This is a genomic window from Streptomyces sp. NPDC126497 (assembly GCF_040302425.1).
In the GTDB taxonomy this organism is placed as follows: Bacteria; Actinomycetota; Actinomycetes; order Streptomycetales; family Streptomycetaceae; genus Streptomyces.
Genome location: NZ_JBEORT010000003.1, coordinates 1 through 55,192, shown reverse-complemented (window position 1 = coordinate 55,192; position 55,192 = coordinate 1). Strand labels below are relative to the sequence as shown.

Sequence of the window (55,192 nt, the reverse complement as noted above, 5' to 3'; positions counted from 1 at the left end):
CGTGCGGGGCTCGCGCCACATGGGCCACATGGACGGGCCGTCCGGGAGGGCCAGGGGCTCACCGGACGCCTCGAAGCCGAGGCGCCGGTAGAGCAGGGCGCTGCGCTCGCTGCTCGCCTCCAGGTACGCCGCCAGCCCCTCCCGGTCGCAGCGGTCGAGAACGGAGCCGATCAGTGCGGTGCCGAGCCCCTCGCCCTGGCGGTCGGGTGCCACGCCGATCATCCACAGGTACTCGTGGGCCCGTCCCACGGGGTGGATGTCCGCGGTGAGCCGGCCGATCAGCTCCACCCGCTCGTTGTCCGGATCGACGGCCCGACGCATCTGCGCGAACCCGTCGTCGTCCGGCCGCTCTTCGCCGTGCCCGGGATCCTCCGCAGGTACGGACATCCACAGCGCGCACGCCGAGCCGTCCTCGGTGAGGTCGACGCGCCCCTCGGCGAGCACGACGTCGGTGAAGGCGGCCATCAGCCGGTGGTGCGTCGTACGGCGGTACTCGTCGCCGGGGAAGACCCAGCCACTGACCGGGTCGTTCTGGAACGCCTCGTCCAGGAGCCGGACGATCAGCTCCCGGTCCCCTTCCCCAGCTGTCCGGATCGCCACGCCCATGTCCGCCCCTTCGCCTCAACCGTCTTCGCGCGTACGGACGTTGAGCGTAGTGGGGTGCCGAGCAGGGGAGGGCGGGCCCCGCACATCGTGGGGAAGTGCGGGACCCGCCGGACCGGAGCCACGGTGCCGTGCGGGGTCAGGAGCCGCACGGCACCCCGTGGCTCCGGGGCCGGGGGACGGACGGCCGTCAGGTGCTGCGCCGGGTCACGAACTCGGCCAGGGCCAGCAACCCGCCCGCCGCCTCCGGGTCGGGCACCGCGCGGGCCACCTCCTGCATCGCCCGGGCCATCCGGTCGGCCGCCTGGACCTGCGCCCAGTCCCGGCCGCCCGCCCGTTCCACGGCCAGGGCGACGAGGTCCAGGTCGTCCTCCTTCTGATGCGGGATCGCATACAGGTCCGCGAGTTCCGCGGCCTCCGGGGTGCCGGAGGTGAGCGCGGCGACCACCGGCAGCGACTTCTTGCGGGCGGCCAGGTCCGCGCCGGCCGGTTTGCCGGTGCGGCAGGGATCGCCCCATATGCCGATCACGTCGTCGATGAGCTGGAACGCCAGTCCGGCCTCCCGGCCGAACACGTCCAGCGCCGCCACGTCCGCGTCCCCGGCGTCCGCGTACAGCGCCCCGATCGCGCAGGCGCAGCCGAGCAGCGCACCGGTCTTGGCCTCGGCCATGGCGAGCGTCTCGGCGAGGGTGACCTCGCCGGGCCCCCGCTGCTCCATGGCCGTGTCCACGTGCTGTCCCGCGCACAGCTCGACCACGCAGTCCGCGAGCCGGGCCGCCGCCGCGGAAGCCGCCGGATGGGGGTCCTCGGCGAGCAGCCGCAGGGCGAGCGCCTGGAGGGCGTCCCCGGCGAGGATCGCGTCGGCGTCCCCGAACACCGTCCAGGCGGTGGGCCGGTGGCGGCGGGTGGCGTCCCGGTCCATCACGTCGTCGTGCAGCAACGTGAAGTTGTGGACCAGTTCCACGGCGGCCGCGGCCCGTACGGCGGCCGCCCGGGCCGCGGGCCCGCCCAGGGCGGAGGCCGCGGTGAGCACCAGGGCGGGGCGGATCGCCTTGCCCGAGCCGACCCCGGCGGGGGCGCCCTCCGCCTGTTCCCAGCCGAAGTGGTGGAACGCGACACGGCGCATCGGGCCGGGCAGCGAGCCGACGGCGGCCCGTAGCACCGGATCGACCTCGGCCCGTGCCCGCTCCAGCAGCATCGTCGCCTCGTGCCCGTCGCCGGGCCGCTGCTCCGGCACCGCCGGTGTCCCGGTCGTGCCCTGCGCCGCAAGCCCCGTCTTCGGCTCCGTGATGGAATCCGTCATCGACTTCCCCCTGGGACCGGTTCGGTGAAGGAGCGGAGGGACGGCGCTTGCGCACCCGCCGAGCGCGTACCTCCGAGGTGTACCCGCCCGGACGGGCGGGGACACGGCGTGCGGCGCGGGAGCCGGCGGCAGGTCACCGCCAGCGGCCGATCTCGACGTTCTCCAGGACGCCGAGCGCGTCCGGTACCAGGACCGCGGCCGAGTAGTAGGCCGTGACCAGGTACTTGATGATGGCCTGTTCGTTGATGCCCATGAACCGCACGGACAGGCTCGGCTCGATCTCGTCGGGGATGCCGGTGGCCCGCAGCCCGATGACGCCCTGCTCCTCCTCCCCGGTGCGCAGCGCGATGATGGAGGTCGTGCGGGCCTCGGTCACCGGGATCTTGTTGCACGGGTAGAGGGGCACCCCCCGCCAGGTGGGGATGCGGTTGCCGCCCATGTCGATGGTCTCCGGGACGAGTCCCCGCTTGTTGAGCTCGCGGCCGAACGCGGCGATCGCGCGCGGGTGGGCGAGCAGCAGCCTGGTGCCGCGCCGCCTGCTGAGCAGTTCGTCCATGTCGTCGGGGCTCGGCACGCCGTCGTGCGGCTGGATCCGCTGGTCGTACTCGCAGTTGTGGAGCAGGCCGAAGTCGCGGTTGTTGACGAGTTCGTGCTCCTGGCGTTCCTTCAGCGCCTCGACGGTCAGCCGGATCTGCTGTTCCGTCTGGTTCATGGGCTGGTTGTAGAGGTCGGCCACGCGGGTGTGGATGCGCAGCACGGTCTGGGCGACGCTGAGTTCGTACTCGCGTGGCCTGGCCTCGTAGTCGACGAAGGTGTGCGGGATGTCCGGCTCACCGCTGTGGCCGGCCGCGAGGTCGATCTCCTTCTCCCCGTACCTGTTGGTGCGCTGGCCGGGGACCGTGAGCCGTCGGCGGAGGTGGTCGCGCAGGGTGTCCGCCCGCTCGGCGACCTGCTCGACGGCCTCGCGCGGCAGCACGAGCACGGTGCAGGCGGTGAGGGTGCGGGCGGTGTACTCCCAGATGGCGTCCCCGCCCAGCAGCGCCTGGTCACCGAAGTAGGCGCCGTCGGCGAGGACTCCGAGGGACTCGTCCTCGCCGTAGGGGCCGGTGCCGACCCGCTCCACCCTGCCGTGCGCCAGCAGGTACACCTCGTCGGCCGGGCTGCCGAAGGAGGCGATGACCTGGCCGGCTTCGATCTCCCGCTGCCGGCAGCGGGCGGCCAGTTCGGCCAGCACCTCGTCGTCCTCGTAGCCCCGCAGCACCGGAAGCTCGCCGAGCTCCGCGGGAATGACCTCGACGCGGTCGCCGGTCTTCACGAACGTCATCCGGCCGTCACCCACGGCGTAGGTCAGCCGCCGGTTGACACGGTATGCACCACCCCGCACGTCGACCCAGGGCAGCATACGCAGCAGCCAGCGCGAGCTGATCTCTTGCATCTGCGGTACGGATTTGGTCGTGGTGGCCAGGTTCCGCGCGGCCGCCGTACCGAGGCTCTGCTGCTGCCCGGCCTGCCCCGTGTGGACCTCTTCGCCTACCGACATAGAGAATTGCCCTCCCCGATGGTGATCCCCACCCGGCCGCGCCGGGTGCGGCATTGCGTGATCAAGCCTCCCTCACTCAGGGTGCCCGCACCATTACCCGATCGAGCGGGATTGGATCTTGGGCGGGCTGGGCACACTGGGGCGCCCGTTCGGCGGCGCCGGACCGGAAGGGAGTTGTCCGGATCGACTCGCACAGCCGGCGAACGAGTAGTTGAACTCGCTCCTTTTCGGTATAGGCCCGGTAGCAGGCGGCTGCGGACGGCGGCCGCCGCCCGGCACTAAGGAGGGCGGTCATGGCCCCACCCATGTCCGCGAGCGCGTTCCTGCGCGCCCTGAAGGCGGAGGGCCTCACGGTCGTCGAGGTCGGCGACTGGCGCAAGCACAACCGCAACCACAAGGGCCCCTGGGGCCCGGTCCACGGCGTGATGATCCACCACACGGTGACCAAGGGCAGCGCCCGCACGGTCGACCTCTGCCGCAAGGGTTACGAGGGTCTGCCCGGCCCCCTGTGCCACGGCGTCATCACCAAGGACGGCCGGGTCCACCTCGTCGGCTACGGCAGGGCCAACCACGCGGGGCTCGGCGACGACGACGTGCTCCGCGCGGTGATCGCCGAACGGGCGCTGCCGAAGGACAACGAGGCGAACACCGACGGCAACCGTCACTTCTACGGCTTCGAGTGCGAGAACCTGGGCGACGGCGAGGACCCCTGGCCGGCCGCCCAGCTGGAGGCCGTCGAGAGGGCCGCGGCCGCCGTCTGCCGCCACCACGGCTGGAACGAGCGGTCGGTGATCGGGCACAAGGAGTGGCAGCCGGGGAAGGTGGACCCGCGCGGGTTCACGATGGGCTCGATGCGGAAACGGATCGGCGACCGGCTGAGGTGACGCGCGGGCGCGACGGCGCGCGGTCCGCCTGGCGACAACCCGTCGGAACCTGTCGCCCGCTCCCCTGGGGCCCGGAGCGGCCCGCTCCTAGCGTGGTGAGCCGTCCCTGACGGTCCCAGGAGAAGGCCTCGCCATGCAGTACGTCGCCCCCGTCGGCATCGGTGTCCTCTACGCCCTGCTGATGTCCCTCGTCCGCGAACCGCACCGGCGGCGCCTGAACGCCCTCATGGTCGCCGGTGCGGGCGCCGCCTACCTCAGCGGCGGCGCGCTGGGCGGCTGGGAGTTCGCCTTCACGGCGCTGGTCACCTACGTGGCGTTCCGCGGCCTGGACTCCTGGACGTTCATCGGCGTCGGCTGGCTGCTGCACACCGCGTGGGACGTCGTCCACCACCTCAAGGGCGGCCCCATCGTCCCGTTCGCCCCCACCTCGTCCCTGGGCTGCGCGATCTGCGACCCGGTGATCGCGCTGTGGTGCCTGTGGGGCGGTCCCTCCCCGGTCGACGTGTTCCGCCGCCCGGGCGGCGACCGCCGCAGGGGCCGCACGGAGCCGCGGGCGACAATGTCCCGGTGACCGGCTCCGACACCCCCGACACCCCCGACCCCCGCGACGCCCTCGCCGGCCTGCGCCCACGGCTGCCCTCGCCGCTGCGGGAGGTCGTGGACGGGCGGTTCGGGCGGCGCGGGGTGCGGCTGCTGCTGAAGCGGGACGATCTGATCCATCCGGAGCTGGTCGGCAACAAGTGGCGCAAGCTCGCCCCCAACCTCGACGAGGCGGCCGGACGGACCGTGCTCACCTTCGGCGGCGCGTACTCCAACCACCTGCGGGCCACGGCCGCCGCCGGCCGGCTGCTCGGCCTGCGCACCGTCGGCGTGGTGCGCGGACAGGAACTCGCCGGCCGCCCGCTCAATCCCTCGCTGGCCCGGTGCGCGGCCGACGGCATGCGGCTGCACTTCGTCGACCGGTCGACGTACCGCCGCAAGGCCGAGCCGGGGACCCTGGCGGCCGTGCTCCGCGCGGCGGACGCCGAGGGCGCGTACGTCGTGCCCGAGGGCGGCAGCAACCCCGCCGCCGTGCGCGGCTGCCGGACGCTCGGGGAGGAGCTGGCCGGCCGGGCGGACGTGGCGGCGGTGGCCTGCGGCACCGGCGGCACGCTGGCCGGGCTGGCCGCCGGGCTCGGCGGCGGGACGCGCGCGCTGGGCGTCCCCGTGCTCAGAGGAGGCTTCCTGGCCGATGACGTACGGGCCCTGCAGCGCGAGGCGTTCGGCGGCCCGCGCGGCGACTGGAGCCTCGACGACCGCTTCCACTTCGGCGGTTACGCCCGCGTCACCCCGGAACTCGAGGCGTTCGCCGAGGACTTCGAGCAGCGTCACGGCGTCCCGGTCGAACGTCTCTATGTCGCCAAACTGCTTTACGCCCTTGTCGTCCTGGCGGAGGAGAACGCGTTCCCGCGCGGGAGCACGGTCGCCGCGGTGGTCACCGGCCGGCCCTTCCCGTGAACGGCGCCCCCCTCACGCCGTCTCCCGGTACGCCGCCGCCTCCTCCAGGTCCAGTCGGCGCAGCAGCGTGCGCAGCATCTCGTCGTCGATGTGGCGGCCGTCGCGCAGCCGGACGAACACCTCGCGTTCCGCGCTGATCATCTCCCGCGACAGCCGCCGGTAGGTGTCGTCCACCGACTCCCCGGTGACCGGGTTGACCTGCCCGAGCCGTTCCCACACGGCGTTGCGGCGGCGCTCCAGCACGGTGCGCAGGCGTTCGGCGAGCGGTGCGGGCAGGGTGTTGCGCTCGTCGGCCAGGAGTTCGTCCAGGCGCTGCTCGGCGACCCGGGAGGCCTGCGCCTGGGCGTTGGCCTCGGCCAGGGTCTCGGCCCGTGCGTCACGCCCGGGGAGCTTCAGCACCCGGATCAGCGGGGGCAGCGTCAGCCCCTGCACGACCAGGGTGCCGATGACGGTGGTGAAGGTCAGGAAGAGCAGCAGGTTGCGCTGCGGGAAGTCCTCGCCCTCGGCGGTGACCGGGATCGAGAAGGCGATGGCCAGCGAGACCACGCCCCGCATCCCGGCCCAGGCGATGACGAACGGCGCCTTCCAGCCGGGCCTCCCCTCCCGTTCCCTGATCCGCGCCGACAGCAGCGGCGGCAGCCAGGTCGCCGGGTACACCCAGAGGAACCGGACGACGACCACCACCGCGAAGACGACGACCGCGTACCGGGCGGCCTCGGTGCCCTCGTACGCGCCGAGCCCCCTCAGGACGACGGGCAGCTGCAGTCCGATCAGCGCGAACACCGCGGACTCCAGGACGAACGCGACCATCTTCCACACCGCGTCCTCCTGGAGACGGGTGGCGAAGTCGACCTCCCACGCGCGGTGCCCCAGGTAGAGGGCGACGACCACCACGGCGATGACGCCGGAGGCGCGCACCTGCTCGGCGGCGGCGTACGCGGCGAACGGGATCAGCAGGGAGAGCGTGTTCTGCAGCAGCGCCTCCTTCACGTGGATGCGCAGCCAGTGCAGCGGCGCCATCAGCACCAGGCCGACGGCCAGCCCGCCGACCGCCGCGAGCAGGAACTCCCCGACTCCCCCGGCCCAGGTCGCGCCCTCGCCGACCGCCGCCGCCAGGGCCACCCGGAAGGCGGTGATCGCGGTGGCGTCGTTCAGCAGGGACTCGCCCTGGAGGACGGTGGTGATCCGGGACGGCAGGCCGACCCTGCGGGCCACCGCCGTCGCCGCCACCGCGTCCGGCGGGGCCACCACGGCGCCGAACACCAGCGCCGCGGTCAGCGGCAGGCCCGGCACGATCAGGTACAGGACCCAGCCGACGGCGAACGTCGCGAACAGCACGTACCCCACCGACAGCAGTGCCACCGGTCGCAGTTGCGCCCGCAGGTCGAGGTAGGAGCTGTCGGTGGCCGCGGTGTGCAGCAGCGGGGGCAGGACGAGCGGCAGGACGACGTGCGGGTCGAGCGTGTAGGCGGGCACGCCGGGGAGATAGCTGACCGCCAGCCCGGCGGCGACCAGCAGCAGCGGTGGCGGCACCGGGGTGCGCCGGGCGGCCGCGGCGATCGCGGCGCTGCCCGCCACCAGCAACAGCAGCGGCATCACGTCCATGTCCGGCCCACCCTCGTTTTTCCACGCGCTCGTCCGCGCGGGCGTCGTAACCTGGCAATCATGAAACAGTGCACGCACGTCGACGCGCTGCCGCACCCGGAACCCGTCCCGCTCGGCGAGACGTGTCCGGAGTGCCTGCGGGACGGCACCGATCCGGTGCAGCTGCGCCTCTGCCTCACCTGCGGTCACGTCGGATGCTGCGACTCCTCGCCGAAGCGGCACGCCACGGAGCACCACAGGGAAACCGGCCATCCCGTCATGCGGACCCATGAGCCCGGCGAGGACTGGCGCTGGTGCTTCGTCGACCACGTACTGGTGTGAACCGGCGTGACCCCGGTGCCGGACGGTTCGACCGTCCGGCGTCCGGGTACGTCAATGCGGCGCACGCTCTTCCCATTTGGGGACCGCAGACCCCTAGCCACGGAGCGTGTTCGCAGTTTTACTATGAGTGACAGCACGCGGGCCGGGGTCCCGGGGACAGGACCGGCGAGAGCGCGATAGCGTCACCGCTGAACCACGTAGCGCGTTACCCGGGGGCGAACCAGGCCCTGAAACGCTTGTACCACCTTGGAGGTGAGGGTGTCCCAGATCGCAGGCGAGCCCGCGACCCAGGACTTCGTGGAAGTCCGGCTGCCGGCCGCGGGGGCCTACCTGTCGGTGCTGCGTACGGCCACGGCCGGCCTCGCGGCCCGTTTGGACTTCACCCTCGACGAGATCGAGGACCTGCGCATCGCGGTCGACGAGGCCTGCGCGATCCTGCTTCAGCAGGCCGTGCCGGGTTCGGTGCTCAGCTGTGTCTTCCGGCTCGTCGACGACTCGCTCGAGGTGACCGTCTCGGCGCCGACCACGGACGGTCACGCTCCGTCACGGGACACCTTCGCCTGGACCGTCCTGTCCGCGCTCGCGGGCAAGGTCTCCTCCGCCGTGGACGAGGACAGGACCGTGTCGATCAGCCTCTACAAACAGCGCGGCGCGGGACCCGGGCCGACGTGAGGAACGAGGACGGGCCGGTGCGGGACGAAGAACGCGGCACACGGGAGCTGCCGGCCGAGCGCGTGCCGGACGGCATCGACGGCATCCCCGAGCAGGCCCGGCCGCATCCGGAGGACGACTCCTCGGAGACCGTCCCCCCGGGCGGCGGGCAGTCCGGCGGTGCCGCACGGAGCGCGCCCCCGGCCGGCCCGGCCGGGGCCGCTCCCGGTCAGGGTGGCTCCCCCGCCGGGGCCGGGCCGACGGCGGGGGACGAGTCGAGCGCTCGGGGAAGGGCGACGGGCGGGACGATGAGCGAGCACGAGCGACACGCCGAGGACCAGGCACCGCGTGCGCCCGCCGCCCGGGGCGCGCGGAGCGCCCCCGGCACCGCGGGCACCCAGGACGGGCACGCGCACCAGGGCCCGCAGGACCGCAGCGGAGCGCGCGCCATGTTCCTCGAGCTGCGCGCGCTGCAGGACGGCACCCCCGAGTACGCGGAGCTGCGCAACCGTCTGGTGCGCATGCACCTGCCGCTCGTCGAGCACCTCGCGCGCCGCTTCCGCAACCGCGGTGAGCCGCTGGACGACCTCACCCAGGTCGCCACGATCGGGCTGATCAAGTCGGTCGACCGCTTCGACCCCGACCGGGGCGTGGAGTTCTCGACGTACGCGACGCCGACGGTCGTCGGCGAGATCAAGCGGCACTTCCGCGACAAGGGCTGGGCGGTGCGGGTGCCGCGCCGGCTGCAGGAGCTGCGGCTGGCGCTCACCACGGCCACGGCGGAACTCTCCCAGCTGCACGGGCGCTCCCCCACGGTGCACGAGCTGGCCGAGAAGCTGGCCATCTCCGAGGAGGAGGTCCTGGAGGGCCTGGAGTCGGCGAACGCGTACTCCACGCTGTCCCTGGACGTCCCCGACACCGACGACGAGTCCCCGGCGGTCGCCGACACCCTCGGCGCCGAGGACGAGGCGCTGGAGGGCGTGGAGTACCGGGAGTCGCTCAAGCCGCTGCTGGAGGACCTGCCGCCGCGCGAGAAGCGGATCCTGCTGCTGCGCTTCTTCGGCAACATGACCCAGTCGCAGATCGCCCAGGAGGTCGGCATCTCGCAGATGCACGTCTCCCGGCTGCTGGCCCGCACCCTGGCCCAGCTGCGGGAGAAGCTGCTCGTGGAGGAGTGACCCGGTGCCGCCCGGGCGCTACTTCCCGGCGCTCCCGGGCCCCCGGATGTCGAGGGCCCGGGTCGTCTCGGGGTTGACCAGCAGGACGAGGGCGGTGACGGCCACGACGGCGAGCGCGATCCCGGCGGGGATGGCCACGCTGTCGGAGCGCAGCAGGTTGTAGGCCACCGGCAGCGCGATGATCTGCGTGATGACGGCGGGACCGCGGCTCCAGCCCCGTCGGGCGAACAGCCCCCGCGCGGCGAGCAGCGGGAGCAGCGCGAGCACGATCAGCGTCACCCCGCCGGTGACGGCCTGCCGGCGGTCGTCCGGTTCGCCGGTGACGGCGAGGACCGCCATCCACCCTCCGACGGCCACCATCGCGAGCCCTTCCAGGGCGGCCAGCGCCGCGGCGTACGTCAGACGGCGCGGGCGGGGGCCGGTGGTGTCCGGGGCGGGGGTCTGCTGACTGCTCACCCCTGAAGGGTAGCCCTCGCCGCAGGCCCGACCCGTGTCGAGGCTCACGCCCCCGGCCACCGCTCCCGACCCGCCTCGGTCTGGGCCCGGTACCGCTCAGTAGGTACCCTGCACGTCATGCGTGCACTTCTCGTGGTCAACCCGGCGGCTACCACCACCAGTGCGCGTACGCGTGACGTGCTGATCCACGCGCTCGCCAGCGAGATGAAGCTCGAGGCGGTCACCACCGAGTACCGCGGACACGCGCGCGACCTGGGCCGGCAGGCCGCGCAGAGCGACGACATCGACCTGGTGGTGGCGCTCGGCGGGGACGGCACGGTCAACGAGGTGGTCAACGGTCTGCTGCACGCGGGGCCCGATCCGGAGCACCTGCCCGGTCTCGCCGTGGTCCCCGGCGGCTCCACCAACGTCTTCGCCCGCGCCCTGGGTCTGCCCAACCAGCCCGTGGAGGCCACCGGCGTCCTGCTGGACGCGCTGCGCGAGGGCCGGGAGCGCACCGTGGGCCTGGGGCTGACCTCGGGCACGCCGGGCTCGGAGGACGAGGCCGTCCCGGCCCGCTGGTTCACCTTCAACGCGGGGCTGGGCTTCGACGCCGGGGTGGTCGGCCGGGTGGAGCAGCAGCGGGAGCGCGGCAGGAAGTCGACCCACGCGCTGTACATGCGTCAGGTGGTCCGTCAGCTGCTCGGCGATCCGCACCGCCGGCGCGGGGTGATCACGCTGGAGCACCCGGGCGAGGAACCGGTCACCGATCTGGTGCTCTCCATAGTCTCGAACACCTCGCCCTGGACGTTCCTCGGCAATCGCCCGATCTACGCCTCGCCCCAGGCCTCGTTCGACACCGCGCTCGACCTCTTCGGTCTGAGGCGGCTCTCCACCGCCGCGGTTGCCCGGTATGGCACCCAGTTGCTCACTTCGTCCCCGGAGCGCGGACCCCGTGGCAGGCACGCGGTCTCCCGGCACGATCTGACGGGCTTCACCTTGCATTCGAAGGTGCCGCTGCCCCTCCAGATGGACGGTGACCACCTGGGGCTGCGAACCAGCGTGACGTTCACAGGCGTACGCCGTGCACTGCGTGTGATTGTGTGAGCAGAAAGGGCCAAAGTCCTTTCAGTCGAACGTTTAGGCCAGGATCCACCCCATGGAAGTACGGCTGTGACCTAGTCGACACCGAAGAATCAAAAAAAACTTTCCGGAAGGGGTTGTATCCGCCGCCGAGGTTTGCGAGTCTCTTCTTGGCGATCAGGACGGCCCCGCAACACCGGCCTCCACAGATCGCCGGAATCCCTCTTCAAACCCAAGGACCACGCCAGGGAACCTGGCGGTCGGCCCTTCCCTTGTCGGGGGATTCGTGAAAGCGTTCACATTCACAAGCAATCGCAGTACATACCCAGGAGAGGTAGCAGCCATGGACTGGCGTCACAACGCCGTTTGCCGCGAGGAAGACCCCGAGCTCTTCTTCCCCATCGGCAACACCGGTCCTGCGCTGCTGCAGATCGAGGAAGCCAAGGCCGTCTGCCGTCGCTGCCCGGTGATCGAGAGCTGCCTGCAGTGGGCGCTCGAGTCCGGTCAGGACAGCGGCGTCTGGGGTGGTCTCAGCGAGGACGAGCGTCGCGCGATGAAGCGCCGTGCCGCCCGCAACCGGGCCCGTCAGGCCTCCGCCTGACAACCCACCCCTGCTGACAGCCTGAGCTTGGCGGCGCGTACGGCGTGTACGCATCTCCCGCCCCCGAGCCGCAGCGCGCAGTTGAGCATGAGCCCCGGCCGCCTTCAGCGGTCCGGGGCTCCGTGCCGTCCGCGCCCGCTACTTGTCCGACTGCACCGGGATGTCCAGGATCACCCTGGTCCCCCGCTCCGGCGCCGGCACCATGTCGAAGGTGCCGCCCAACTCGCCCTCCACCAGGGTCCGCACGATCTGCAGGCCGAGGTTGCCCGCGGTGTGCGGGTCGAAGTCCTCGGGCAGCCCCACTCCGTCGTCCTGCACGGTGACCAGCAGGCGGGTCTCCTTCGAGGTGCCGCCGCGGACCGCCGACACCTCGACGGTGCCGGTGTCGCCCTCGGCGAAACCGTGCTCCAGGGCGTTCTGCAGCACCTCGGTCAGCACCATCGACAGCGGGGTGGCGACCTCGGCGTCGAGTATCCCGAAGCGGCCCGAGCGCCGACCGGTGACCTTGCCCGGGGAGATCTCGGCGACCATCGCGAGGACGCGGTCGGCGATCTCGTCGAACTCCACCCGCTCGTCCAGGTTCTGGGACAGCGTCTCGTGCACGATGGCGATGGACCCCACCCGGCGCACCGCCTCCTCCAGCGCCGCACGGCCGCGCTCGGACCCGATGCGCCGCGCCTGCAGGCGGAGCAGCGCCGCCACCGTCTGGAGGTTGTTCTTCACCCGGTGGTGGATCTCCCGGATGGTCGCGTCCTTGGTGATCAACTCTCGTTCGCGGCGGCGAAGTTCCGTGACGTCACGGAGCAGCACCAGCGAACCGATGCGCGTCCCCTTCGGCTTGAGCGGGATCGCCCGGAACTGGATCACCCCGTCGTGCGCCTCGATCTCGAACTCGCGCGGGGCCCAGCCGCTGGCGACCTTGGCCAGCGCCTCGTCCACCGGACCGCGGGAGGGGGCCAGTTCGGCGGTGGTCTGTCCGAGGTGATGACCCACCAGGTCGGCGGCGAGGCCCATGCGGTGGTACGCGGACAGGGCGTTCGGGGAGGCGTACTGGACGATGCCGTCGGCGTCGAGCCGGATCAGTCCGTCGCCGACCCGGGGCGAGGCGTCCATCTCGAGCTGCTGGTTCGCGAACGGGAAGGATCCGGCGGCGATCATCTGCGCGAGGTCGGAGGCGCTCTGGAGGTAGGTCAGCTCCAGCCGGCTCGGGGTGCGCACGGTGAGCAGGTTGGTGTTGCGCGCGATGACGCCGAGGACGCGCCCCTCGCGCCGCACGGGGATGGACTCGACCCGTACGGGGACCTCCTCGCGCCACTCCGGGTCCCCCTCGCGGACGATCCGTCCCTCGTCCAGGGCCGCGTCCAGCATGGGGCGGCGTCCGCGCGGGACGAGGTGACCGACCATGTCGTCCTGGTACGAGGTCGGGCCGGTGTTGGGCCGCATCTGGGCGACGGAGACGTAGCGGGTGCCGTCGCGGGTGGGGACCCACAGGACCAGGTCGGCGAAGGAGAGGTCGGAGAGCAGCTGCCACTCCGAGACCAGCAGGTGGAGCCACTCGAGATCGGTGTCGTCGAGGGCGGTGTGCTGGCGTACGAGTTCGTTCATGGAGGGCACGTCAGCGAGCGTACCCGGCGGTCCGCGGGACCGCGGAACACCCGCGGGCCGCGGCGCCTGAGAGGGACCCTCAACCCTCCCGGCACCGCAGCCCGGAGCTACGTCGGCCGTGGGGTGTGCGGTCCCGGTCGGCCGAGCGACGAGGAGCCGGGGCAGTCAGGGCAGAGAGCTCCGGTTCCTCGGTTCCGCCTTCCTGTGCGGGGAAGGCAGGCTTCTGGTGTGTCTCCTGTGCATTGTGGACTAGACCACTACTCCTGTAAATGCGCCGGACGCCGCCGGCCGGTGCCGCGCCGTCGCCCGCCCGGACGCACGGGCGTCCGTCACGCAGCCTAACCCGTGGGACCCCCGCACGGAGCCGGTCGGGCGGGGCAATTTCGGCGCGCGGCCACCGCGCCCGCTCTGTTAGATTGAGATTGGTCTAAACCACATTGCACCACCCTGCGGATCCACGCGCACGGATCCGGTCCCAGTCGAGTCCTCCAGAAGATCGGCAGGCCCACCGTGGAAGTTGTCATCGTTGCGGACGCCAAGGCGGGCGGCGAGCTCATCGCCGGGGCCATGGCACGGCTCCTGCGACGCAAGCCCGACGCCCTGCTCGGCGTGGCCACCGGCTCGACGCCGCTGCCCGTCTACGAGGCGCTGGCGGCCCGGGTGCGCTCCGGCGCCGTGGACACCTCACGGGCGCGGATCGCCCAGCTCGACGAGTACGTGGGACTGCCCGCCGACCACCCCGAGTCCTACCGTTCGGTGCTCCGGCGCGAGGTGCTGGAACCGCTCGGCATCGGGATGGACGCCTTCATGGGCCCCGACGGCACCGCCGAGGACGTGCAGGGCGCGTGCGAGGCCTACGACCGGGAGCTGACCGAGGCCGGCGGCGTGGACCTCCAGCTGCTCGGGATCGGCACGGACGGGCACATCGGATTCAACGAACCGTGTTCCTCGCTGGCCTCGCGCACCCGGATCAAGACGCTGACCGAGCAGACCCGGGTGGACAACGCCCGCTTCTTCGACGGTGACATCGACCAGGTCCCGCACCACGTGATCACCCAGGGCATCGGCACCATCCTGGAGGCCCGCCACCTGGTCCTGCTCGCCACCGGCGAGGGCAAGGCGGACGCGGTCGCCGCGACCGTCGAGGGACCGGTGGCGGCGGTGTGCCCGGCGTCCGCGCTGCAGCTCCACCCGCACGCCACGGTGGTCGTCGACGAGGCCGCCGCCGCCAAGCTGAAGCTCGCCGACTACTTCCGGCACACCTACGCGAACAAGCCGGACTGGCAGGGCGTCTGAACGCCCCTGCGTGGTCTGGACCATCCCCCGTCCCAGGGGTATACAAGGGAGATCACGGAGCGTGCGGGGCACATCCCCGCCCCGAGCCGTGCCACGATGTCAGCCGCGACCGACGGGACGCCGGTCGTTTCGGCACCCGGAGCCGGGAAGGCAGAGCATGAGCACCGACGTCAGCAGTGCGGAGAACGAGGGTGGGACCACGGTCCGTACGGCGCGTGTGCCCAAGTACTACCGGCTGAAGAAGCACCTGCTCGACATGACCGAGACGGCGCCGCCCGGCACGCCGGTCCCGCCCGAGCGCACCCTGGCGGCCGAGTTCGACACCTCGCGCACCACCGTGCGCCAGGCGCTCCAGGAGCTGGTGGTCGAGGGACGTCTGGAGCGCATCCAGGGCAAGGGGACCTTCGTCGCCAAGCCCAAGGTCTCCCAGGCTCTCCAGCTCACCTCGTACACCGAGGACATGCGCGCCCAGGGCCTGGAACCCACCTCGCAACTGCTGGACCTCGGCTACGTCACCGCCGACGACCGGCTCGCCGGGCTGCTCGACATCACGGCCGGCGGGCGGGTGCTGCGCATCGAGCGGCTGCGCATGGCCAACGGTGAGCCGATGGCCATCGAGACCACCCATCTGAGCGCCAAGCGCTTCCCGGCGCTGCGCCGCAGCCTGACGAAGTACACCTCCCTCTACACCGCCCTCGCCGAGGTGTACGACGTCCGTCTCGCGGAGGCCGAGGAGACCATCGAGACGTCCCTGGCCACTCCGCGCGAGGCCGGTCTGCTCGGCACCGACGTCGGCCTGCCGATGCTGATGCTGTCCCGGCACTCGCGGGACCGGGACGGACAGCCGGTGGAGTGGGTGCGGTCGGTGTACCGGGGCGACCGGTACAAGTTCGTCGCGCGCCTGAAGCGCCCCCAGGACTGAGCCCGCCCGCGCCGCTGTCGCCCCCCGGCGGGGCGGCGCCCGGGCGCCGCTGTGCGGACGAGGGGTTACGACCGCGCCGCCCCCTGATCTACATTTCCTGCGCATGACCGCCGGTGATCAGTGAGGGGACGGGAGCCGTCTGATGTCACAAGCCCCAGAAACCGGCGGAGGGCCGGTGGTGACGCCCGCGCGCGTCGTCATCGCCCTCTGCCTCGTCGCACCTTTCGTGGCCATGCTGTGGGTCGGGTCCTACGCGAAGACCGACCCGGTGTTCATCGGCATCCCGTTCTTCTACTGGTACCAGATGCTGTGGGTGCTGATCTCGACCGCCCTGACGATGGTCGCGTACAAGCTCTGGCAGCGTGACCAGCGCGCCCGCTCGGCCGCGAAGGGCGGTGCGGCGCGGTGAACGACGGTGTGAACGGCGTGGCGCTCGCCGTCTTCGTCTTCTTCTTCCTGCTGGTCACGGCGATGGGCTTCATGGCCTCGCGCTGGCGCAGGGCCGAGAACGAGCACAGCCTCGACGAGTGGGGCCTGGGCGGGCGGTCCTTCGGGACCTGGGTGACCTGGTTCCTGCTCGGCGGCGACCTGTACACCGCGTACACCTTCGTGGCCGTGCCGGCGGCGATCTACGCGGCGGGCGCGGCCGGCTTCTTCGCGGTGCCGTACACGATCCTGGTGTACCCGCTGATCTTCACCTTCCTGCCCCGGCTGTGGTCGGTGTCGCACCGGCACGGCTATGTGACGACGTCCGACTTCGTGCGCGGCCGGTTCGGCTCCAAGGGGCTGTCGCTGGCCGTCGCGGTCACCGGCATCCTGGCGACGATGCCGTACATCGCGCTCCAGCTGGTCGGCATCCAGGCCGTGCTGGACGTGATGGGCGTCGGCGGCGGCGAGGACACCAACTGGTTCGTCAAGGACCTGCCGCTGCTGATCGCCTTCGGCGTGCTGGCGGCGTACACGTACTCGTCGGGCCTGCGGGCGCCCGCGCTGATCGCGTTCGTCAAGGACACGCTGATCTACGTCGTCATCGCGGTGGCGATCATCTACATCCCGATCAAACTGGGCGGCTTCGACGAGATCTTCGCCAAGGCGGGCGAGGCGTACGGCCAGACCAACCCGGCCACGGGCGCACCGCGCGGTGCGACGGTGCCGGGCGAGGCGGGCCAGTGGACGTACGCCACGCTGGCGCTGGGCTCGGCGCTCGCGCTGTTCATGTACCCGCACTCGATCACGGCCACGCTGTCCTCGCGCAGCCGTGAGGTGATCCGCCGCAACACCACGATCCTGCCGCTGTACTCCCTGATGCTGGGCCTGCTGGCGCTGCTCGGCTTCATGGCGATCGCGGCCGGGGTCAAGGTCAGCAACGGCCAGCTGGCGATCCCCCAGCTCTTCGAGAACATGTTCCCGGACTGGTTCGCGGGCGTGGCCTTCGCAGCCATCGGCATCGGCGCGCTGGTGCCGGCGGCGATCATGTCGATCGCGGCGGCGAACCTCTTCACCCGCAACATCTACAAGGACTTCATCAAGCCGGACGCGACGCCGAAGCAGGAGACCCAGGTCTCCAAGATCGTGTCCCTGCTGGTGAAGGTGGGCGCCCTCGCCTTCGTCCTGACCATGGACAAGACGGTCGCGATCAACTTCCAGCTGCTGGGCGGCATCTGGATCCTGCAGACCTTCCCGGCGCTGGTGGGCGGTCTGTTCACCCGCTGGTTCCACCGCTGGGCGCTGATCGGCGGCTGGGCGGTCGGCATGGTCTACGGCACGGTCGCCGCGTACGGGGTGGCCTCGCCGACGCAGAAGCACTTCGGCGGGTCGTCGAAGGAGATCCCGGGCATCGGCGAGATCGGCTACATCGGTCTCACCGCGTTCGTGCTCAACGTCCTGGTCACGGTCGTCCTGACCTTCGTCCTTCGGGCCCTCAAGGCACCCGAGGGCATCGACCAGACCAAGCCGGAGGACTACACGGCGGACGCGGGCGACCCCGGTGTCCAGGTGGAGCTCCCGCCGGCCACGGCGGGCAGCAGCCACTGACGCCGTGGCCGCACCGGAGGACGGGCCGCCGGAGGAATCCGGCGGCCCGTCGTCGTACCCGTCCGGCACACTCCCCCCATGGACATCGTCATCCGGCCGGTGGAACCCGGCGAGCACGAGGAACTCGGTGAGATCACCGCGCAGGCCTATCTGCTGGACGGGCTGCTCGACTTCGGGGAGGACGACGCGTACCTCGGTGAGCTCGGGAACGTGGCGAAGCGGGCGGCCACCGCCGAGGTGCTGGTCGCCGTGGAGAACGGGGCGCTGCTCGGCGGGGTGACCTTCGTGCCGGGCCCCGGTCCGATGGCCGACCTGGCGGGGCCGGGCGAGGCGGAGATCCGGATGCTCGCGGTCGCCCGCACGGGACGGGGCAGGGGCGCCGGGGAGGCCCTGGTGCGTGCCTGTGTCGACCGGGCACGGGCCACCGAGGGCTGCGTACGGATCGTGCTGTCGACCCAGCGCACCATGTACTCCGCCCACCGCGTCTACGAGCGGCTGGGGTTCACCCGCACCCCGGAGCGCGACTGGAACCCGCTGCCGGAGCTGGACGACATCATGCTCCTCACCTATGAGTTGACGCTCTGAAACCAACGCGACACAAGATATGGGGTTGTCGGCGACGCCTGGCACAAGATGTATGCTCGTGCTCGCTGTCGCCGCAGGGGAATCCGGTGTGAATCCGGAACTGTCCCGCAACGGTGTACCCATGCCCGCGTGCGCGTGGGCGTCAGTCCGAGGACCTGCCGACAGTGCGCCCGGCCGTCCGGTCCGGGTGCCTGGACGTCCGGGCCTCGCGGAATGGGCCGGCGGACGCGACGCCCGTGTGCGTTCGTGTACTGCCCCCTGCGCTCTTCGAGGCCCCCGTGCCGAGCGAGGGAGAGCCCCACGTGACCATCGCGCCAGCCGATCCGGCCTCAGCGAGCGACATGACCGAGGAGAGCGGCGGCCCCGGTGCCGCGCTGCTGCGGACCCTGACCGAGCTGACCGCCGACCTGCCCGACGCCGACCCCGGCCGGGTCGCCGCCGCCGCGCTGCGCGGCCGGTCCGCGGCGGCCGACGAGGCGGAGCTGCGGGAACTCGCCACCGAGGCGGCGGCCGGGCTCATCTCGGAGGACCCGGCCTACTCCCGGCTCGCCGCGCGGCTGCTGACCATCGGCATCCGCGCCGAGGCCGCCTCGCAGGGCGTCACCTCGTTCACCGGCTCCGTCGCGACCGGGCACCGCGAGGGGCTGATCGCCGACCGGACCGCCGGATTCGTCCGGCTGCACGCCGCCCGCCTGGACGCGCTGGTCGACCCCCGGGCCGACGACCGCTTCGGCTACTTCGGCCTGCGCACCCTGTACAGCCGCTACCTGCTGCGGCACCCGCTCACCCGCAAGGTCGTCGAGACGCCCCAGCACTTCCTGCTGCGGGTGGCCTGCGGCCTCGCCGAGGACGACAGCACCCGCGCGGTGGACGAGGTCGCCGCGCTGTACGGGCTGATGAGCCGGCTGGACTACCTGCCCTCCTCCCCCACGCTGTTCAACTCCGGCACCCGGCACCCGCAGATGTCCTCCTGCTACCTGCTGGACTCCCCCAGGGACGAGCTGGACTCGATCTACGACCGCTACCACCAGGTCGCCCGCCTCTCCAAGCACGCCGGCGGCATCGGCCTGTCCTACTCCCGCGTCCGCGCCCGGGGGTCGCTGATCCGCGGCACCAACGGGCACTCCAACGGCATCGTCCCGTTCCTCAAGACGCTGGACGCCTCGGTCGCCGCCGTGAACCAGGGCGGCAGGCGCAAGGGGGCGGCGGCGGTCTACCTGGAGACCTGGCACTCCGACGTCGAGGAGTTCCTGGAGCTGCGCGACAACACCGGTGAGGACGCCCGTCGCACGCACAACCTGAACCTCGCGCACTGGGTGCCGGACGAGTTCATGCGCCGGGTGGACGCCGACGGGCCGTGGTCGCTGTTCTCCCCGGCGGACGTGCCCGAACTGGTCGACCTGTGGGGCGAGGAGTTCGACGCGGCCTACCGGGCCGCCGAGGCGAGGGGCCTGGCGAGGAAGACCCTCCCGGCCCGTGAGCTGTACGGCCGCATGATGCGCACCCTCGCACAGACCGGCAACGGCTGGATGACCTTCAAGGACGCCGCCAACCGCACGGCGAACCAGACCGCCGAGCCGGGCCACGTCATCCACTCCTCCAACCTCTGCACGGAGATCCTGGAGGTCACCGACGACGGGGAGACGGCGGTCTGCAACCTGGGGTCGGTCAACCTCGGCGCCTTCGTGGCGGACGGGGACGTCGACTGGGAACGCCTGGACGAGACCGTGCGCACGGCCGTGACGTTCCTGGACCGGGTCGTCGACATCAACTTCTACCCGACCGAACAGGCGGGCCGTTCCAACGCCCGCTGGCGCCCCGTCGGTCTCGGCGCCATGGGCCTGCAGGACGTCTTCTTCAAGCTGCGGCTGCCCTTCGACTCCCCGGAGGCGAAGGCGCTGTCCACGCGGATCGCCGAACGGATCATGCTCGCCGCGTACGAGACCTCCGCCGGCCTCGCCGAGCGCAGCGGCCCGCTCCCGGCCTGGGAGAAGACCCGTACCGCCCGGGGCGTGCTGCACCCCGACCACTACGACGCCGAGCTCACCTGGCCGGAGCGCTGGGCGGCGCTGCGGACGCGGATCGCGGCCACCGGGATGCGCAACTCGCTGCTGCTGGCGATCGCGCCCACCGCCACCATCGCCTCGATCGCGGGCGTGTACGAGTGCATCGAGCCGCAGGTGTCCAACCTGTTCAAGCGCGAGACGCTGTCCGGGGAGTTCCTCCAGGTCAATTCGTACCTGGTGGACGACCTGAAGCGGCTCGGGGTGTGGGACGCGCGCACCCGTGAGGCGCTGCGCGAGGCGGGCGGCTCGGTGCAGGACTTCGCGTGGATCCCCGAGGAGGTGCGCCGGCTGTACCGCACGGCGTGGGAGATCCCGCAGCGCGGTCTGATCGACATGGCCGCCGCCCGCACCCCGTTCCTGGACCAGGCGCAGTCGCTCAACCTGTTCCTGGAGACGCCGACCATCGGCAAGCTCTCCTCGATGTACGTCTACGCCTGGAAGCAGGGCCTGAAGACCACGTACTACCTGCGCTCCCGCCCGGCCACCCGGATCGCCCGTGCGGCGGCCCGGACCACCGTCCCCGTTCAGCAGGCGGCCGACCCCGAGGCCGTCGCCTGCTCCCTGGAAAACCCCGAGTCCTGCGAGGCCTGCCAGTGATGACGACGAAGAACCTGCTCGACCCCGGCTTCGAGCTGACCCTCCGCCCCATGCGCTACCCCGACTTCTACGAGCGCTACCGGGACGCCATCAAGAACACCTGGCACGTGGAGGAGGTCGACCTCCACTCGGACGTGGCCGACCTCGCGAAGCTCAGCCCCGAGGAGCAGCACCTGATCGGCCGGCTGGTCGCGTTCTTCGCGACGGGCGACTCGATCGTGGCGAACAACCTGGTGCTGACCCTGTACAAGCACATCAACTCCCCCGAGGCGCGGCTGTACCTGTCGCGGCAGCTCTTCGAGGAGGCGGTGCACGTCCAGTTCTACCTGACCCTGCTGGACACCTATCTGCCCGACCCCGACGACCGGGCGGCGGCCTTCGCGGCCGTGGAGAACATCCCGTCCATCCGGGAGAAGGCCGAGTTCTGCTTCAGGTGGATGGACTCGGTGGAGGAGATCGACCGGCTGGAGACGCGGGCCGACCGCCGCCGCTTCCTGCTGAACCTGATCTGCTTCGCCGCGTGCATCGAGGGCCTGTTCTTCTACGGGGCCTTCGCCTACGTCTACTGGTTCCGCGGCCGGGGTCTGCTGCACGGACTGGCCACCGGCACCAACTGGGTGTTCCGCGACGAGACGATGCACATGTCCTTCGCCTTCGACGTGGTCGACACCGTGCGCAAGGAGGAGCCGGAGCTCTTCGACGAGCAGCTGGGACAGCAGGTCACCGACATGCTGCGCGAGGCGGTCGAGGCGGAGCTGCAGTTCGCGCGCGACCTGTGCGGGGACGGGCTGCCGGGCATGAACACCGAGTCGATGCGGCAGTACCTGGAGTGCGTCGCCGACCAGCGGCTGGTGCGGCTGGGCTTCGCGCCGGTGTACGGCTCGGAGAACCCGTTCTCCTTCATGGAGCTCCAGGGCGTCCAGGAGCTGACGAACTTCTTCGAGCGACGCCCGTCCGCGTACCAGGTCGCCGTGGAGGGCACGGTCGACCTGGACGAGGACTTCTAGGACGTCGCGCGCCCCGGTGCCGTCTCACACCGTCCTCGTGGTGCGAGGTGGGACGGCGCCCCGTGCCGGGCGGGCCGCGGACGGCCGGGAGCGGCGCCCGGCGGCGGCACGCCCGGCCTCGGCCCGCTCGATCTGCCGGTCGATCCGGCGGTCGTGCGCGATGCCGATCACGGCGGGGAGGATCATGAGGACGAACAGGCCGAGAACGGCCACCATCGAGACCAGTGCTTCCGTCTGTGTCGTATCCATGGACACCACTGTCCCGCCCGATACTCCTTACCGACAGTGGCAGGACTGTCGTACACCCTCGATTTACTGCCAAGAACGCGGCACACTGGAGCCATGCTCCGGAATGTGGCCGCCGTCCTCCTCGACGGTGTGAACCCCTTCGAACTCGGCGTGGTCTGCGAGGTCTTCGGCGTCGACCGCAGCGACGACGGGCTGCCGGTCTACGACTTCGCCGTCGCCTCGGCCGACGGTCCCGTGGTGCGCACCAACACGGGCTTCTCCCTCCAGGTCGAGCACGGTCTGGAGCGTCTGGAGACGGCCGACCTCATCGCCGTGCCCGCCGGCGCCTCCTACGTCTCCCGGGAGTTCCCGCCCGAGCTGCTGGACGCCCTGCGCCGGGGCGTGGACCGGGGCGCGCGGGTGCTGAGCGTCTGCTCCGGGGTGTTCGTGCTCGCCGCCGCCGGACTCCTCGACGGCCGGCGGGCCGCCGCCCACTGGAAGCACGCGGAGGACCTGACCGAACGGCACCCCCATCTGACGGTCGAGCCGGACGTGCTCTACGTCGACGAGGACCCGGTGTTCACCTCCGCGGGGACCGCCGCCGGCATCGACGCCTGTCTGCATCTGGTGCGCAAGGAGCAGGGGCCGGAGGTGGCCAACAGGATCGCCCGGCGCATGGTGGTGCCCCCGCACCGCGACGGCGGGCAGGCCCAGTACATCGAGCGCCCGCTGCCGCGGTCCGGGGGCGACACCGTCTCCGAGGTGCTGGTGTGGATGGAGCGGCACCTCGACGAGGAGGTCACCGTCGAGCAGCTCGCCGCCCGCGCCCGCATGTCACCGCGCACCTTCGCCCGCCGCTTCCAGCAGGAGACCGGCACCACGCCCTACCGCTGGATCCTGCGTCAGCGGGTGCTGCTGGCGCAGGATCTGCTGGAGGCGACGGACGAGACGGTGGACGCGATCGCGGGCCGCACCGGCTTCGGCAACGCGGCGGCGCTGCGCCACCACTTCACCCGTGTCGTCGGTACCACCCCGCACGCCTACCGGCGCGCGTTCAGGGGCCCGGAAGTCGCCTGAGCGCGCGCCGAGCGGCCGGTCAGCGGGGCACCGCCCGCAGCCTCAGGCCACGCGGCCGGAGCGTGATGCCGATCCGGGGCCGGGTGTCGGAGCCGGACGCGTGCTCGAAGCGGTAGGCGGAGGCGACCACCGCGGTGATGAGCGTGAGCTCGGCCATCGAGAAGTGGTCGCTGGGGCACTTGCGGTTGCCCACGCTGAACGGGCTCATCGCGTACCTGGGCACGTCCCCCGCCCGCTCGGGCAGCCAGCGGTCGGGGTCGAACTCCTCGTGCCGCGCGTACGACCGCCGGTCGCGCTGGATCGCGTACGGGCTGTAGATGAGGTCCGCGCCCCGGGGAATGCGGTATCCGCCGAGTTCCGTGTCGGTCACCGCGCGGCGGGTCAATACCCATACGGCCGGATACAACCGCAGGGTCTCGACGACGACATTCGCGGTGTACGTCAGCTTCCGGAGGTCCTCGAATGCGACCGGGCGGTCCCCCACGACGGTTTTCACCTCGTCGCGGATCTTCTCGCCGAGTTCCGGGTGCTCGGTGAGAACCAGGAGGAGCGACATGACCGTGGCCCCGACGGTTTCGGCACCGGGGGTGAGTATGGCGATGACCTGGTCGTGGATCTCCTGTTCTCCTATGGGCTCGCCCTTCTCGTCCTTCGCCTCCAGCAAAGCCGTCAGCAAGTCGTTCGGTTTTTGACCGCTTGCCCGTCGGTCGGCGACGATCTCGTCGACCAGGACGTGCAAATCGGCCAGGGCGCGGTTGAATTCCCGGTTGGCCGGAAGCGGCACCTTGTACAGCGGCCCGAGCGGTACCACCATCCGCTGGTACATGCCGCTGAAGAGCGTGGCGAGGTCGGCGCAGATGCGGTCGGCCCTGGCGTCCATGTAGCTGCCGCGCATCAGACAGCGGGCGGTCACCCGGACGGCCGCGCGGAAGGACTCCACCGTGACGTCCAGCACCTCGCCGGAGCGCCAGCGCTCCACGAGCGCGTACGCCTCCTCCACCATGATCGGCCCGTACGCGGGGATGGCGTCGAGCCGGAAGGCGGGCTGGATGGTGCGGCGCTGGCGCCGGTGCAGCGGGCCGTTGGCGGTGGCGACGCCCTCCTTGCCGAGCAGGTCCTCCAGGGACTCCCACAGCGGTCCGGCGATGATGTAGTCGGGGCTCAGCGCCACCGCCCCGGTGAGGGCGGGGGTGGTGACGGCGTACACGGTCTTCGGCCCGAGCCTGAGGCGCACGACGTCGCCGTGGTCGCGCAGCCGGGTCATGAAGGCCAGCGGATCGCGCGCCAGTTTCCAGCCGTGCCCGAGGAGCGGGACGCCCCCGCCGGCCACGGGCGGCTCGCGCAGCGGGGCCGCCTCGGACGCCGCGGGGTCCACGGACTCGACGGTCATGACTCACCTGCCGCTTCGTCGGTGACGTACGGGGGCGTCGACCGGTCGTCCCAGCTGTCGACCCGGTACCGGCCGGACTCGTGGTGGAACCAGTAGACGGAGCTGAACCAGTTCCGCATGTTGCCGACGCAGGCGCGCACGACGGCGCTTCTCTCCTTCCCCCCCACCGTGCCGTCGTCGAGGGTGTCCGCGAAACGCAGGGCCTCCCGTTCGGCGTCCTGGAATTCGCTGATGCATTCCTCGACGCGACGCCTCAGGTCCACGATCGCCTCTTCGATCGTCATTCCCTCGTGAGTGATGAGGCTGATGCCGAGGTTGTGCACCTCACTGCCCGCTATTTCCTTCGGCAGGGAACAGAGGTCGTTGTACCAGGCGGCGAATTCCTGACTGAGCAGTGCCGCCTTCCGGTAGGCGGGGTTCTTCCTCACCCCGTCCGGCAGTTCACTGCCCGCGCTCGGCTCCAGGAGGTCGGTCCAGATCCAGTGCGCGAAGGTGAGCCGGCGCAGTTCCAGGTATTCCTCGACGGTGGGGACGATCCCCTCCGTACGGTTGTGGAATTCCCGGTCGTACGCCTCGATCACCTCGTGGAAGTGCCGGGCGAACCGGTCGTTCCAGCCGCCCGGCAGGAACCCGTACAGCCGCTCCACACTGTCCGCGAGCCCCGCCACCACCGGATCCCCGTGTCCCACGTGGTCGCCGGGGCTGTCGAGGGCCCCGTGCAGCCGGTCCTTCAGCCGCCGCCAGGCGGCGTGGCGGCCGTGCACGATGTCGCGGTCGTGCCGGTCGTCCCAGACGAAGAACCACGCGCTGTAGTCCGCTATCGCCTGCAGGACGTCGTCGGGGGCGTCCACGTAGTAGCCCGCCATGAGGTCGGTGTAGCACAGGCCGTCGGCGTGTTCCTCCACCTTGTCCGCCGGCATGAGCCGCTTTTCGAGCAGCCATGCCCGGGTCGTCTCCTGCAGTCGCGGTCCATACGGGTGGAGTTGCCGGGGAAATGCCGCCTCGATCACCGGGAGGGACAGTGCCGGTGGAACCGCGATGGTGGTCGGTGTCGATGTGGTGCCGTGTGATACAGCCTGCACGAACAGTCCCCTCTCTGCCGCCAGTCGACGTACGCCCACCGCTGAGCCGGGCGCACGCCGTGCGTATCCCCGTACCTCCATTCAGCACCACAACTGACCGTTCCGGGAACGGATTTGCTTCTTTCACCCCCCTTGGTGCCGTACACCTGAACGGCGCCCGATCGAAGAGGTGCTCGATCGGGCGCCGTCGGTGAGGAGGCGGAAGGGCTCCGGGGCCGGTCAGTCGTTGGCCACCACGGGGTAGCGCGGCTCGTTCTCGGCCATCTGCCGCAACGCGTCCTTGCGCTCGCGCTTGGACAGCCGGTCGATGTAGAGGTAGCCGTAGAGGTGGTCGGTCTCGTGCTGCAGGCACCGCGCGAAGTACCCGGTGCCGCGTACCCGGACCGGGTTGCCCTTCTCGTCCTGTCCGGTCACTTCGGCGTAGTCGGGGCGCGCCAGCGGCATGTACGCGGTGGGCACCGACAGGCAGCCCTCGTTGCTGTCGTCCAGCCGGCGCCGCTCGGCGGGCAGTTCGACCAGCTTGGGGTTGCAGACCACCCCGACGTGCCGCACGCCCTCGTCGTCCGGGCAGTCGTAGACGAAGACCTTCTTGCCCACACCGATCTGGTTGGCGGCCAGACCCACGCCCTCGGCGGTGCGCTGGCTGGCGAACATGTCGGCGACCAGCTGCTGGAACTCCTCGCCGAAGTCCGTGACGTCCTCGCACTCCTGGTGCAGCACCGGGTTGCCGACCACGGTGATCGGACGCGAGGTGCCGCGCTCCCGCCAGGCCGCCTCGCGCTCCTCGCAGTCCTCCGTGTCGATGACGTACCCCTCGTCGTCGACGGGGAGCACGCCCGCGTGCTGCTGATCGGTGTCCTGCTGAGCCATGACCGACGTGTGCCTTCCTGAGTAAAACCGGGGTGTGACGCTGATACAGGGTACGGCGAACGATCCGCGCGCCCGTCCTCAACAGACCTCTTCGAGATCCCGCCAGTCGCGGGAGTCCGGGCTGTCCGCGACCCACCCGTCGAGCAGCCCCCGGACCAGGGACGCCGGCGCGGCGATCCCGCACTCCCGCTCGGGCACCCACAGCTGCCCGTCCGTGCGGTGCCCGAGCGGCCCGGGGTGCCCCGGCTCGCTGTGGTCGTGCGGGTCCAGGTGCTCGCCCTCCCCCTCGTCGGACGGCATCCGGGACTCCGAGCACATCCGGCACAACAGCCGTACGGAGGACGACCAGTCCTCGGCCGCGAACCCGGCGTCGGACGCCAGCTGCTCCAGCGCGTCCCGGTCGGCCTCGGTCGCGGCCTCCAGCAGCACCACCCAGGTCGGCACCGGCGAGGGCGCCCACAACTCGATCTCGTCGAACACCGGGTAGGTGTGCCCGGCGGCGGTGCTCCGCTCCCCGTGCGGCACGCCGTCGTGCAGGACGACCTCGCCCCAGCGGCGCCCGGAGGACGGCAGCGGGATGGACAGCACCTCGATCCGGGCCGGGTCGAGGCGTCGCCCCCACACCACCTCCGCCTCCCCCTCCGGGGAGAGCCGTACGGCCGCGCTGCCCAGGTCCATGCCGAGCGGCTCGCCGGAGTCGGTGGCCGGGCCGGGCACCTTGAGCCCGTAGGCCTGCCAGGCCCGCCGGGCCAGCGGCCAGTCCTGCAGGGCGGTGGCGGCGATGCCGACGTTCCACCAGTCGGGAGCCCCCGTGGCGCGGTCGAGCAGGGCCACGGCCCGCAGTCCGGCGGTCCGCGCCTGTTCCCAGTCGTGCCGGAACTTGTGCAGCAGCGCGAGGTTGAACCAGGACTCCGACAACCAGGGCTCCAGATCGGCGGCACGGGTCAGGAGCGCACCCGCGTCCTCGTACCGGCCGTCGCCGATGAGCGTGAACGCACGGTCCGTGGCCTGCCGCCAGGAGGCGGAGGGCCGGTGCCTTCCCTTGCCGAAGATCCTCACGATTCCCGCCTGCCAGTTCCGTCGGTGGGCCGGCCGTACCTGTCCGTGCCCCCCGGACACCCTCTCCTTCGCATCCAACCACGTACGGCCACGCGGACGCTCATTACCCATGGGTTACCCAGCCTCGGCCGGGGTCAGACAGTCCCGTCCGCGGTCCCCGCCACGATCGGCCCTTCGTGTTCACGCGTCCCCTCCGTGTTCCGTGCCAGCACCCGGGCCAGCGCTTCGACCACCTCCGGCGCGTACTCCTCGGCGGTGCCCAGACGCAGTTCCTCCATCGCGGCCAGCGGCCCGCCGGGCCCTCCTTCCCGGGACTTCTCCTCGTACGCGTTGACCACCCGGACGATGCGCGCGGCGAGCGGCTGATCCCGGTGGGGGTCGGCCTGGCGTTCGACGATCGCCGCCACGCGCGGATCCACTCCGGTCCGGCGTACCACGGCGCCGCCGAGCAGGGCGATCCGCCGCTGCTCACCGGCGGGCAGGGCGGCGGTGGCACCAGCGGGGACCGGGTCGACGAGGCTGAGCTGGCCGATGTCGTGCATCAGGGCGGCGTACTCCAGCACGGTCAGTTCGGGCTCGGTCAGCCCGAGGTCCCGGCCCACCGCCCGGCTGAGTCCGGCGACCCGGCGGGCGTGCCCGGCCGGGGTGTACCCGGCGATCTCGGTGGCCCGCGCGAGGGAGGTGATGGTCTGCCGGTAGGTGGCGCGCACGGCGGCGTACCGCCGGTAGGACAGCTGGGCGAGCAGCAGGGGCACGGAGAAGACCGGCAGCGCCCACAGCCCCACGACCGCGACCCCGAGCGCCATCACCGCGCCCGTGGCGATGACGGCGGCCCCGATGCCGGACACGGCCCGCAGTTCGTCGCGCAGCGCCGGCAGGAAGGGCCGGCCGGTGCGGGAGCGGGCCTGCACGGCGGCGAGCACGGCGTCGCACAGCGCGGTGAGGGACAGCAGGGCGAGCAGCAGCAGCGCGTGGGCGGGGCCTCCCCAGCCGTCGAAGGCGCCCCGGCCGTGCAGCGGCTGGAAGCACACGGCGGCGAATCCGACGGTCAGGACCCGGCGGGCCGGGGGGTCGAGGGCGGGACCGTCGCCGCGCCCGACGTGCGGCACGCTGCCGAGCAGCGACGCGGCGAGCACCACGGTGACGACCTGGGCGGCGCCGTGGTGGGTGGGCCGCCCCGCGATCCCGCCGAGCAGCGCGTACGACAGCGAGCCGGCGGCGGCGAGCGGCGCGGCCCGGCCGATCCGTGTCCCGTCACGCCGGGTGAACTCGCCGACGGCGATGAGCACCCCGAAGGCGAGGGCGGCACCGCGTTCCTCGACGCCGTGGTAGAGGGTGACGCCGAGGGAGCCGGCCGCGAGGGCGGCGGCGCACAGGTGCACGACGGTGTGGAGCCGGGGCGTCACCGGCGCGCTCCGGACCGGCCCGCGACCGGTGCGGCGGGCCCCGCGACGGCGGCGGACCGTGCGCCGGCGGTGTCCGGCCCGGTGTCGTCGGCGGTCACCACCGGGTGCCAGCCGGACCGGCCGACCGCCCGCGCCAGCGCGGCCACCATCCGCGGGTCGAAGTGGGTGCCCGCGCACCGCCGGAGTTCCTCCAGCGCCACGGACACGGGCCGCGCCCTGCTGTAGGAGCGGGTGGAGGTCATCGCGTCGAAGGCGTCGGCGACGGCGACCACCCGCGCGGACTCCGGGATCTGACCACCCGCCAGCCCGTAGGGGTAGCCGGTGCCGTCCAGCCGTTCGTGGTGGTGCAGCACCGCCGCGCGGGCCTCACCGAGGAAGGAGATCCCCCGCACCATCTCGTGCCCGTACTCGGGGTGCAGCTCGATCACCCGGCGCTCCTCGGGGGTCAGCGGGCCGTCCTTGGTGAGCAGCCGGGTGGGCACGCCGAGCTTGCCGACGTCGTGCAGGATGCCCGCGAAGCGGAGCACCTCGACGCGGTCGTCGTCCATGCCGAGTTCCCGCGCGATCATCATGGACGCCCGTCCGACGCGTTCGCTGTGCCCGCGCGTGTAGCCGTCCTTGATGTCGACGGCCTGGACGAGTGCGCGGATCGTCGCCCGATGGGCGTCCCGCTCCCGGTGGTACTGGGCGAACGCCCACCAGGAGACGCCCATCGGCAGCAGCACGAGCAGCGCGGCCACGGGGCCGTAGGGACTGCGCCACAGCAGCGCCATCATGAGTCCGGCGAGGCCGTGCACGGTGATCGGTACCAGCGACCCGAGGAACAGCCGCCACCAGGCGGCCGGCGCCGACGTCCGCCTCCCGCGCGGGAGCACGCCGGGCGTCCGCGCCGGGAGGCCGCCGTCCAGCAGGGTGAGCACCAGGCAGAACGCCAGCGCCGCGGCCCCGGCCGCGCCGAGTGCGCCCGGAACGTCGCAGCCCGCCACCGCCTCCCGGCCGCCGACCGCCGTGTGGATCCGGCTCGCGGCCCACACCCCCAGCACCAGCCGGGCCGCCCGCCAGAGCCTGCGCGTCCGGTACGGGCGCTGTTCCACGGGGAGCAGCAGCGCTCCGGGGAGCGCGACCAGCGCCGCGGCGGACGGCGGCAGCAGGAAGGCCCCGGCGAGCAGGACGGGGTGGAAGCTCCCACCCGGGTGCGGGGCGGCGGCCGGGCGTGACCGGGCGAGGTGCTCGCACCCGGCGTACAGCGCAGCGAGCAGGGCGAGGGCCCGCCAGGAGACGGGGACGCCGCCGGGCTGGGACACCGGGCCCCCGGGGACCAGCGGGAGCAGGCAGAACAGGGCCGGCACGGCGACGCAGGCGACATACGCGCGGACCCGTGCCGGCAACGCCTCCATGAGCCCCTCCCCGACCGTGCCCGCCGGCACTCGACCTGCCACCCCGTCAGGCTCTGGAGCCTAGGGGGACGGGAGGCGCCTCCACGGGCCGATGACCCGCGCATTAGCACGTTCGAGTGACACCGGGGCCGGGGAACCGCGGCGGGTCAGGACTCCTGCGGCGAGGCCGTGACGTCCTGGTCGGGGACGGCCTGGCCCGAGCGGATCAGCTCGATCCGGCCCATGACCTTGGAGCGCAGGTCGCCCGGCACGTCGTCCTGCCCGCAGCAGCGCTTGACCAGCTTCTTGACCGCCTGCTCGAGCCCGTACTTCTCCAGGCACGGCGAGCACTCCTCGAAGTGGTGCTCGAACTTCACGCAGTCGGAATCCGGCATCTCACGGTCGAGGAACTCGTAGAGATGACCGAGGATCTCGCTGCAATCCGTCTCGTGCGGCTCTCCGCAGCTCATGACCCCGAGCCTTTCGCTTCGTTCGACTCTCCGGCGCCGGCCGGGACCAGTCCGCGCTCGCGCGCGTAGTCCTCCAGCATGCCGCGCAGCTGACGGCGGCCACGGTGCAGCCGGGACATCACCGTACCGATGGGTGTCCCCATGATGTCCGCGATCTCCTTGTAGGCAAAGCCCTCCACATCGGCGAGGTACACCGCGATGCGGAACTCCTCGGGGATCGCCTGGAGCGCTTCCTTGACGTCCGAGTCGGGCAGGTGGTCCAGTGCCTGCGACTCCGCGGAGCGCAGACCCGTGGACATGTGCGACTCGGCGCGCGCGAGCTGCCAGTCCTCGATCTCCTCGGCCGCGCTGCGCTGGGGTTCGCGCTGCTTCTTGCGGTACGAGTTGATGAAGGTGTTGGTGAGGATCCGGTACAGCCACGCCTTGAGGTTGGTGCCCTCACGGAACTGGTGGAAGGACGCGTACGCCTTGGCGTACGTCTCCTGCACCAGGTCCTCCGCGTCGGCCGGATTGCGCGTCATGCGCAGCGCGGCCGAGTACATCTGGTCGAGGAACTCGAGCGCGTCCCGCTCGAAGCGCGCGCTGCGCTCCACGGTCGACTCCGCGCCCGTACTGCCCCGGCCCTCGGGCTGCTCCGCCCGGCCGTGTTCGGTCCCTGCGCCGGTACCGGGAACCGGACCCACCTCCTCCAGAGTTGTCGTGAGGCCGAAGGCGGCCTCACCCGAATCGGAGGATAGACGACGATCCGGTCCGGCCGCCGCCCGAACGGGAGCGGTTCTTGCCGCGTGCAGCACCGTCCAGTCCAGGTCGGCGCGTGCCGTGCGGCTCGAGTCGGGCTCTGCCGGGCGCAGTCCGTCCACGGGGCGGTGACGGGCGGCGGGAGGGCAGATGGTCGAACCCATGCGGCGGACTTCCTCTCCTACGACGGTGACGCCGTTGACCGGCGCATACGTCCCTCCCAACAGCGGGAGCCACCCGGTCATTCCCGGGGCTCATCCGAGCGTGCCGGTCCACCGGACGACCGCGTCCGTGATCAACGACACGGCCTCCTCCTGCGTGAGGTCCGCCCGCTTGGGGACGGCGAAACCGTGGTCGCCGTGGTCCACCTCGACCAGGTCGAAGCTCCCCTCGGGGAACTCCCCGGGCCTGCCGAACGGATCGTTGCCGCCCTGGACCACGAGCGTGGGCACACCGGTGCCCAGCAGTTCGCCGGCGCGGGACTTCTCGGGTCTGCCCGGCGGGTGCAGGGGGAAGCTCAGGGCGAGTACGGCGTGCGCGCCGAGTTCCGCGGCGGTGCGGCAGGCGACGCGGGCGCCGGCGCTGCGCCCGCCCGAGATCACCGGCAGACCCGGCTTCGCCAGTGCGGGCCAGACGCCCCGCCAGCCGGTGTCGAGGGTCTTCGGCGCGGGGGCCACCTTCTTGCCGGCCACCCGCCAGGGCTGTTCGACCAGGGCGACGGTCACGCCGTGCGCGGGCAGTCCGGCGGCGAGCGCCTTCAGGTCCCGGGCCTCGATGCCGCCGCCGGCGCCGTGGCCCACCGCGAGGACGAGGCGGGCGCGGTCACCTGCGCGGTGCCAGGTGACGCGGGCGGTGCCCGCGTCGGTCTCGACGGTCTCGATCGTGTCCGTGGTGTCCGTCGCGTCCGTCGTGTCTGTCGTCTCCGGGGTCACGTCAGAAGAGTGTGCCCTCTTCCGGTGCGGCCAGCTCGGTCAGCAGTTCCGGCCCGTTGTTGCGGACGTTGCTGACGGCCGTGGCGACCGGGTAGGCCCGCATCAGACCGGGGGGCGGCGGGGCGAGCAGCCCGCGCAGTTCGCCGACGTCCGTGCGGGCGGGGTCCAGCCAGGCGTCCCAGCGGTCCGGGGTGAGCATCAGCGGCATCCGCGGGTGGATCTCGGCGAGGGTGTGCGGGCCGTCCTCCGGGGACGCCGCGAGCGGGTCGGTCTCCGCCTCGGTGGTGATGACGGAGCACGTCACCCACCAGGCCCGGGGATGGTCGTCCGGCAGCGTCCCGTCCCGCCAGAACTCGTACAGTCCGGCCATGGCGAACACCGAGCCGTCGGCCGGTGTGACGAAGTAGGGCTGCTTGCGGGGCCGCTTCTTCTTCCCCTCGACCTCCAGGTCCCGCTCCTGCTTGCCGGTGACCCACTCGTAGTAACCGTCGGCGGGCAGGATGCAGCGCCGGGAGGAGAAGGCCCGGCGGTAGGACGGCTTCTCGTGGACGGTCTCCGCGCGGGCGTTGATCATCCGGGCACCGCCCTCGGGCGTCTTCGACCAGGAGGGCACCAGACCCCACTTCAGCGTCCGCAGCTGCCGAACCGGACGCGGGTCCGCCGCGTCCTTGAGGGCACGGTCGAGGACGGCGTAGACCTCCTTGGTCGGCGCCACGTTGTAATCGGGCTCCAGGGCCTCCTCCGGCTCCCACTTCTCGATCTCAAAGATTCCTGCGAGATCCTCGGGGCTGCGACTCGCTGCATACCGTCCGCACATACGTACAACACTGCCAGACTCCGCACGCGCAAGGGAGCGATCGGGAACACATGGAACGCATGGTCAGCACCGCCTCCGCCACGCTCTCCTCGCTCTGGGGCGAGGTCTCCGGCACCCAGCCCGACCCCGATGTGCGGGTGGTCGTCGCCACCCTGGTCGCGGCAGCCGCCGCCGTCGTACCGCAGAGGGTGTGGCGGCTGTCGCGGAACGCCGTCACGATCGCCCACGAGGGCGGGCACGGCCTGGTGGCGCTGCTCACCGGCCGCACGCTGACGGGGATACGCCTGCACTCGGACACCAGCGGTCTGACCGTCAGCCGCGGCAAGCCGCACGGCCTCGGCATGATCCTCACCGCCGCCGCCGGCTACACCGCTCCCCCACTGCTGGGCCTGGGCGGCGCCGCGCTGCTCGGCGCCGGCCGCATCACGCTGCTGCTGTGGCTGGCCACGGCGCTGCTGGTGGCGATGCTGGTGATGATCCGCAACGCGTACGGCGCGGTGTCGGTGCTGGTCACCGGCGGCACGTTCGTCCTGGTGTCCTGGCTGACCGGCCCCCAGGTGCAGGCGGCGTTCGCGTACGCCGTGGTCTGGTTCCTGCTGCTCGGCGGAGTGCGCCCGGCCTTCGAGCTCCAGGCCAAGCGGTCGCACGGCGGCGCGGGGGACTCGGACGCGGACCAGCTCTCCCGTCTGACCCACGTGCCGGCGGGCCTGTGGCTGTTCCTGTTCCACGCGGTGTCGCTGTGCGCGCTGCTGGGCGGCGGCAGGTGGCTGCTGGGTCTGTGAACCGCACGGCGCCCTGCCGCCGGGCCGCCGGCGGCTCCGCCGCGCGGGCTCGACCAGCCACAACGCCGCCCCACCGGACCACGGCCCGCGCCGCCTCCTCCTTATAGAGTGGACCCCATGGCCCACAACCCCGCGCACACCGCCCTCTGGCCCGCCCCGCACGCGAGCGGAGCCGTCGACGCGACGGTCCACGTGCCCGGGTCCAAGTCGGTCACCAACCGCGCCCTCGTCCTCGCCGCCCTCGCCTCCGAGCCGGGCTGGCTGCGCCGTCCGCTGCGGTCCCGCGACACCCTGCTGATGGCCGGCGCCCTGCGCGCCATGGGCGTCGAGATCGAGGAGACGGTGTCGTCCAGTTCCTCCGTCGCGGGGGGCCCGGACGCCACCGGCGAGGCCTGGCGGGTGCTCCCCACCGGCCTGCGCGGCCCGGCCACCGTCGACGTCGGCAACGCCGGCACGGTGATGCGGTTCCTGCCCCCGGTCGCCGCGCTGGCCGACGGTCCCGTCCGCTTCGACGGCGACCCCCGCTCCTACGAACGTCCCCTGAACGGCGTCATCGACGCGCTGCGCCGGCTGGGCGCCCGGATCGACGACGAGGAGCGCGGCGCGCTGCCGATGACCGTGCACGGCACGGGGGCCCTGGACGGCGGCACCGTGGAGGTCGACGCGTCCTCGTCCTCCCAGTTCGTCAGCGCCCTGCTGCTGTCCGCGCCGCGCTTCAACCAGGGCGTCGAGGTCCGCCACACCGGCGAGACGCTGCCGTCCCTGCCGCACATCCGGATGACCGTCGAGATGCTCCGCGCGGTGGGCGCCCAGGTCGACACCCCCGAGTCGGGCGGCGAGCCCAACGTCTGGCGGGTCACGCCGGGCGCCCTGCTGGGCCGGGACCTGACCGTCGAGCCGGACCTGTCCAACGCCCAGCCGTTCCTGGCGGCGGCGCTGGTGACCGGCGGCAAGGTCGTCGTCCCGGACTGGCCGGCCCGCACCACCCAGCCCGGTGACCGGCTGCGGGAGATCTTCACCGAGATGGGCGGTTCCTGCGAGCTGACCGAGTACGGGCTCGTGTTCACCGGTTCCGGGTCGGTCCACGGCATCGACGTGGACCTCGGCGAGGTCGGCGAGCTGACGCCCGGCATCGCGGCCGTGGCGGCCCTCGCCGACTCCCCCTCCACCCTGCGGGGCGTGGCCCACCTGCGGCTGCACGAGACGGACCGGCTGGCCGCGCTCACCAAGGAGATCAACGAGCTCGGCGGCGACGTCACCGAGACCGCCGACGGGCTGCACATCCGCCCGCGCCGGCTGCACGGCGGGGTCTTCCACACCTACGAGGACCACCGCATGGCCACCGCAGGCGCGGTCATCGGCCTGGCGGTCAAGGGCGTGCAGATCGAGAACGTGGCGACCACCGCGAAGACCCTGCCGGACTTCCCCGAACTGTGGACCGGGATGCTCGGGGCGTAGGGGTTCACCATGCGCCGCTACGGCAAGCACACCGACGAGGACGACATCCGCTCCCGCCCCAACCGCAAGGGCAACCGGCCGCGCACCCACACCCGGCCCAAGCACGAGGACGCCGCCCCGGGTCTGGTCCTCACCGTGGACCGGGGCCGGCTGACCTGTCTCGTCGAGGACCGGATCGTCCTGGCGATGAAGGCCCGGGAACTGGGCCGCAAGGCGGCGGTGGTCGGTGACCGGGTGGCGATCGTGGGCGACCTGTCCGGGAAGAAGGACACGCTCGCGCGGATCGTACGGATCGAGGAGCGCGCGTCGGTGCTGCGCCGGACCGCGGACGACGACGACCCCTACGAGCGGGTCGTCGTCGCCAACGCCGACCAGCTCGCCGTCGTCACCGCCCTCGCCGATCCCGAACCCCGCCCGCGGCTGATCGACCGCTGTCTGGTCGCGGCGTACGACGGCGGTCTCGAACCGCTGCTGGTGCTGACCAAGTCGGACCTGGCGCCGCCGGACAAGCTGCTGGAGCTGTACGGCGACCTCGACATCCCGTACGTGGTGACCAGCCGCGCGGAACTGGAGAGCGGCGAGGCCGCGGACCGGGTGCGGGAGCATCTGGACGGCCGGATCACCGCGTTCGTGGGGCATTCCGGGGTCGGCAAGACGACGCTGGTCAACGCGCTGGTGCCGCAGGAGCGGCGGCGTACGACCGGCCACGTCAACGCGGTGACCGGGCGGGGGCGGCACACGACGACGTCCGCGCTGGCGCTGCCGCTGGCGGGGGCGGGGGGCTGGGTGATCGACACGCCGGGGGTGCGGTCCTTCGGGCTCGCGCACGTCGACCCGTCCCGGGTGATCCACGCCTTCCCGGACCTCGAGCCCGGCACGGAGGGCTGTCCGCGCGCGTGCGGTCACGACGAGCCGGACTGCGCGCTGGACGCGTGGGTGGCCGAGGGCCACGCGGATCCGGCGCGGCTGTACTCGCTGCGACGGCTGCTGGCCACGCGGGAGCGCACGGAGGGCGACTGACCTCCGCGTTGTTTGTCGTAACCTCCGGACGGTAAGTGCATAATCGCATCGAGCCGGACCCGAACCTGACGAAGCGGTCACTGTACGTGGGAACGCGGGAGGACGACACATGGCGTGGCTGCTGGTCATAGTGGCCGGGTTGCTCGAGACCGGCTTCGCCGTGTGCCTGAAGCTGTCGCACGGCTTCACCCGGCTGTGGCCGACCGTCGCGTTCTGCGCGTTCGCGCTGGGCAGCTTCGGACTGCTGACCCTGGCGCTGAAGAAGCTGGACGTGGGACCCGCCTACGCGGTGTGGACGGGCATCGGCGCGGCGGGGACGGCCGTCTACGGCATGGTCTTCCTCGGCGATCTGGTGTCGACGCTGAAGATCGTGTCGATCACGTTCGTGATCGTCGGTGTGATCGGGCTGCAGCTGTCGGGGTCCGCGCACTGAGCCCCCGCTACGGCACCACCGGCTGCCGGTCCAGGGCATCGCGCACCAGGTCGACGACGCCGCGGTCGGCCGGGGGCGCGATGACGCAGGACAGGGCGAGGCGGAGCACCAGTTCGCAGGACCGGGCCAGGTCGGCGGTGTCGCCGCGCGGGGCGCCGGGGCCTGCCAGGACGGCGACGGCACGGTCCCGGACGAGGTTCACGAGGTCGGTGGGCGAGGGCAGCGGGCCCTCGGCGCGGCACTGCGCGGGCACGGCGGAGCCGGACCTCACGGGCGCCAGGGCCGGGGCGGGCAGGTGTTCGTTCCAGCAGCCGGTGAGCAGGGCGCGGACCAGGGCGTTCCCGCGGGCGCTCGCGGTGGTCCACTCGGCGGTCGCGGTCAGCCGGTCGCGCGGATCGCAGTGGCCGGCGAGGGCCTGGTCGACGCCGGCGAGGTAGCCGTCGGCCTCCCGGCGGACGAGGGCCCGGGCGAGACCGTCCTTGCTGCCGAACTCGTTGTACAGCGTCTGGCGGGAGACTTTGGCCTCGGCGGCCACGTCCACCATCCGCACCGCGGACCACGGACGACGCGCCAGCGCCGTGGAGGCGGCGTCCAGCAGGGATTCCCGCGCTGCAGGCATCTTCGCCTCCCTCGGGGCGAGCGGCCGACCCTGCGGTCAGGTTTGAGGCGCCGTCGGGTCCTGTCAAGGGTGCGCGGGAACCGCCCCCCGGTGGCCCCGCACCGACCTCGGCGGATACCGTTCGTGGCATGCCCGACTACCTCGACGACCTGCGTCTCGCCCACGTCCTGGCGGACGCCGCCGACGCCGCGACGATGGAACGGTTCAAGGCCCTCGACCTCAAGGTGGAGACCAAACCGGACATGACGCCGGTGAGCGAGGCCGACAAGGCCGCCGAGGAGCTCATCCGCGGCCACCTCAAACGCGCCCGTCCGAGGGACGCGGTCCTGGGCGAGGAGTACGGGGTGGAGGGCACGGGGCCGCGGCGCTGGGTGGTCGACCCGATCGACGGCACCAAGAACTACGTGCGCGGGGTCCCCGTGTGGGCCACGCTGATCTCCCTGATGGAGGCCGGCGAAGGAGGCTTCCAACCGGTCGTCGGGGTCGTCTCCGCCCCGGCCCTCGGCCGCCGCTGGTGGGCCGCGCGGGGGCACGGCGCCTACGCCGGCCGCAGCCTGTCGTCGGCCTCCCGGCTGCACGTCTCCCGCGTCTCGCGGCTCTCCGACGCCTCCTTCGCGTACTCCTCGCTCAGCGGCTGGGAGGAGCAGGGGCGCCTCGACGGCTTCCTCGACCTCACCCGCGAGGTGTGGCGCACGCGCGCGTACGGCGACTTCTGGCCGTACATGATGGTCGCCGAGGGGTCGGTCGACCTGTGTGCCGAGCCCGAGCTGTCGCTGTGGGACATGGCGGCCAACGCGATCGTGGTCACGGAGGCCGGTGGCAGTTTCACCGGGCTCGACGGCCGTCCCGGGCCGCACAGCGGCAACGCGGCCGCCTCGAACGGGCTGCTGCACGACGAGCTGCTGGGGTATCTCGACCAGCGGTACTGAGCAGCGCGGGGTGAGCGTGCGCGCCCCCGATCGGCCGCACGCGCCCCCTTGTTGGCCCCCGCTTCGCCTGCCACCCTGAGAGTCCCCCCACTTGTGAACTTGTGAAATCACGAACGAGCGGGCCCTTGCGCCTGTGAGCTCGCGTTTTCCGGTAGGAGGTGGCTCCATCCATGCTCGTCCGTGACGCCATGAGCACCGTGGTCCTCACCATCGGCCCCGCCCACACACTCCGTCAGGCCGCCGCCCTGATGTCCGCCCGGCGGGTGGGTGCGGCCGTGGTCCTCGATCCCGACGGCACCGGCACCGGCATCCTCACCGAGCGGGACGTGCTCAACTCCGTCGGACTCGGCCAGGACCCCGACACCGAGCGCGTCCACGCCCACACCACCACCGACGTCGTGTTCGCCGCTCCGTCCTGGACCCTGGAGGAGGCCGCCACCGCCATGGCCCACGGCGGTTTCCGCCATCTGATCGTCCTGGACCGGGACGAGCCCGCCGGCATCGTCTCGGTCCGCGACATCATCCGCTGCTGGGCACCGGAACGACAGCGCGCCCAGCGGATACCGGCGTAGCGGCACGGGAACGGGCCGGACCCCCAAGGGGGCCCGGCCCGCGTTCCGACAAGCGGTCCAGCGCTGGAATCAGCCGCGCAGGGCCTGGACCGCGGCCTCCAGCCGCTTGCCGAAGTCCTCGTCCGCCTGGCGGAAGTTGTTGATCGCACGGTCGGCGATCTCGTCACGCGTGACGCCGGAGATGGCGTTCGCCAGGTTCTTGACCAGGCGCTCCTTCTCCTCCTCCGTCATCAGCCGGTACAGGTTGCCCGCCTGGACGAAGTCGTTGTCCTCGGCGTGGACGGGCGTGACCGTCTCACCGGTGACGCCGCTCACCGTGACCGGCTGCCACAGCGGGCGGCCGGTCTGGGTGGGACCGCCGAAGCTGTTCGGCTCGTAGTTCTTCGCGCCGTTGTGGCGGCCGTCGTAGAGGTAGCCGTCACGGGAGTTGGTGCGCGCCTCGGTGGCGTGCGGGCGGTTCACCGGCAGCTGGTCGGCGTTGATGCCGATGCGGTAGCGCTGGGCGTCGCTGTACCCGAAGAGGCGGCCCTGGAGCATCTTGTCCGGGGAGGGGCCGATGCCCGGCACGAAGTGGGCGGGGCTGAAGGCGGACTGCTCGACCTCGGCGAAGATGTTCTGCGGGTTGCGGTTGAGCTCCAGCTTGCCGAACTCGATCAGCGGGTAGTCCGCGTGCGGCCAGACCTTGGTCAGGTCGAACGGGTTGAAGCGGTAGGTCGCCGCGTCGGCCGCCGGCATGATCTGGACGTAGGCGGTCCAGGACGGGAACTCGCCGCGCTCGATGGCCTCGCGCAGGTCCCGCTGGTGGGAGTCGGGGTCCTTGCCCGCGAGGATCTCGGCCTCTTCGGCGGTCAGGTTCTTGATGCCCTGGTCCGTCTTGAAGTGGTACTTGACCCAGAAGACCTCGCCGGCCTCGTTGTTCCACTGGTAGGTGTGCGAGCCGAAGCCGTCCATGTGGCGGTACGACGCCGGGATGCCGCGGTCACCGAACAGCCAGGTCACCTGGTGCGTGGACTCGGGCGACAGGCCCCAGAAGTCGAAGACGTTGTCCGCCTCGGTCGAGCCCGTGTACGGGTCGCGCTTCTGGGTGTGGATGAAGTCCGGGAACTTGATGGCGTCCCGGATGAAGAACACCGGGGTGTTGTTGCCGACGAGGTCGTAGTTGCCCTCCTCGGTGTAGAACTTCAGCGCGAAACCGCGCGGGTCGCGCACGGCGTCCGCGGCGCCCAGGTTGCCCGCCACCGTCGAGAAGCGCAGGAAGGTCTCCGTCTGCTTGCCGACCTCGGAGAGGAACGCGGCCCGCGTGTACTGCGTGACGTCGGCGGTCACCGTGAAGGTGCCGTAGGCACCGGCGCCGCGGGCGTGCACCACGCGCTCCGGGATGCGCTCACGGTTGAAGTGGGCCAGCTTCTCGATGAGGAGCTGGTCCTGAACGAGGACCGGGCCACCGACGCCCGCGGTCTCGCTGTTCTGGTTGTCGGCTACCGGGGCACCGGCTTCCGTAGTGAGCGGTCCCTGCGTCACGTGCGCCTCCTGCGTCATCACTGACCAACCTGTGCCTTGGCCAAATCCGAGCCCGATCTTACAATGGACAATGTCTAAGTCAAGTAAAGCTCCAAAGTCACACCCGTTCGGGATCCTGTCCCCCTGCTGTTAGGCTGGTGCCTATGAGTGACCTTCTGGAACGGCTCCGTGGACGTGGATGGCGGATGACCGCGCAGCGCCGTGTCGTGGCCGAGGTCCTCGACGGCGAACACGTCCACCTCACAGCCGACGAGGTGCATGCCAGGGCCGTCGCCAAGCTGCCCGAGATCTCCCGGGCGACCGTCTACAACACCCTGGGCGAACTGGTCTCGCTCGGCGAGGTGCTGGAGGTCGCCACGGACAAGCGGGCCAAGCGGTACGACCCCAACGCCCACCGTCCGCACCACCACCTGGTGTGCGCGCGGTGCGGCGCGATCCGCGACGTGCACCCGACCGGCAATCCGCTGGCCGACCTTCCCGACACGGAGCGCTTCGGCTTCACGGTCTCCGACGTCGAGGTGACGTACCGCGGCGTCTGCCCGAACTGCGCGGCGGCGTGAGCGGCCCGCACGCGTAAGCGAAAGCCCCGGCATCCGATGGATGCCGGGGCTGAGCACCGAGGGCCGGAAACCTGTCGGTTTCCGGCCCTCGGCCTTCAGTAGCGGGGACAGGATTTGAACCTGCGACCTCTGGGTTATGAGCCCAGCGAGCTACCGAGCTGCTCCACCCCGCGTCGATGAATGAAACATTACGTCAAGAGAACAGGCAGAAGCAAATCCGTCGGCCGCGGTCAGTCGCACCGCGGGGGCGGCGGGGTCCCCGCTCGAGCGAAGTCGAGAGCGGGTCGGCCTCACGCCGACAGCTCCTCGCGCAGCGCGTCCCGCAGCCGCGTGGCCCGCTCCGCGACGGCCGCGGGCCCCAGCTCCGCCGCGCGCTCCGCCCACCGCTGCCCCTCCGCGAGCTCCCCTCGTCGCGCGTAGACCAGTGCGAGCCGCAGTGCCGCACGGCCGTGCCCCGCGTCGGCCGCCCGGGTCCACCACACGACCGCCTCGGGCTCACTTCCCTCGCGGGCCAGCAGCAGCCCCAGGTTGAAGGCGCCGTTACGGGACCCGGCCTCCGCCGCCTCCCGGTACCACCGCGCCGCCTCCCCCACGTCCCCCCGGGCCGCGGCCAGCATCCCGACCCGCACCTGCGCCCGCCGGTGCCCCTGGGAGGCCGCCCGCTCGTACCACTCCTCGCACTCGCTGCGCCGGTCCACCGGCTCCCCCAGCTCGTGCGCGGGCTCGGGCGGCCGGCGGGCGTCCAGCACCGTCGCCAGCCGGTACGCCGCCTCCGCGCTCCCCCCGCCCGCCGCGCACCGCAGGAACCGCTCCGCCTCGCCCTCCTCGCCCTCCCGCAGCCGCGCCATCCCGACCTGGAGCGCCGCCTCCATGTGTCCCGCCGCAGCCGCCCGCTCGTACCAGCGCAGGGCGGACCGCTCCTCGCCCCGGCCCGCGTGCAGGATGCCGAGGTTGAAGGCGGCGTCCACGCTGCCGGTCTCCGCGGCCTTGGAGAACCACGGCTCCGCGCCGGTCTCGTCCCCGGCCCGCAGCAGCAGGATCGCCAGCGCGTTCGCCGCCTCGCGGTGACCGGCGTACGCGGCCCGCCGGTACCACTGCTCGGCCTGGGCGGTGCGGCCCTGGTCGGCGCAGAGCAGCCCGAGGTTGTAGGCACCGTTGATGTCACCGGCGTCCATCGCGGCCCGGTACCAGCGCTCGGCGGTCTGGGTCTCGCCCCGCTCCGCGTGCAGCGCGCCCAGCGCGTTGGCCGCGTTGCCGTCGCCGTCCTGCGCGGCCCGCAGCCACCACGCGGCGGCGTTCTCGCTGTCCCCGGCGTCGCGCAGCAGGAAACCGAGCGCGCAGGCCGCCCGGGGCTCTCCGTCCTTGGCGGAGGTCAGGTACCAGCGGCCGGCCTCCCTGAGCTCGCCGCGCCGCTCCAGGATCACCCCGAGGTGCAGCGCGGCCCGGCGGTGTCCGCGCGCGGCGGCCTGCCGGTACCACTGCTCGGCCTCCCGCACCAGCGCCGCGGCGGCCCCGTCGCCCTCCCGCGCGGCCCGGCGGTCCAGCGCGCGGGCCAGCCGGTACGCCCCTTCCCGGTGTCCCCGCTCGGCGGCGACCCGCATCCAGCGCTCCGTCCCGGCCGTGTCCCCGCGGTGCTCCAGCAGGTCGGCGAGGGCGTACGCGCCGAGGGTGTGGCCCTGCTCGGCGGACTGGCGCAGCCAGTACTCGGCGGCGGGCTCGTCCCCGCGCTCCCGGTGGTGGCGGCCGAGTGCGTGGGCCGCCGCGGTGGAGCCGGCGACGGCGGCGATCCGCCACCAGCCCGCGGCCTCGTCGGCGTAGCCCCGCTGGTGCAGCAGGACGCCCAGGTTGTTGGCGGCGGCGCGGTCGCCCGCGGCGGTGGCCGCACGCAGGTGGGGTTCGGCTCCGTCGAGATCGCCGCGGCGCAGCAGCATGGCGCCGAGGACACTCATCGCCTCGACGTCGCCGGCCTCGGCGGCGAGCCGCTGACGCAGTTCCTCGGCCGCCTCGTCGGCGGCCTCCCCCGTCTCGTCGCGGGGCTCCTCCTCGGGGGAGGACCTCACAAAACGCCCTGTCTCAAACAGAGTTGCCTTGTCCCCCATAACATCCATCGTCGCACCACCTGCACCCTGGGTATACCCGGCACACCGCAGTCAGTGAGGTCACTACAGCGTTTTGTCGACATGCCCACAGAGAGACAAGTCAAACACAGATCCGCCAACTCCCGCCCACGGCACGGCCGTCGCCCGCCCGGGCGCATGTGTTCGCCCATCACAAAGGCCCGGATTCCTTGAGGAATCCGGGCCTTTGACGTCGCCGACTTCGCGACCTGAGTAGCGGGGACAGGATTTGAACCTGCGACCTCTGGGTTATGAGCCCAGCGAGCTACCGAGCTGCTCCACCCCGCGCCGTTGCGTCACAACCGTAACACGGCGCGGGAGGGGCGTTTGACCAGCCTGTTCGCTAACCGCCCGGCTTCGCGTCGGGAGCGGCGGTCCCGCCGGCGCCACCGCCCCCTTCCGCCGACTGGGCCTCCTCGGCCTTGCGCAACGCGTCCTCCAGGTCCTTCTGCGCCTTGCCGTAGGCCTCCCAGTCGTTCTTCTTCAGGGCTTCCTGGCCGGCCTCGAAGGCCTTCTGGGCGTCGTCCAGCGCTTCCTTGACCGTCGGGTTCTCGGAGGCCGGCGGTGGCGTCGTGCCCTCCTCCTCGCCGGCTCCCTCGTCCTCGCCCGGTGGCGGCTCGGTGGTCGTGCCCTCGCCCCCGAAGACCTTGTCGAGGGCCTGGTCGAGGGTGTCCTCGAAGGCGGTCTGGCCTCCGTAGGTCACCAGCACCTTCCGCAGCAGCGGGTACTTCAGCCCACCGCCGCGCACGTAGACCGGCTCCACGTAGAGCAGTCCTCCGTCGAGCGGGACGGCCAGGAGGTTGCCGTACTCGACCTCCGAGTCGCCGCCCCTCAGCAGCCTGATCGACTCGGCGATGTCCTGCTCGGAGTTGAACTGGCTCTGGACCTGCTTGGGTCCGGCGGCCGTGGTGCTGGTCGGCAGTTTCAGCACTCTGATCTTGCCGTAGTCGTCGGTGCCCGGATCGGCGTTCACCGCCATGAAGGCACTGAGGTTGTCACGGCCGTTCGGCGTGAACGTGGTGGTGAGCGAGAAGGTCTGCTCCCGCTGGTCGGGCATCTTCATGCTCAGGTAGTACGGAGGGACCGCGTCGCCCGTCTTGTTGGTCGGGTCGTCCGGCACCTCCCACACCTCGCTGCCCGAGAGGAACGTGGTGGCGTCCTTCACGTGGTAGCGGGTCAGCAGCTCGCGCTGCACCTTGAACAGGTCCTGCGGGTACCGCAGATGGGCCATCAGACCGTCGGAGATCTCGGCCTTCGGCTGCACCGTGTCCGGGAAGGCCTTCATCCAGGTCTTCAGGACCGGGTCCCGGGTGTCCCACTGGTAGAGCTTGACCTCGCCGCTGTACGCGTCGACGGTCGCCTTCACCGAGTTGCGGATGTAGTTGACCTGGTTCTGCTGGGCCACCACCGCGCGCTGGTCGTTGGTGGCGGTCAGCGAGTCGGCCGTGGTGTCACCGAGGGTCGTGCGCGACGAGTACGGGTAGCCGTTGGTCGTCGTGTAGGCGTCGACGATCCACTGGATGCGGCCGTCCACGACCGCCGGGTAGGCGTCGCCGTCGATGGTCAGCCACGGGGCGATCGCCTCGACGCGCTCCTTGGGCGTGCGGTTGTACAGGATCCGCGAGCCCTCGCCGATCGCGCCGGAGTACAGGATCTGCGGCTCGCTGAACGCGACCGCGTAAGCGGCCCGGTTGACCGGGTTGGCGAGGTCGACCCCGCTGTCGCCCCGGTAGCTGTACGTCTTCTCGCCGCTGTCGTCGGAGTAGTCGATCTCCTTCTGGGGACCGCCGACGATCGAGTACGTCGTCGTCCGCTCGCCGTAGTAGACCCGCTGCTCGTACGACCCGAGGTCGCCCTTGGAGGGCAGGTCGGACTCGGTGAACTCGGGACGGCCGCCGGCGTCGGCGCTGGTGCCCTCGGCGGCGACGACTCCGTATCCGTGCGTGTACCGGAAGTGGTCGTTGATCCAGTTCCGCTTCGGAATGCCGTTGAGGTTCAGCTCGCGCAGACCGATGACCGTGTCCTGGTCCTTGCCGTCCTTGGTGTACCGGTCCACGTCCAGGTTGGTCGGGAACGCGTAGTAGTTCCTGATCTGCTGGAGCTGCTGGAACGTCGGCGAGACGATGTTCGGGTCCATGATCCGGATGCTCGCCGTCCGGGGGACGTCGTCGCGCAGCTGCGTCTTGTCCTCGGTCTGGCTGGTGCCCGGATACTCGGTGACCTGGGAGTCGTCGATGCCGTAGGCCTCACGCGTGGCCTTGAGGTTCTTCTCGACGTACGGCGCTTCCTTGGCCTGCTCGTTGGGCTGGACCTGGAACTTCTGCACGATGGCCGGGTACAGGCCGCCGATGAGGATCGCCGACAGCACCATCAGGCCGAAGCCGATCACGGGCAGCTGCCAGGTGCGCCGCCACAGGGTGGCGAAGAACAGCAGCGCGCAGATCACGGCGATGCAGAACAGGATCGTCTTGGCCGGCAGGTAGGCGTTGGCGTCGACGTACCTGAGGCCCGTCCAGCTGTCGGTGGCCTTGAAGTCGCTGGACTTCACCGCCAGCCCGTACCGGTCGAGCCAGTAGGCGACCGCCTTCAGGGCGACGAAGACGCCGAGGAGCACCGACAGGTGTCCGGTGGCCGCGGCCGTGGCGCGGGCGCCCGGGCTCGTGATGCGGAGGCCGCCGTACAGGTAGTGGGTGAGCGCGGCGGCGATCAGCGCCAGGATGGTGGCGGCGAAGCCGAAGCCGAGCAGGAACCGGTACCAGGGCAGGTCGAAGGCGTAGAAGGAGACGTCGAGCTTGAACTGCGGGTCCTTCTCGCCGAAGGACACGCCGTTGACCCACATCAGCCAGGTCCGCCACTGGCTCGACGCGGAGGCGCCGGCGATCAGGCCGACCAGCGCGGTGACGCCGAGCAGCAGCCACTTCTTGTACGGGGCGATGCCCATCCGGTACCGGTCGAGGTTCTGCTGCTCCATCGACATGGCGCTCAGCGGCGGCCGCATCCGGTGCGCCAGCCAGATGTTGAAGCCGACCGCGAGGGCCATCAGCAGACCGAAGACGAAGAACAACCCGATCTTGGTCCACAGGGTCGTCGTGAACACCGACGAGTAGTGGACCGAGCGGTACCACAGCCAGTCGGTCCAGAAGCCCGCGAACATGGTGAACACCATGCCGAGGACGGCCAGGACGCCCAGTGTCATGAGCAGGGTCCGGACCCGCCGGGACGGGCGGCCCACTCTGATCCGTGGCCCCGTCGGGCCTCCGCCGCGGTCCGGCATCTGGAAAGCCAAGGTAGGCACCTCGAAGTTCGCTGTTGATTCGTCGAGCCCGCGTCTTCACGGACCGTGTGTGGTCCCCCGAGATCGCAGGCCCACACCTATGCAACTTACTCACCCTTTACTCGGTTCCCGATTCCGGCCAGGAACGAGAGAGGATTGTGACCATGTCCAACACACCCATGGCGGCCAACCCGCTCACCCGGGCCGTGCTCGAGATCGACGAGTACGTCTCCGGCCTCGGCTGGGACCAGCCCGCCCGCCTGTTCGCCCTCGTCGACACCGCCCGGCTGCGGGCCGAACAGCCCTCGCTCGCGGACCGGCTCGGTCTGGGCGACGAACAGGAGACCACCGCTCTCACCCCGATCGAGCAGGACGAGATTCCCACGGGCAAGCCGCTCGACGAGTTCCTGGGCACCATCGCCTGGCCCGACGCGGTGACCGGCTGCGCCCTCACCGTGGAGCGTCTGATGCTGCCGCCGTCGGCCGAGGCCCAGGTCCCCGAGGACCTGGACGAGGCCGCTCTGACGAAGTGGGTGGCGCGGCACCCGGAGCGCCAGGAGGTGCGGATGACGGTCGCGGTGCTGCGCGACGGGACCCGCGAGTCGGCGCTGCGGCTGCGTGAGAAGGACTCCCCCACGGAGGTCCTCACCGGCTCCGACCTGGTGCCGGGTCTGGCGCAGGCGCTGACCGCGACGTTCGAGGAGTAGCCGGACCGGTCAGGACGCCGTGCACGTCGGCAGGTCCGAGGTGGCGCCGGAGCGGATGTCCTCCAGGGAGTCCAGGGCGTCGCCGATGGTGTCCACCTTCACCAGGGTGAGGCCCTCGGGGACGTCCTTGGCGGCGGACGCGCAGTTGCCGGCGGGCGTGAGGAAGTACTCGGCGCCCTTGTCGCGCGCGCCGACCGTCTTCAACTCGATCCCGCCGATCGGCCCGACCTTGCCGTCGTCGTCGATCGTGCCGGTGCCGGCGACGAATTCGCCGCCGGTCAGGCTGCCCGGGGTGAGCTTGTCGTAGATGCCGAGCGCGAACATCAGCCCCGCGCTCGGCCCGCCGACGTCGGCGAGCTTGATGTCGATGCTGAACGGGAAGGTGTGGTCGGTCCCCGCGGAGATGCCGACGACGGCGCGCTTCTCGCCGCCGTCCTCGGAGGTCGTGGTGGTGATCGTGACCTTCTCGGTCTTCGTCGCCGTCCGGTTCCCCTTCTCGGCGGCGGCCTGCTCCTTGGCCGGCACGATCGTGAAGACGACGTCCTCGCCGGGCTTGTGCCGGGTCACCAGCTCGGCGACGTCGGCCGGCTCCTTCACCGCCGTGCCGTCGACGGCGCTGATCACGTCGCCGGCGTGCAGCTTGCCCTCGGACGGGGACCCCTTGACGACCGTGGAGACGATCACCCAGGACCTCACCGGGACGTCCAGTTCCTTCAGGGCCGCGACCTTGGCGCTCTCCTGGGACTGGCTGAACTCCTCGGCGTTCTCCTGGGTGGACTCCTCCTCCGTCTTGCCGTTGGGGTAGAGGGTGTCGTGCGGGACGACCTTGTGGTCGTGCGCGAGCCATCCGTGGACGGCCTCGACGAGGTTCATCCGGTAGTCGGCGCTGGTCACCCGCACCGTGGTCATGTTGAGGTGGCCGTCCGTCGGGTAGGTCCTGCGCCCGTCGATCTGCAGCACCGGTTCGCCGTCGTGCTCGCCCAGCGTGTTCACCGTCGGCCCCGGGGACATCTCCGAGTAGGGCACGGGGAGGAAGACCCCCGCGCACAGGAGCGCGATCAGCATCAGGGTGGAGGCGAGCATCGTCGCGGTGCGGCGTGGCATGCCTCGACAGTACGGGACAGGCCTGTCAGCACACCGTCAGGGCCGCCCGGACGGGCGGCCCCGCTCGTTTCACACGGTGTGACCTGCTGTCCCCTGCCCTCAGCTCCCCGCGCGCGGCCTCTCCATGGCCTCGCGGAACCGGGCGTAACCGATGAGTTCGGGGCCGTCGCTCCGCACCTTGCGGGTGCGGCTGGCCCAGCCGCCCCAGAGCCCCGCTCCGATCGCGGCCACAAGCGGAATCAGCAACCAGGCAAGCGCCGCCATGCCGACCTCCCAACCCCATGAGCGTCCGCAACACTGACTGATCAGCAGATTAACCATCCGTAGTGACAACGCTCACGCCGGGGGTGGGGTTGCGCAACCGGAGGTCCGGCCCTTCCCAGCAGCCACCCGACCACCACCCCCCAACGACGGCGCTACGCGCCGACCCACTCCTCGGTCCCGTCGGAGAACCTCTGGTGCTTCCAGATGGGCACCTCGTGCTTGAGGTCGTCGATCAGCTTCCGGCAGGCCTCGAAGGCCTCTCCCCGGTGCGGGCACGACACGCCGACGACCACGGCGAGGTCCCCGACCCGCAGGTCCCCCACACGGTGCACGGCGGCCAGCGCCCGGACGGGGTACTCGGCGGCGACCTTCTCGGCGATCCGCCGCATCTCGTCCTCGGCACTGGGGTGGCACGTGTAGCCGAGCTCGTCGACGTCGGCGCCCCCGTCGTGGTTGCGCACGGTCCCCACGAACAGGGCCGTCCCGCCGGCCGCGTCGTCCCCGACCGCGCGGAGGACCTCGTCCACGGACAGCGGCGTGTCGCGGATCGAGATCAGCCTGACGGGGTCCTGTGCGGCCTGCTCACCGGGGTGATCGTGCGTGGATGCCATGTCCCCATCGTGCCCCACCCCGACGACGATCCGGAACGAGGCCGGCGCCCGGCACGCGCGCGTGCCCGCGGCAGGCGCCTCAGAAGCGGCGCCGCGCCTTCCGGGCCCGGCGTACCACCGCCGCCGCGCCCAGCAGGGCCACCGTCGCACCCGCCGCGCCCGCCGCCGTCGCGTCCTTGCGGCCCAGCCTCCGGCCGGCGACCGTGTGCCTGCCGGACACCTCCTCCAGCAGCTCCGCGAGCACCTCCTCGTTGGTGTGCGCGGGCCGCCACCCCGCGTCGTGCAGCCTGCTCCCGCTCACCACCCAGGGGTACATCGTGTACGCCAGGTCCCCGGCCGGGGACGGGGTGAGCCCGATCCGGTGCAGCCGGGCCGCCGCGCCGAGCGCGACCGCCGACGGCAGCTCCATCCGCCGGATCCCGCTGAGCTCCTCGACCTCCTCCTGCTCCAGCCACCCGTCGCAGCCGACGGCCAGCTCGCCGTCGACCTTCTCCAGGACGGCGTACTCCAGGGCACTGCACAGGTCGTCGACGTGGCAGAACTGCCACGCAGGGCGCGACCCGGCCACCACGAGCAGCCGGGGCGACTCGAAGTACCTGGTCAGCGCGGTGTCGGTGCCTCCCACCAGTACGGCGGGACGCACGACCGTGACGTTGAGCCCGGGGTGCGCCCTGGGCGCCCGGCGTGCGAGCCGCTCGATCTCCAGGAGGTCACCGACGCCCGTGGCCTCCGCCGTGGCGCGCAGTTCCGCCTCCTCGGACAGCGGCAGCTCGTTGTCCGGCAGCGCCCCGTAGACCATCGTCGACGTGCACAGCACCACGCGGTGCACCCCGGCGGCCGCGGCGGCCGTCAGCACCGTCTGCGTGCCGCGCACGTTGTAGGCCGTCCGGGCGGCGGCGTCGGTCTCCAGGTCGAGGTCGAGCGCCAGGTGGACCACCACGTCGGCCCCGCGCAGCTTGTCCGCGATGGCCGGGTCCCGTACGTCCAGGATGTGCCAGCGTGCCTCGGCGCACTCGCCGCGCCGCTCGTCGATGGCGATGACCTGCTTGATCTCCTCCGAGGCGGCGAGCCGCGCGGTGAGCAGCGCGCCGACGCCGGACGCGGCGCCGGTGACCGCGACGACGGGGCCGCGCGCGGCGGTCGCCCCGTCGGCGCGGAGCGCCGACGTCGAGGGGCGGTGGTCGGGCGACGAGCGGGTCGATTCGTTTCGCGCTGCGCGAACCTGTGGATCTGGGGAACTCACCGGGCGTCTCCAGCGGTTGTCTTCAGTACGAGCGCAAGCGATGCGTGCGTACCAGGTGGCATCCATCCTGCCGCAGGCCCTCTGTCGGCGAAGCACCGAGGCCCGAACCGCTTCAGGTGTCTACGCTGGGTGGTGTTGTCGGGCAGCCGTGCCGCCGGAAAGAACCGGTGGCCCTACCAGCCGAGGAAACCCGTGAGTGACACCCCATTCGGATTCGGCCTTCCGCCGGAGGAGCCGGACGACGGCGACGAGGGCAAGAAGAAGGACCCGCAGAGCGGTGGTGGTCAGGGCCCGGCCAACCCGTTCGGCTTCGGCATGCCCGGGGCCGGAGGCTTTGGCGGCCCGGGCGCGGACAATCCGTTCGCCGCGATGTTCGGGTCGTTGAACCCCACCGACCTGGGCGCAGCGTTCCAGCAGCTCGGCCAGATGCTCTCCTACGAGGGCGGGCCGGTGAACTGGGACATGGCCAAGCAGATCGCCCGGCAGACCGTCTCGCAGGGCACCGCGGAGGGTTCGAAGGACGCGAGCGTCGGCCCCGCCGACCGCAGAGCCGTGGAGGAGGCCGTCCGTCTGGCCGATCTGTGGCTGGACGACGCGACCTCCCTGCCCTCGGGCGCCAACTCCGCCGTGGCCTGGAGCCGTGCGGAGTGGGTCGAGGCCACCCTGCCGGCCTGGCGGGAGCTGGTCGACCCGGTCGCCGAGCGCGTCGGGAACGCGATGGGCGATGTCCTGCCCGAGGAGATGCAGGCCATGGCCGGTCCGCTGATCGGCATGATGCGCTCCATGGGCGGCGCCATGTTCGGCACGCAGATCGGGCAGGCCGTCGGCGTGCTCGCCGGCGAGGTCGTCGGTTCGTCCGACATCGGCCTGCCGCTGGGTCCGGCCCGCCGGGCCGCGCTGCTGCCGCTGAACATCGAGACCTTCGGCAAGGACCTGGGCGTCCCCCAGGAGGAGGTGCGGCTGTACCTCGCCCTGCGCGAGGCCGCCCACCAGCGCCTGTTCGCACACGTCCCCTGGCTGCGCTCGCATCTCTTCGGCGCCGTCGACGGCTACGCGCGCGGGATCAAGGTCGACACCGGCAAGCTCGAGGACGTCGTCGGCCAGTTCGACCCGCAGAACCCCGAGCAGCTGCAGGAGGCCCTTCAGCAGGGCATGTTCCAGCCGGAGGACACGCCGGAGCAGAAGGCGGCCCTGGCCCGTCTGGAGACGGCGCTGGCGCTCGTCGAGGGCTGGGTGGACGCCGTGGTGCACGCGGCGGCCAAGCCGCGGCTGTCGTCGGCCGACGCGCTGCGCGAGACGCTGCGCCGCCGCCGCGCCTCGGGCGGCCCGGCGGAGCAGACCTTCGCCACGCTGATCGGTCTGGAGCTGCGCCCGCGCCGGCTGCGCGACGCCTCACGGCTGTGGGCCTCGCTCACCGACGCGCGCGGGGTCGACGGCAGGGACGCCCTGTGGGCGCACCCGGACATGCTGCCGACGGCGACCGACCTGGACGACCCGGACGGCTTCGTGCACCGCGAGCAGATCGACTTCTCCGAGCTGGACAAGATGCTCGGCGAGGCCGCGGGCAGGCCCGACCTCAAGAAGAAGGACGAGGACGAGGACGAGGGAAAGGGCGACGGCGCCGAGTGAGCCTCCACGACGACGCGGTCCTCGTGCTCAAGGGGTACGAGGGCCAGTCCGAGCTGCGCCAGACCTATCTGGACCACCTCGCGGCCCATCCGGACGGCATGTGGAAGGCCTGCGCGGACGGCCACGTCACGGCGAGCGGCCTGGTGATCGACCCCGAGCGGGGCCGGGTGCTGCTGACCCTGCACCGGAAGCTGCGGATGTGGCTCCAGACGGGCGGGCACTGCGAGCCGGGTGACGTCTCGCTCGCGGCGGCGGCCCTGCGGGAGGCCACGGAGGAGTCCGGCGTCGCGGGACTGACGCTGGTGCCCGGCGGGCCCGTCCGGCTGGACCGCCACCACACGCCGTGCGCCTGGCACCTGGACGTCCAGTACGCGGCGCTGGCTCCGTCCGGTGCCGTCGAGGCGATCAGCGACGAGTCCCTCGACCTGCGCTGGTTCCCGTACGACGAGGTGGCGGACGTGGCCGACGCCTCGGTCACCCGTCTGGTGGAAGCGGCCCGGACGAGACTGGGCGGCTGACACGGGGGCGGGGCGGCCGCGCGCGGTCGCCCCGCCCCCGTGTCCGTCCCCTGTCAGCTCCAGGCGTTGCCCTGGTTCCGGCCGCGGACGCCCTGCTGTCCCATGCCGTACTGCGCGGCGAGGCCCGAGCCGATCTGCGCGTTCTGCGGCGGCAGCAGCTCGCTGGGCTGGACGAGCGCGAAGCCGGTGCCCATGAAGCTGAGCTCCCACCCCTCGCCGGTGCTGCCGCGGCGCCGCCACACCCCGGAGGAGTGGGTCTGGGCCTGCATCTGCACGCGCAGGGACGTGGACCAGGCGACGATCGCGTCGGCGTCGCAGTTGACGTACCTGTCCGGCGTCACCTGCATCAGCAGCGGCATGCCCGAGGTCATCAGGGCGACCTTGCCGTTGCCGGTGATGTTGAGCTGGTACTTCCCGGATCCGGAGATGCCGTACAGGCTGTCGACGGCGATCACCTCGTGGTGCAGCGAGGAGTCCATCGCGAGCACATAGCTGCTGTCGACCGTCAGCCCGTCGTGGTCCACCTCCATGACGTGGACGCGCTGGGCGAGGTTGGCGAGGTAGACGGTGCCCTGCCCGTGGCAGCGCATCAGGTCGAGTCCCTCACCGGTCTGCGCACGCGCGCGGGACGCGCTGCTGTTCTGGAACTCGGCGTCGAACTCGACGAGTCCCTGGTAGGCGACCATGGTGCCCTTGCGGGCGAGGACGTCGTCGTGACCCTCCAGGGCGACGCGGAGCATCTGCTGGTTCTGCAGGCTCCAGCGCTCCTGGGTCTGCTGGTCGTTGAGGGCGAAAAGCGGGCTCTGCATGGTGTGGTTGCTCCCCCTCAGCCCCGGACCCGGAGACGGTCGGTGCTGTCCTCACTGGGCTGGACGACGACGATGCCCTGACCGGAGAAGGCCATCTGGTAGGCCTCTCCGCTGCCGCGGCCGATCAGCGACTGGGCGCGGAAGCTGCGCTTGCCCTTCACCTTGAGGTTCGGGGACCAGGCGACCAGGGCGTCCGGATCGACGTACGTCTCGTCCTCGCCGCCGCCGCAGTCGACGACGATCGGCTTGCCGCGCGAGGTCAGCGCGACCCAGCCCTGTCCGGAGATCCTGGTGTTCCACAGTCCCTGGCCGGCGAACTTCGCCAGCCCCTTGACCCGCTCCACGCCCCACGTGAGGTGTGCGTCGAAGGCGAGCAGGTTGGTGGCGTTGACGGAGATGCCGTCGCCGTTGAGGTTGATCACGACGACGTTGGCGCCGTAGTCGGCGAGGTAGAGCAGGCCGTCGCCGGAGCACTTCATCAGCGGCGCGCCCTCACCGGTGAGCCAGTCCTTGGCGATCTGGCGCACGGCGGGCGGGTTGGGCTCGTACTGGACGAACCCTTCGTAGGCGACCATCGAGCCCACGCGCGCGAAGAGGTCGTTCCCGGTCTGCATGGCGACCTTCAGCATGTGGTTGCCGTGGTTCTCCATGCGGGCGGTGACGGGGCCGGGGGCGTAGCCCGCGAGTGGCTGGTTCATGACGGGCTCCCTTCAGATCTCGTACGGCTGGACGACGATGAAGTTGCCGGGCGCGCCCCGGAACTGGAGGTTCACGCTCTCCCCGGTGTCGCCGGGGTAGGAGTTGCGGCGCATCCGCACCTGGCTGGAGACGACCACCTGGGAGGCGGCCGACCAGGCGACCACGGCGTTGCAGTCGGCGAAGGTGGTGGGCGTGACCGGCAGCACCACGGGGACGCCGTGGGTCTTGACGACGATCGTGCCGGTGCCCTGGAACTGCATCGTGAACAGCGCGCCGCCGGGGATGCCGTGCCCCTCGATGCGGCGGACCTCGTACTGGAGGCTCTCGTCGAAGGCGAGGACGTTCTCGGCGGAGACGCACACGGCGTCGCCCTGGAGCTCGATCGGGTGCAGCATCGTGGAGTTCTCGGCGAAGAACACCTGGCCCTGACCGGTGCAGCGCATCAGCTGCATCTCCTGGCCGGTGGCGTTGCCCACGATGCGGCCGGTGAAGCCGGCGCCCTTGTAGCTGAAGTCGACCTTGCCCTGGTAGAGCACCATGCTGCCCTGCCGGGCCAGCACGGGCTGCCCGCCGATGCCGAGGTCGGCGCGGACCAGCTTCTTGTTCTGCTGGGTCCAGCGCTGTCCGGTGGGCGTCTCCTTGAACTGCTGGAGCGCGCCGAGCACGCCGGGGCCCTGCGGTGCGCCCTGGGGCGCGCCGTACGGGGCCTGCTGGTGCGGCACCTGTCCGGGCGGGGGCTGCTGGCCGTAGCCCGGAGGGGGCGCCGGGTGCCCGTGGCCGGGCGGCGGGGCGGGGGCCTGCGGCTGGCCGTAGCCCGGGGGCGGCGGGGCGGGCTGACCGTACGGCGGCTGCTGGCCGGGCTGACCGTAGGGCGCCGGCGCCGAGGGCGGGGGCGGCACGGGGGAGCCGCCGGGCGGGGTGTGCAGAGGAGCCACGATGGTCGGCGCGGCGTACACCGGCGGCACGGAGGGCGCGGGTACGGGAGCGGGCGGCGGCGTCCACTCCTTGAGCTGCTTGGGAGTGATCGTGGAGTCGGCGGCCGCCGCCTGGGCCTCCTCGGACACG

54 protein-coding genes, 2 tRNA genes and 1 riboswitch (1 of these 57 cut by a window edge) are annotated in these 55,192 nt (G+C 71.8%); of the genes, 26 read left to right on the top strand and 30 right to left on the bottom strand.

Going from position 1 to position 55,192, the window contains the following annotated elements:
- The 3 genes from ABTY20_RS02630 to ABTY20_RS02620 all read right to left on the bottom strand — a co-directional run.
- A protein-coding gene (locus tag ABTY20_RS02630) for a GNAT family N-acetyltransferase (protein WP_351995185.1) crosses the window boundary here: on the bottom strand, nt 1–606 show its 5' portion. 9 nt of this gene lie to the left of the window's left edge; the window shows 606 of its 615 coding nt (coding positions 1–606); it begins with the start codon at nt 604–606; its stop codon lies beyond the left edge, outside the window.
- 187 nt (nt 607–793) lie between these two features.
- Nucleotides 794–1,906 carry a family 2 encapsulin nanocompartment cargo protein polyprenyl transferase gene (locus tag ABTY20_RS02625; protein WP_502991726.1) on the bottom strand — a complete coding sequence of 371 codons (1,113 nt, stop codon included), beginning with the start codon at nt 1,904–1,906 and terminating at the stop codon, nt 794–796.
- 133 nt (nt 1,907–2,039) lie between these two features.
- Complete coding sequence (locus ABTY20_RS02620) at nt 2,040–3,446, bottom strand: family 2B encapsulin nanocompartment shell protein (protein ID WP_351995184.1); 1,407 nt, start codon at nt 3,444–3,446, stop codon at nt 2,040–2,042.
- A gap of 293 nt (nt 3,447–3,739) precedes the next feature.
- Between ABTY20_RS02620 and ABTY20_RS02615 the strand changes: the two genes are divergently transcribed.
- The 3 genes from ABTY20_RS02615 (at nt 3,740) to ABTY20_RS02605 (ending at nt 5,827) form a co-directional block, all read left to right on the top strand.
- Nucleotides 3,740–4,330, top strand: coding sequence for an N-acetylmuramoyl-L-alanine amidase (locus ABTY20_RS02615; RefSeq protein WP_351995183.1), 591 nt, complete (start codon nt 3,740–3,742; stop codon nt 4,328–4,330).
- A gap of 133 nt (nt 4,331–4,463) precedes the next feature.
- Entirely contained in the window at nt 4,464–4,901 is a 438-nt protein-coding gene (locus ABTY20_RS02610) for a DUF6010 family protein (protein WP_351995182.1), read from the top strand.
- A complete protein-coding gene (locus ABTY20_RS02605) occupies nt 4,898–5,827 on the top strand; it encodes a 1-aminocyclopropane-1-carboxylate deaminase/D-cysteine desulfhydrase (protein ID WP_351995181.1) in 930 nt (309 codons plus the stop codon). The genes ABTY20_RS02610 and ABTY20_RS02605 overlap by 4 nt, the downstream gene beginning before the upstream one ends.
- A 12-nt stretch (nt 5,828–5,839) precedes the next feature.
- Here the strand turns inward: ABTY20_RS02605 and ABTY20_RS02600 are convergent, their stop codons facing one another.
- Nucleotides 5,840–7,432 carry a Na+/H+ antiporter gene (locus ABTY20_RS02600; protein ID WP_351995180.1) on the bottom strand — a complete coding sequence of 531 codons (1,593 nt, stop codon included), beginning with the start codon at nt 7,430–7,432 and terminating at the stop codon, nt 5,840–5,842.
- A 60-nt stretch (nt 7,433–7,492) separates the two neighbouring features.
- On the opposite strand from ABTY20_RS02600, the gene ABTY20_RS02595 reads away from it, so the two are divergent.
- From ABTY20_RS02595 to ABTY20_RS02585, 3 genes are all read left to right on the top strand, one after another.
- The gene (locus ABTY20_RS02595) at nt 7,493–7,753 is read left to right on the top strand and encodes a UBP-type zinc finger domain-containing protein (RefSeq protein WP_351995179.1); all 261 of its coding nucleotides are present in this window, start codon (nt 7,493–7,495) and stop codon (nt 7,751–7,753) included.
- Nucleotides 7,754–8,011: 258 nt separating this feature from the next.
- Nucleotides 8,012–8,425: an ATP-binding protein gene (locus ABTY20_RS02590; protein WP_351995178.1), complete on the top strand. Its 414-nt coding sequence runs from the start codon at nt 8,012–8,014 to the stop codon at nt 8,423–8,425.
- 17 nt (nt 8,426–8,442) lie between these two features.
- Nucleotides 8,443–9,582, top strand: a complete 1,140-nt coding sequence (locus tag ABTY20_RS02585) for an RNA polymerase sigma factor SigF (protein ID WP_351995177.1) — start codon at nt 8,443–8,445, stop codon at nt 9,580–9,582.
- A gap of 18 nt (nt 9,583–9,600) precedes the next feature.
- On the opposite strand, the gene ABTY20_RS02580 is transcribed toward ABTY20_RS02585, so the two are convergent.
- Nucleotides 9,601–10,038: a hypothetical protein gene (locus tag ABTY20_RS02580; protein WP_351995176.1), complete on the bottom strand. Its 438-nt coding sequence runs from the start codon at nt 10,036–10,038 to the stop codon at nt 9,601–9,603.
- Nucleotides 10,039–10,155: 117 nt separating this feature from the next.
- Here ABTY20_RS02580 and ABTY20_RS02575 point away from each other — a divergent pair, with 117 nt between their 5' ends.
- Together ABTY20_RS02575 and ABTY20_RS02570 are read left to right on the top strand one after the other, a co-directional pair.
- Nucleotides 10,156–11,124, top strand: coding sequence for a diacylglycerol/lipid kinase family protein (locus ABTY20_RS02575; RefSeq protein ID WP_351995175.1), 969 nt, complete (start codon nt 10,156–10,158; stop codon nt 11,122–11,124).
- A 319-nt stretch (nt 11,125–11,443) separates the two neighbouring features.
- Nucleotides 11,444–11,701: a WhiB family transcriptional regulator gene (locus ABTY20_RS02570; protein WP_030219886.1), complete on the top strand. Its 258-nt coding sequence runs from the start codon at nt 11,444–11,446 to the stop codon at nt 11,699–11,701.
- A gap of 138 nt (nt 11,702–11,839) precedes the next feature.
- Here ABTY20_RS02570 and ABTY20_RS02565 read toward each other — a convergent pair whose 3' ends face one another.
- Nucleotides 11,840–13,306 carry a sensor histidine kinase gene (locus ABTY20_RS02565; protein ID WP_351995346.1) on the bottom strand — a complete coding sequence of 489 codons (1,467 nt, stop codon included), beginning with the start codon at nt 13,304–13,306 and terminating at the stop codon, nt 11,840–11,842.
- Between the two features lie 510 nt (nt 13,307–13,816).
- Here ABTY20_RS02565 and nagB point away from each other — a divergent pair.
- The 7 genes from nagB to ABTY20_RS02530 all read left to right on the top strand — a co-directional run bounded on the left by nagB (nt 13,817) and on the right by ABTY20_RS02530 (nt 21,813).
- Nucleotides 13,817–14,602, top strand: coding sequence for a glucosamine-6-phosphate deaminase (gene nagB, locus ABTY20_RS02560; protein WP_351995174.1), 786 nt, complete (start codon nt 13,817–13,819; stop codon nt 14,600–14,602).
- Between the two features lie 157 nt (nt 14,603–14,759).
- Entirely contained in the window at nt 14,760–15,524 is a 765-nt protein-coding gene (locus ABTY20_RS02555; RefSeq protein ID WP_351995173.1) for a GntR family transcriptional regulator, read from the top strand.
- 142 nt (nt 15,525–15,666) lie between these two features.
- Complete coding sequence (locus tag ABTY20_RS02550) at nt 15,667–15,933, top strand: DUF3311 domain-containing protein (RefSeq protein WP_351995172.1); 267 nt, start codon at nt 15,667–15,669, stop codon at nt 15,931–15,933.
- The gene (gene mctP, locus ABTY20_RS02545) at nt 15,930–17,558 is read left to right on the top strand and encodes a monocarboxylate uptake permease MctP (protein ID WP_351995171.1); all 1,629 of its coding nucleotides are present in this window, start codon (nt 15,930–15,932) and stop codon (nt 17,556–17,558) included. Before ABTY20_RS02550 ends, mctP begins: the two co-directional genes overlap by 4 nt.
- 78 nt (nt 17,559–17,636) lie before the next feature.
- Nucleotides 17,637–18,143, top strand: a complete 507-nt coding sequence (locus tag ABTY20_RS02540) for a GNAT family N-acetyltransferase (RefSeq protein WP_351995170.1) — start codon at nt 17,637–17,639, stop codon at nt 18,141–18,143.
- Between the two features lie 12 nt (nt 18,144–18,155).
- Nucleotides 18,156–18,320, top strand: a riboswitch (cobalamin riboswitch).
- A 164-nt stretch (nt 18,321–18,484) separates the two neighbouring features.
- Complete coding sequence (locus ABTY20_RS02535) at nt 18,485–20,806, top strand: ribonucleoside-diphosphate reductase subunit alpha (RefSeq protein WP_351995345.1); 2,322 nt, start codon at nt 18,485–18,487, stop codon at nt 20,804–20,806.
- Nucleotides 20,806–21,813, top strand: coding sequence for a ribonucleotide-diphosphate reductase subunit beta (locus ABTY20_RS02530; protein ID WP_351995169.1), 1,008 nt, complete (start codon nt 20,806–20,808; stop codon nt 21,811–21,813). Before ABTY20_RS02535 ends, ABTY20_RS02530 begins: the two co-directional genes overlap by 1 nt.
- A 24-nt stretch (nt 21,814–21,837) precedes the next feature.
- Here the strand turns inward: ABTY20_RS02530 and ABTY20_RS02525 are convergent, their stop codons facing one another.
- The gene (locus ABTY20_RS02525; RefSeq protein WP_351995168.1) at nt 21,838–22,062 is read right to left on the bottom strand and encodes a hypothetical protein; all 225 of its coding nucleotides are present in this window, start codon (nt 22,060–22,062) and stop codon (nt 21,838–21,840) included.
- Nucleotides 22,063–22,155: 93 nt separating this feature from the next.
- Between ABTY20_RS02525 and ABTY20_RS02520 the strand changes: the two genes are divergently transcribed.
- Nucleotides 22,156–23,118: a helix-turn-helix domain-containing protein gene (locus tag ABTY20_RS02520; RefSeq protein WP_351995167.1), complete on the top strand. Its 963-nt coding sequence runs from the start codon at nt 22,156–22,158 to the stop codon at nt 23,116–23,118.
- Between the two features lie 19 nt (nt 23,119–23,137).
- Here the strand turns inward: ABTY20_RS02520 and ABTY20_RS02515 are convergent, their stop codons facing one another.
- The 10 genes from ABTY20_RS02515 to ABTY20_RS02470 all read right to left on the bottom strand — a co-directional run bounded on the left by ABTY20_RS02515 (nt 23,138) and on the right by ABTY20_RS02470 (nt 33,258).
- The gene (locus ABTY20_RS02515) at nt 23,138–24,508 is read right to left on the bottom strand and encodes a bifunctional albaflavenone monooxygenase/terpene synthase (RefSeq protein WP_351995166.1); all 1,371 of its coding nucleotides are present in this window, start codon (nt 24,506–24,508) and stop codon (nt 23,138–23,140) included.
- On the bottom strand, nt 24,505–25,590 hold the full coding sequence (gene cyc1 / locus ABTY20_RS02510) for an epi-isozizaene synthase (RefSeq protein WP_351995165.1): 1,086 nt from the start codon (nt 25,588–25,590) through the stop codon (nt 24,505–24,507). The genes ABTY20_RS02515 and cyc1 overlap by 4 nt, the downstream gene beginning before the upstream one ends.
- 219 nt (nt 25,591–25,809) lie before the next feature.
- The gene (def, locus tag ABTY20_RS02505) at nt 25,810–26,460 is read right to left on the bottom strand and encodes a peptide deformylase (RefSeq protein ID WP_351995164.1); all 651 of its coding nucleotides are present in this window, start codon (nt 26,458–26,460) and stop codon (nt 25,810–25,812) included.
- 78 nt (nt 26,461–26,538) lie between these two features.
- On the bottom strand, nt 26,539–27,519 hold the full coding sequence (locus ABTY20_RS02500) for a tetratricopeptide repeat protein (RefSeq protein ID WP_351995163.1): 981 nt from the start codon (nt 27,517–27,519) through the stop codon (nt 26,539–26,541).
- A gap of 134 nt (nt 27,520–27,653) precedes the next feature.
- Nucleotides 27,654–28,925, bottom strand: a complete 1,272-nt coding sequence (locus tag ABTY20_RS02495) for an HD-GYP domain-containing protein (protein WP_351995162.1) — start codon at nt 28,923–28,925, stop codon at nt 27,654–27,656.
- A complete protein-coding gene (locus ABTY20_RS02490) occupies nt 28,922–30,322 on the bottom strand; it encodes an HD-GYP domain-containing protein (RefSeq protein ID WP_351995344.1) in 1,401 nt (466 codons plus the stop codon). Before ABTY20_RS02490 ends, ABTY20_RS02495 begins: the two co-directional genes overlap by 4 nt.
- Nucleotides 30,323–30,468: 146 nt before the next feature.
- Nucleotides 30,469–30,771, bottom strand: a complete 303-nt coding sequence (rsrA, locus tag ABTY20_RS02485) for a mycothiol system anti-sigma-R factor (RefSeq protein WP_351995161.1) — start codon at nt 30,769–30,771, stop codon at nt 30,469–30,471.
- Nucleotides 30,768–31,454 (bottom strand): RNA polymerase sigma factor SigR, encoded by a 687-nt coding sequence (sigR, locus tag ABTY20_RS02480; protein ID WP_351995160.1) that lies wholly within the window; start codon nt 31,452–31,454, stop codon nt 30,768–30,770. Before sigR ends, rsrA begins: the two co-directional genes overlap by 4 nt.
- A gap of 309 nt (nt 31,455–31,763) precedes the next feature.
- A complete protein-coding gene (locus tag ABTY20_RS02475; RefSeq protein WP_351995159.1) occupies nt 31,764–32,441 on the bottom strand; it encodes an alpha/beta hydrolase family protein in 678 nt (225 codons plus the stop codon).
- 1 nt (nt 32,442) lies between these two features.
- Nucleotides 32,443–33,258: an SOS response-associated peptidase gene (locus tag ABTY20_RS02470; protein WP_351995158.1), complete on the bottom strand. Its 816-nt coding sequence runs from the start codon at nt 33,256–33,258 to the stop codon at nt 32,443–32,445.
- A gap of 59 nt (nt 33,259–33,317) precedes the next feature.
- On the opposite strand from ABTY20_RS02470, the gene ABTY20_RS02465 reads away from it, so the two are divergent.
- The 4 genes from ABTY20_RS02465 (at nt 33,318) to ABTY20_RS02450 (ending at nt 36,951) form a co-directional block, all read left to right on the top strand.
- Nucleotides 33,318–34,040, top strand: coding sequence for a M50 family metallopeptidase (locus ABTY20_RS02465; protein WP_351995343.1), 723 nt, complete (start codon nt 33,318–33,320; stop codon nt 34,038–34,040).
- Between the two features lie 117 nt (nt 34,041–34,157).
- Nucleotides 34,158–35,498 (top strand): 3-phosphoshikimate 1-carboxyvinyltransferase, encoded by a 1,341-nt coding sequence (gene aroA, locus ABTY20_RS02460; protein ID WP_351995157.1) that lies wholly within the window; start codon nt 34,158–34,160, stop codon nt 35,496–35,498.
- Nucleotides 35,499–35,507: 9 nt separating this feature from the next.
- The gene (rsgA, locus tag ABTY20_RS02455; protein ID WP_351995156.1) at nt 35,508–36,518 is read left to right on the top strand and encodes a ribosome small subunit-dependent GTPase A; all 1,011 of its coding nucleotides are present in this window, start codon (nt 35,508–35,510) and stop codon (nt 36,516–36,518) included.
- A gap of 109 nt (nt 36,519–36,627) precedes the next feature.
- Nucleotides 36,628–36,951: a DMT family transporter gene (locus tag ABTY20_RS02450; protein ID WP_351995155.1), complete on the top strand. Its 324-nt coding sequence runs from the start codon at nt 36,628–36,630 to the stop codon at nt 36,949–36,951.
- A gap of 7 nt (nt 36,952–36,958) precedes the next feature.
- Here the strand turns inward: ABTY20_RS02450 and ABTY20_RS02445 are convergent, their stop codons facing one another.
- The gene (locus tag ABTY20_RS02445) at nt 36,959–37,570 is read right to left on the bottom strand and encodes a TetR/AcrR family transcriptional regulator (RefSeq protein WP_351995154.1); all 612 of its coding nucleotides are present in this window, start codon (nt 37,568–37,570) and stop codon (nt 36,959–36,961) included.
- A gap of 128 nt (nt 37,571–37,698) precedes the next feature.
- Here ABTY20_RS02445 and hisN point away from each other — a divergent pair, with 128 nt between their 5' ends.
- Together hisN and ABTY20_RS02435 are read left to right on the top strand one after the other, a co-directional pair.
- On the top strand, nt 37,699–38,499 hold the full coding sequence (gene hisN, locus ABTY20_RS02440) for a histidinol-phosphatase (RefSeq protein ID WP_351995153.1): 801 nt from the start codon (nt 37,699–37,701) through the stop codon (nt 38,497–38,499).
- A 170-nt stretch (nt 38,500–38,669) separates the two neighbouring features.
- On the top strand, nt 38,670–39,071 hold the full coding sequence (locus tag ABTY20_RS02435; RefSeq protein ID WP_351995152.1) for a CBS domain-containing protein: 402 nt from the start codon (nt 38,670–38,672) through the stop codon (nt 39,069–39,071).
- Nucleotides 39,072–39,140: 69 nt separating this feature from the next.
- On the opposite strand, the gene ABTY20_RS02430 is transcribed toward ABTY20_RS02435, so the two are convergent.
- Nucleotides 39,141–40,592 (bottom strand): catalase, encoded by a 1,452-nt coding sequence (locus ABTY20_RS02430; RefSeq protein ID WP_351995151.1) that lies wholly within the window; start codon nt 40,590–40,592, stop codon nt 39,141–39,143.
- Between the two features lie 143 nt (nt 40,593–40,735).
- Between ABTY20_RS02430 and ABTY20_RS02425 the strand changes: the two genes are divergently transcribed.
- Nucleotides 40,736–41,152, top strand: coding sequence for a Fur family transcriptional regulator (locus ABTY20_RS02425; protein WP_351995150.1), 417 nt, complete (start codon nt 40,736–40,738; stop codon nt 41,150–41,152).
- Nucleotides 41,153–41,251: 99 nt separating this feature from the next.
- Here ABTY20_RS02425 and ABTY20_RS02420 read toward each other — a convergent pair.
- The 4 genes from ABTY20_RS02420 to ABTY20_RS02405 form a co-directional block, all read right to left on the bottom strand.
- Nucleotides 41,252–41,325: transfer RNA gene (locus ABTY20_RS02420), tRNA-Met, on the bottom strand.
- 117 nt (nt 41,326–41,442) lie between these two features.
- Nucleotides 41,443–43,260 (bottom strand): tetratricopeptide repeat protein, encoded by a 1,818-nt coding sequence (locus tag ABTY20_RS02415; RefSeq protein WP_351995149.1) that lies wholly within the window; start codon nt 43,258–43,260, stop codon nt 41,443–41,445.
- Nucleotides 43,261–43,483: 223 nt separating this feature from the next.
- Nucleotides 43,484–43,557 (bottom strand) — tRNA-Met (locus ABTY20_RS02410).
- A 55-nt stretch (nt 43,558–43,612) separates the two neighbouring features.
- A complete protein-coding gene (locus ABTY20_RS02405) occupies nt 43,613–46,543 on the bottom strand; it encodes a UPF0182 family membrane protein (RefSeq protein ID WP_351995342.1) in 2,931 nt (976 codons plus the stop codon).
- A 164-nt stretch (nt 46,544–46,707) separates the two neighbouring features.
- On the opposite strand from ABTY20_RS02405, the gene ABTY20_RS02400 reads away from it, so the two are divergent.
- Nucleotides 46,708–47,250, top strand: a complete 543-nt coding sequence (locus ABTY20_RS02400; RefSeq protein ID WP_351995148.1) for a PPA1309 family protein — start codon at nt 46,708–46,710, stop codon at nt 47,248–47,250.
- Between the two features lie 9 nt (nt 47,251–47,259).
- Here the strand turns inward: ABTY20_RS02400 and ABTY20_RS02395 are convergent, their stop codons facing one another.
- The 4 genes from ABTY20_RS02395 to ABTY20_RS02380 all read right to left on the bottom strand — a co-directional run bounded on the left by ABTY20_RS02395 (nt 47,260) and on the right by ABTY20_RS02380 (nt 50,472).
- On the bottom strand, nt 47,260–48,354 hold the full coding sequence (locus ABTY20_RS02395; protein WP_351995147.1) for a YlbL family protein: 1,095 nt from the start codon (nt 48,352–48,354) through the stop codon (nt 47,260–47,262).
- Nucleotides 48,355–48,453: 99 nt separating this feature from the next.
- Nucleotides 48,454–48,600, bottom strand: coding sequence for a hypothetical protein (locus ABTY20_RS02390; RefSeq protein WP_351995353.1), 147 nt, complete (start codon nt 48,598–48,600; stop codon nt 48,454–48,456).
- Nucleotides 48,601–48,770: 170 nt separating this feature from the next.
- A complete protein-coding gene (locus tag ABTY20_RS02385) occupies nt 48,771–49,229 on the bottom strand; it encodes a molybdenum cofactor biosynthesis protein MoaE (protein WP_351995146.1) in 459 nt (152 codons plus the stop codon).
- Nucleotides 49,230–49,308: 79 nt separating this feature from the next.
- A complete protein-coding gene (locus ABTY20_RS02380) occupies nt 49,309–50,472 on the bottom strand; it encodes an SDR family oxidoreductase (RefSeq protein WP_351995145.1) in 1,164 nt (387 codons plus the stop codon).
- A 192-nt stretch (nt 50,473–50,664) separates the two neighbouring features.
- On the opposite strand from ABTY20_RS02380, the gene ABTY20_RS02375 reads away from it, so the two are divergent.
- Nucleotides 50,665–52,101, top strand: a complete 1,437-nt coding sequence (locus ABTY20_RS02375) for a zinc-dependent metalloprotease (protein WP_351995144.1) — start codon at nt 50,665–50,667, stop codon at nt 52,099–52,101.
- A complete protein-coding gene (locus tag ABTY20_RS02370; protein WP_351995143.1) occupies nt 52,098–52,619 on the top strand; it encodes an NUDIX hydrolase in 522 nt (173 codons plus the stop codon). Before ABTY20_RS02375 ends, ABTY20_RS02370 begins: the two co-directional genes overlap by 4 nt.
- A gap of 53 nt (nt 52,620–52,672) precedes the next feature.
- Here the strand turns inward: ABTY20_RS02370 and ABTY20_RS02365 are convergent, their stop codons facing one another.
- The 3 genes from ABTY20_RS02365 to ABTY20_RS02355 form a co-directional block, all read right to left on the bottom strand.
- Nucleotides 52,673–53,428, bottom strand: a complete 756-nt coding sequence (locus ABTY20_RS02365; RefSeq protein WP_351995142.1) for an AIM24 family protein — start codon at nt 53,426–53,428, stop codon at nt 52,673–52,675.
- A gap of 17 nt (nt 53,429–53,445) precedes the next feature.
- Nucleotides 53,446–54,126 carry an AIM24 family protein gene (locus ABTY20_RS02360; RefSeq protein WP_351995141.1) on the bottom strand — a complete coding sequence of 227 codons (681 nt, stop codon included), beginning with the start codon at nt 54,124–54,126 and terminating at the stop codon, nt 53,446–53,448.
- Nucleotides 54,127–54,138: 12 nt separating this feature from the next.
- Nucleotides 54,139–55,192: AIM24 family protein (locus tag ABTY20_RS02355; protein WP_351995140.1), on the bottom strand; the 1,054-nt coding region annotated here is incomplete at its 5' end.

Coding starts and splice junctions, on each gene's coding strand:
- ABTY20_RS02625 (WP_502991726.1), bottom strand. CDS start 1,906: ATGACGGATTCCATCACGGAGCCGAAGACGGGGCTTGCGGCGCAGGGC.
- ABTY20_RS02620 (WP_351995184.1), bottom strand. CDS start 3,446: ATGTCGGTAGGCGAAGAGGTCCACACGGGGCAGGCCGGGCAGCAGCAG.
- ABTY20_RS02615 (WP_351995183.1), top strand. CDS start 3,740: ATGGCCCCACCCATGTCCGCGAGCGCGTTCCTGCGCGCCCTGAAGGCG.
- ABTY20_RS02610 (WP_351995182.1), top strand. CDS start 4,464: ATGCAGTACGTCGCCCCCGTCGGCATCGGTGTCCTCTACGCCCTGCTG.
- ABTY20_RS02600 (WP_351995180.1), bottom strand. CDS start 7,432: ATGGACGTGATGCCGCTGCTGTTGCTGGTGGCGGGCAGCGCCGCGATC.
- ABTY20_RS02595 (WP_351995179.1), top strand. CDS start 7,493: ATGAAACAGTGCACGCACGTCGACGCGCTGCCGCACCCGGAACCCGTC.
- ABTY20_RS02575 (WP_351995175.1), top strand. CDS start 10,156: ATGCGTGCACTTCTCGTGGTCAACCCGGCGGCTACCACCACCAGTGCG.
- ABTY20_RS02570 (WP_030219886.1), top strand. CDS start 11,444: ATGGACTGGCGTCACAACGCCGTTTGCCGCGAGGAAGACCCCGAGCTC.
- ABTY20_RS02565 (WP_351995346.1), bottom strand. CDS start 13,306: ATGAACGAACTCGTACGCCAGCACACCGCCCTCGACGACACCGATCTC.
- ABTY20_RS02555 (WP_351995173.1), top strand. CDS start 14,760: ATGAGCACCGACGTCAGCAGTGCGGAGAACGAGGGTGGGACCACGGTC.
- ABTY20_RS02550 (WP_351995172.1), top strand. CDS start 15,667: ATGTCACAAGCCCCAGAAACCGGCGGAGGGCCGGTGGTGACGCCCGCG.
- ABTY20_RS02540 (WP_351995170.1), top strand. CDS start 17,637: ATGGACATCGTCATCCGGCCGGTGGAACCCGGCGAGCACGAGGAACTC.
- ABTY20_RS02535 (WP_351995345.1), top strand. CDS start 18,485: ATGACCGAGGAGAGCGGCGGCCCCGGTGCCGCGCTGCTGCGGACCCTG.
- ABTY20_RS02530 (WP_351995169.1), top strand. CDS start 20,806: ATGACGACGAAGAACCTGCTCGACCCCGGCTTCGAGCTGACCCTCCGC.
- ABTY20_RS02525 (WP_351995168.1), bottom strand. CDS start 22,062: ATGGATACGACACAGACGGAAGCACTGGTCTCGATGGTGGCCGTTCTC.
- ABTY20_RS02520 (WP_351995167.1), top strand. CDS start 22,156: ATGCTCCGGAATGTGGCCGCCGTCCTCCTCGACGGTGTGAACCCCTTC.
- ABTY20_RS02515 (WP_351995166.1), bottom strand. CDS start 24,508: ATGACCGTCGAGTCCGTGGACCCCGCGGCGTCCGAGGCGGCCCCGCTG.
- def (WP_351995164.1), bottom strand. CDS start 26,460: ATGGCTCAGCAGGACACCGATCAGCAGCACGCGGGCGTGCTCCCCGTC.
- ABTY20_RS02490 (WP_351995344.1), bottom strand. CDS start 30,322: ATGGAGGCGTTGCCGGCACGGGTCCGCGCGTATGTCGCCTGCGTCGCC.
- rsrA (WP_351995161.1), bottom strand. CDS start 30,771: ATGAGCTGCGGAGAGCCGCACGAGACGGATTGCAGCGAGATCCTCGGT.
- ABTY20_RS02470 (WP_351995158.1), bottom strand. CDS start 33,258: ATGTGCGGACGGTATGCAGCGAGTCGCAGCCCCGAGGATCTCGCAGGA.
- ABTY20_RS02465 (WP_351995343.1), top strand. CDS start 33,318: ATGGTCAGCACCGCCTCCGCCACGCTCTCCTCGCTCTGGGGCGAGGTC.
- aroA (WP_351995157.1), top strand. CDS start 34,158: ATGGCCCACAACCCCGCGCACACCGCCCTCTGGCCCGCCCCGCACGCG.
- rsgA (WP_351995156.1), top strand. CDS start 35,508: ATGCGCCGCTACGGCAAGCACACCGACGAGGACGACATCCGCTCCCGC.
- ABTY20_RS02450 (WP_351995155.1), top strand. CDS start 36,628: ATGGCGTGGCTGCTGGTCATAGTGGCCGGGTTGCTCGAGACCGGCTTC.
- ABTY20_RS02445 (WP_351995154.1), bottom strand. CDS start 37,570: ATGCCTGCAGCGCGGGAATCCCTGCTGGACGCCGCCTCCACGGCGCTG.
- hisN (WP_351995153.1), top strand. CDS start 37,699: ATGCCCGACTACCTCGACGACCTGCGTCTCGCCCACGTCCTGGCGGAC.
- ABTY20_RS02435 (WP_351995152.1), top strand. CDS start 38,670: ATGCTCGTCCGTGACGCCATGAGCACCGTGGTCCTCACCATCGGCCCC.
- ABTY20_RS02425 (WP_351995150.1), top strand. CDS start 40,736: ATGAGTGACCTTCTGGAACGGCTCCGTGGACGTGGATGGCGGATGACC.
- ABTY20_RS02415 (WP_351995149.1), bottom strand. CDS start 43,260: ATGGATGTTATGGGGGACAAGGCAACTCTGTTTGAGACAGGGCGTTTT.
- ABTY20_RS02405 (WP_351995342.1), bottom strand. CDS start 46,543: ATGCCGGACCGCGGCGGAGGCCCGACGGGGCCACGGATCAGAGTGGGC.
- ABTY20_RS02400 (WP_351995148.1), top strand. CDS start 46,708: ATGTCCAACACACCCATGGCGGCCAACCCGCTCACCCGGGCCGTGCTC.
- ABTY20_RS02395 (WP_351995147.1), bottom strand. CDS start 48,354: ATGCCACGCCGCACCGCGACGATGCTCGCCTCCACCCTGATGCTGATC.
- ABTY20_RS02385 (WP_351995146.1), bottom strand. CDS start 49,229: ATGGCATCCACGCACGATCACCCCGGTGAGCAGGCCGCACAGGACCCC.
- ABTY20_RS02365 (WP_351995142.1), bottom strand. CDS start 53,428: ATGCAGAGCCCGCTTTTCGCCCTCAACGACCAGCAGACCCAGGAGCGC.
- ABTY20_RS02360 (WP_351995141.1), bottom strand. CDS start 54,126: ATGAACCAGCCACTCGCGGGCTACGCCCCCGGCCCCGTCACCGCCCGC.